Origin of the sequence: Streptomyces rectiviolaceus (genome assembly GCF_039533825.1) — a bacterium.
In the GTDB taxonomy this organism is placed as follows: domain Bacteria; phylum Actinomycetota; class Actinomycetes; order Streptomycetales; family Streptomycetaceae; genus Streptomyces; species Streptomyces rectiviolaceus.
Genome location: NZ_BAAAUG010000021.1, coordinates 1 through 55,452 on the forward strand (window position 1 = coordinate 1; position 55,452 = coordinate 55,452).

Annotated in this window: 53 protein-coding genes and 3 pseudogenes (1 of these 56 only partly in view); 32 read left to right on the forward strand and 24 right to left on the reverse strand. The window is 69.8% G+C overall.

Annotation, left to right across the window (positions count from 1 at the left end; translation table 11 throughout):
• The 3 genes from ABD378_RS05325 to ABD378_RS05335 form a co-directional block, all read left to right on the forward strand.
• The coding region (locus ABD378_RS05325; protein WP_344519231.1) for an aminoglycoside phosphotransferase family protein at positions 1–493 on the forward strand (493 nt) is incomplete at its 5' end.
• Positions 494–644: 151 nt separating this feature from the next.
• The gene (locus tag ABD378_RS05330; protein ID WP_344519232.1) at positions 645–1,379 is read left to right on the forward strand and encodes a hypothetical protein; all 735 of its coding nucleotides are present in this window, start codon (positions 645–647) and stop codon (positions 1,377–1,379) included.
• 234 nt (positions 1,380–1,613) lie between these two features.
• The gene (locus tag ABD378_RS05335) at positions 1,614–3,071 is read left to right on the forward strand and encodes an FG-GAP-like repeat-containing protein (RefSeq protein ID WP_344519233.1); all 1,458 of its coding nucleotides are present in this window, start codon (positions 1,614–1,616) and stop codon (positions 3,069–3,071) included.
• Positions 3,072–3,142: 71 nt separating this feature from the next.
• On the opposite strand, the gene ABD378_RS05340 is transcribed toward ABD378_RS05335, so the two are convergent.
• The 5 genes from ABD378_RS05340 to ABD378_RS05360 form a co-directional block, all read right to left on the reverse strand.
• Positions 3,143–4,054, reverse strand: a complete 912-nt coding sequence (locus tag ABD378_RS05340) for a PDR/VanB family oxidoreductase (RefSeq protein WP_344519234.1) — start codon at positions 4,052–4,054, stop codon at positions 3,143–3,145.
• On the reverse strand, positions 4,051–4,218 hold the full coding sequence (locus ABD378_RS05345) for a hypothetical protein (protein WP_344519235.1): 168 nt from the start codon (positions 4,216–4,218) through the stop codon (positions 4,051–4,053). Before ABD378_RS05345 ends, ABD378_RS05340 begins: the two co-directional genes overlap by 4 nt.
• Positions 4,215–5,240: an aromatic ring-hydroxylating dioxygenase subunit alpha gene (locus tag ABD378_RS05350; RefSeq protein ID WP_344519236.1), complete on the reverse strand. Its 1,026-nt coding sequence runs from the start codon at positions 5,238–5,240 to the stop codon at positions 4,215–4,217. Before ABD378_RS05350 ends, ABD378_RS05345 begins: the two co-directional genes overlap by 4 nt.
• Before the next feature lie 95 nt (positions 5,241–5,335).
• A complete protein-coding gene (locus ABD378_RS05355; protein WP_344519237.1) occupies positions 5,336–6,103 on the reverse strand; it encodes an IclR family transcriptional regulator in 768 nt (255 codons plus the stop codon).
• Between the two features lie 259 nt (positions 6,104–6,362).
• Complete coding sequence (locus tag ABD378_RS05360; RefSeq protein ID WP_344519238.1) at positions 6,363–8,087, reverse strand: DUF2207 domain-containing protein; 1,725 nt, start codon at positions 8,085–8,087, stop codon at positions 6,363–6,365.
• Positions 8,088–8,483: 396 nt separating this feature from the next.
• Between ABD378_RS05360 and ABD378_RS05365 the strand changes: the two genes are divergently transcribed.
• Positions 8,484–9,230: a TSUP family transporter gene (locus tag ABD378_RS05365; protein ID WP_386546520.1), complete on the forward strand. Its 747-nt coding sequence runs from the start codon at positions 8,484–8,486 to the stop codon at positions 9,228–9,230.
• A 79-nt stretch (positions 9,231–9,309) separates the two neighbouring features.
• On the opposite strand, the gene ABD378_RS05370 is transcribed toward ABD378_RS05365, so the two are convergent.
• Positions 9,310–10,056, reverse strand: a complete 747-nt coding sequence (locus tag ABD378_RS05370) for a helix-turn-helix domain-containing protein (RefSeq protein WP_344519240.1) — start codon at positions 10,054–10,056, stop codon at positions 9,310–9,312.
• 6 nt (positions 10,057–10,062) lie between these two features.
• On the opposite strand from ABD378_RS05370, the gene ABD378_RS05375 reads away from it, so the two are divergent.
• Positions 10,063–10,434, forward strand: coding sequence for a hypothetical protein (locus ABD378_RS05375; protein WP_344519241.1), 372 nt, complete (start codon positions 10,063–10,065; stop codon positions 10,432–10,434).
• A gap of 376 nt (positions 10,435–10,810) precedes the next feature.
• On the opposite strand, the gene ABD378_RS05380 is transcribed toward ABD378_RS05375, so the two are convergent.
• The 3 genes from ABD378_RS05380 to ABD378_RS05390 form a co-directional block, all read right to left on the reverse strand.
• Entirely contained in the window at positions 10,811–11,320 is a 510-nt protein-coding gene (locus tag ABD378_RS05380) for a hypothetical protein (RefSeq protein WP_344519242.1), read from the reverse strand.
• Between the two features lie 461 nt (positions 11,321–11,781).
• Positions 11,782–12,804, reverse strand: a complete 1,023-nt coding sequence (locus tag ABD378_RS05385) for a DNA-directed RNA polymerase subunit alpha (protein WP_344519243.1) — start codon at positions 12,802–12,804, stop codon at positions 11,782–11,784.
• A 476-nt stretch (positions 12,805–13,280) separates the two neighbouring features.
• Complete coding sequence (locus ABD378_RS05390) at positions 13,281–13,910, reverse strand: TetR/AcrR family transcriptional regulator (protein WP_344519244.1); 630 nt, start codon at positions 13,908–13,910, stop codon at positions 13,281–13,283.
• A 172-nt stretch (positions 13,911–14,082) separates the two neighbouring features.
• Here ABD378_RS05390 and ABD378_RS05395 point away from each other — a divergent pair, with 172 nt between their 5' ends.
• Together ABD378_RS05395 and ABD378_RS05400 are read left to right on the forward strand one after the other, a co-directional pair.
• Complete coding sequence (locus tag ABD378_RS05395; RefSeq protein WP_344519245.1) at positions 14,083–14,694, forward strand: DUF2867 domain-containing protein; 612 nt, start codon at positions 14,083–14,085, stop codon at positions 14,692–14,694.
• 172 nt (positions 14,695–14,866) lie between these two features.
• The gene (locus ABD378_RS05400) at positions 14,867–15,481 is read left to right on the forward strand and encodes a class I SAM-dependent methyltransferase (RefSeq protein ID WP_344519247.1); all 615 of its coding nucleotides are present in this window, start codon (positions 14,867–14,869) and stop codon (positions 15,479–15,481) included.
• Positions 15,482–15,664: 183 nt separating this feature from the next.
• On the opposite strand, the gene ABD378_RS05405 is transcribed toward ABD378_RS05400, so the two are convergent.
• The 3 genes from ABD378_RS05405 to ABD378_RS05415 form a co-directional block, all read right to left on the reverse strand.
• The gene (locus ABD378_RS05405; protein WP_344519248.1) at positions 15,665–17,230 is read right to left on the reverse strand and encodes an alkaline phosphatase D family protein; all 1,566 of its coding nucleotides are present in this window, start codon (positions 17,228–17,230) and stop codon (positions 15,665–15,667) included.
• The gene (locus ABD378_RS05410) at positions 17,227–17,805 is read right to left on the reverse strand and encodes a phosphoesterase (protein ID WP_344519249.1); all 579 of its coding nucleotides are present in this window, start codon (positions 17,803–17,805) and stop codon (positions 17,227–17,229) included. Before ABD378_RS05410 ends, ABD378_RS05405 begins: the two co-directional genes overlap by 4 nt.
• A 177-nt stretch (positions 17,806–17,982) precedes the next feature.
• Positions 17,983–18,708 (reverse strand): alpha/beta hydrolase, encoded by a 726-nt coding sequence (locus tag ABD378_RS05415; RefSeq protein ID WP_344519250.1) that lies wholly within the window; start codon positions 18,706–18,708, stop codon positions 17,983–17,985.
• A gap of 91 nt (positions 18,709–18,799) precedes the next feature.
• On the opposite strand from ABD378_RS05415, the gene ABD378_RS05420 reads away from it, so the two are divergent.
• The gene (locus ABD378_RS05420; RefSeq protein ID WP_344519251.1) at positions 18,800–19,393 is read left to right on the forward strand and encodes a TetR/AcrR family transcriptional regulator; all 594 of its coding nucleotides are present in this window, start codon (positions 18,800–18,802) and stop codon (positions 19,391–19,393) included.
• 213 nt (positions 19,394–19,606) lie between these two features.
• Here the strand turns inward: ABD378_RS05420 and ABD378_RS05425 are convergent, their stop codons facing one another.
• The gene (locus tag ABD378_RS05425; protein ID WP_344519252.1) at positions 19,607–20,440 is read right to left on the reverse strand and encodes a PIG-L family deacetylase; all 834 of its coding nucleotides are present in this window, start codon (positions 20,438–20,440) and stop codon (positions 19,607–19,609) included.
• A 357-nt stretch (positions 20,441–20,797) separates the two neighbouring features.
• On the reverse strand, positions 20,798–21,169 hold the full coding sequence (locus ABD378_RS05430) for a winged helix-turn-helix transcriptional regulator (protein WP_344519253.1): 372 nt from the start codon (positions 21,167–21,169) through the stop codon (positions 20,798–20,800).
• A 92-nt stretch (positions 21,170–21,261) separates the two neighbouring features.
• Here ABD378_RS05430 and ABD378_RS05435 point away from each other — a divergent pair, with 92 nt between their 5' ends.
• From ABD378_RS05435 to ABD378_RS05450, 4 genes are all read left to right on the forward strand, one after another.
• The gene (locus tag ABD378_RS05435) at positions 21,262–22,101 is read left to right on the forward strand and encodes an SDR family oxidoreductase (RefSeq protein ID WP_344519254.1); all 840 of its coding nucleotides are present in this window, start codon (positions 21,262–21,264) and stop codon (positions 22,099–22,101) included.
• A gap of 271 nt (positions 22,102–22,372) precedes the next feature.
• On the forward strand, positions 22,373–23,665 hold the full coding sequence (locus ABD378_RS05440) for an ATP-binding protein (RefSeq protein WP_344519255.1): 1,293 nt from the start codon (positions 22,373–22,375) through the stop codon (positions 23,663–23,665).
• A gap of 232 nt (positions 23,666–23,897) precedes the next feature.
• Entirely contained in the window at positions 23,898–24,722 is an 825-nt protein-coding gene (locus ABD378_RS05445) for a PP2C family protein-serine/threonine phosphatase (RefSeq protein ID WP_344519256.1), read from the forward strand.
• Positions 24,723–24,812: 90 nt separating this feature from the next.
• Positions 24,813–25,877, forward strand: a complete 1,065-nt coding sequence (locus ABD378_RS05450; RefSeq protein WP_386542789.1) for an MASE1 domain-containing protein — start codon at positions 24,813–24,815, stop codon at positions 25,875–25,877.
• A 256-nt stretch (positions 25,878–26,133) separates the two neighbouring features.
• Here ABD378_RS05450 and ABD378_RS05455 read toward each other — a convergent pair whose 3' ends face one another.
• Entirely contained in the window at positions 26,134–26,556 is a 423-nt protein-coding gene (locus tag ABD378_RS05455; RefSeq protein WP_344519258.1) for a MarR family winged helix-turn-helix transcriptional regulator, read from the reverse strand.
• 176 nt (positions 26,557–26,732) lie between these two features.
• On the opposite strand from ABD378_RS05455, the gene eno reads away from it, so the two are divergent.
• Positions 26,733–28,040, forward strand: coding sequence for a phosphopyruvate hydratase (gene eno, locus ABD378_RS05460; RefSeq protein WP_344519259.1), 1,308 nt, complete (start codon positions 26,733–26,735; stop codon positions 28,038–28,040).
• A gap of 373 nt (positions 28,041–28,413) precedes the next feature.
• Here eno and ABD378_RS05465 read toward each other — a convergent pair whose 3' ends face one another.
• A complete protein-coding gene (locus ABD378_RS05465; protein ID WP_344519260.1) occupies positions 28,414–28,815 on the reverse strand; it encodes a winged helix-turn-helix transcriptional regulator in 402 nt (133 codons plus the stop codon).
• Here ABD378_RS05465 and ABD378_RS05470 point away from each other — a divergent pair.
• Positions 28,814–29,683, forward strand: a complete 870-nt coding sequence (locus tag ABD378_RS05470) for an NAD(P)-dependent oxidoreductase (protein WP_344519261.1) — start codon at positions 28,814–28,816, stop codon at positions 29,681–29,683. The genes ABD378_RS05465 and ABD378_RS05470 overlap by 2 nt on opposite strands.
• A gap of 62 nt (positions 29,684–29,745) precedes the next feature.
• Here ABD378_RS05470 and ABD378_RS44125 read toward each other — a convergent pair.
• A pseudogene (locus ABD378_RS44125) lies at positions 29,746–29,880 on the reverse strand (telomere-protecting terminal protein Tpg); the annotation flags it as partial.
• 164 nt (positions 29,881–30,044) lie between these two features.
• On the opposite strand from ABD378_RS44125, the gene ABD378_RS05475 reads away from it, so the two are divergent.
• Entirely contained in the window at positions 30,045–31,076 is a 1,032-nt protein-coding gene (locus ABD378_RS05475) for a hypothetical protein (RefSeq protein WP_344519262.1), read from the forward strand.
• A gap of 441 nt (positions 31,077–31,517) precedes the next feature.
• Here the strand turns inward: ABD378_RS05475 and ABD378_RS44130 are convergent.
• From ABD378_RS44130 to ABD378_RS44135, 3 genes and pseudogenes are all read right to left on the reverse strand, one after another.
• Positions 31,518–31,630, reverse strand: a pseudogene (locus tag ABD378_RS44130) (telomere-protecting terminal protein Tpg); the annotation flags it as partial.
• A 43-nt stretch (positions 31,631–31,673) separates the two neighbouring features.
• Positions 31,674–32,093 (reverse strand): DUF6185 family protein, encoded by a 420-nt coding sequence (locus ABD378_RS05480; RefSeq protein WP_344519263.1) that lies wholly within the window; start codon positions 32,091–32,093, stop codon positions 31,674–31,676.
• A gap of 13 nt (positions 32,094–32,106) precedes the next feature.
• Positions 32,107–32,277 (reverse strand): annotated as a pseudogene (locus ABD378_RS44135) (DUF6185 family protein); the annotation flags it as partial.
• A gap of 645 nt (positions 32,278–32,922) precedes the next feature.
• On the opposite strand from ABD378_RS44135, the gene ABD378_RS05485 reads away from it, so the two are divergent.
• The gene (locus ABD378_RS05485) at positions 32,923–33,456 is read left to right on the forward strand and encodes a hypothetical protein (RefSeq protein WP_344519264.1); all 534 of its coding nucleotides are present in this window, start codon (positions 32,923–32,925) and stop codon (positions 33,454–33,456) included.
• A 32-nt stretch (positions 33,457–33,488) separates the two neighbouring features.
• Here the strand turns inward: ABD378_RS05485 and ABD378_RS05490 are convergent, their stop codons facing one another.
• Positions 33,489–34,976 (reverse strand): MFS transporter, encoded by a 1,488-nt coding sequence (locus ABD378_RS05490; protein WP_344519265.1) that lies wholly within the window; start codon positions 34,974–34,976, stop codon positions 33,489–33,491.
• Positions 34,973–36,175, reverse strand: coding sequence for a M20 metallopeptidase family protein (locus tag ABD378_RS05495; RefSeq protein ID WP_344519266.1), 1,203 nt, complete (start codon positions 36,173–36,175; stop codon positions 34,973–34,975). Before ABD378_RS05495 ends, ABD378_RS05490 begins: the two co-directional genes overlap by 4 nt.
• A 104-nt stretch (positions 36,176–36,279) precedes the next feature.
• Here ABD378_RS05495 and ABD378_RS05500 point away from each other — a divergent pair, with 104 nt between their 5' ends.
• From ABD378_RS05500 to ABD378_RS05510, 3 genes are all read left to right on the forward strand, one after another.
• Positions 36,280–37,350, forward strand: coding sequence for an Lrp/AsnC family transcriptional regulator (locus ABD378_RS05500; RefSeq protein ID WP_344519267.1), 1,071 nt, complete (start codon positions 36,280–36,282; stop codon positions 37,348–37,350).
• A gap of 137 nt (positions 37,351–37,487) precedes the next feature.
• Positions 37,488–38,075, forward strand: coding sequence for a TetR/AcrR family transcriptional regulator (locus ABD378_RS05505; protein ID WP_344519268.1), 588 nt, complete (start codon positions 37,488–37,490; stop codon positions 38,073–38,075).
• Positions 38,072–38,452: a hypothetical protein gene (locus tag ABD378_RS05510; protein WP_344519269.1), complete on the forward strand. Its 381-nt coding sequence runs from the start codon at positions 38,072–38,074 to the stop codon at positions 38,450–38,452. Before ABD378_RS05505 ends, ABD378_RS05510 begins: the two co-directional genes overlap by 4 nt.
• A 55-nt stretch (positions 38,453–38,507) precedes the next feature.
• On the opposite strand, the gene ABD378_RS05515 is transcribed toward ABD378_RS05510, so the two are convergent.
• A complete protein-coding gene (locus ABD378_RS05515) occupies positions 38,508–39,395 on the reverse strand; it encodes an MBL fold metallo-hydrolase (RefSeq protein ID WP_344519270.1) in 888 nt (295 codons plus the stop codon).
• A gap of 375 nt (positions 39,396–39,770) precedes the next feature.
• On the opposite strand from ABD378_RS05515, the gene ABD378_RS05520 reads away from it, so the two are divergent.
• The 3 genes from ABD378_RS05520 (at position 39,771) to ABD378_RS05530 (ending at position 44,126) form a co-directional block, all read left to right on the forward strand.
• Positions 39,771–41,009 (forward strand): cytochrome P450 family protein, encoded by a 1,239-nt coding sequence (locus ABD378_RS05520; protein WP_344519271.1) that lies wholly within the window; start codon positions 39,771–39,773, stop codon positions 41,007–41,009.
• A gap of 139 nt (positions 41,010–41,148) precedes the next feature.
• Positions 41,149–42,588: an FG-GAP and VCBS repeat-containing protein gene (locus tag ABD378_RS05525; protein WP_344519273.1), complete on the forward strand. Its 1,440-nt coding sequence runs from the start codon at positions 41,149–41,151 to the stop codon at positions 42,586–42,588.
• A 59-nt stretch (positions 42,589–42,647) separates the two neighbouring features.
• Complete coding sequence (locus ABD378_RS05530; protein ID WP_344519275.1) at positions 42,648–44,126, forward strand: FG-GAP-like repeat-containing protein; 1,479 nt, start codon at positions 42,648–42,650, stop codon at positions 44,124–44,126.
• Between the two features lie 185 nt (positions 44,127–44,311).
• Here ABD378_RS05530 and ABD378_RS05535 read toward each other — a convergent pair whose 3' ends face one another.
• On the reverse strand, positions 44,312–45,661 hold the full coding sequence (locus tag ABD378_RS05535) for a hypothetical protein (protein ID WP_344519276.1): 1,350 nt from the start codon (positions 45,659–45,661) through the stop codon (positions 44,312–44,314).
• Between the two features lie 757 nt (positions 45,662–46,418).
• Here ABD378_RS05535 and ABD378_RS05540 point away from each other — a divergent pair.
• From ABD378_RS05540 to ABD378_RS05585, 10 genes are all read left to right on the forward strand, one after another.
• Positions 46,419–47,120 (forward strand): urease subunit gamma, encoded by a 702-nt coding sequence (locus ABD378_RS05540; RefSeq protein WP_344519277.1) that lies wholly within the window; start codon positions 46,419–46,421, stop codon positions 47,118–47,120.
• Between the two features lie 44 nt (positions 47,121–47,164).
• The gene (locus ABD378_RS05545; RefSeq protein WP_344519308.1) at positions 47,165–49,156 is read left to right on the forward strand and encodes an urease subunit alpha; all 1,992 of its coding nucleotides are present in this window, start codon (positions 47,165–47,167) and stop codon (positions 49,154–49,156) included.
• Positions 49,157–49,172: 16 nt separating this feature from the next.
• Entirely contained in the window at positions 49,173–49,847 is a 675-nt protein-coding gene (locus ABD378_RS05550) for an urease accessory protein UreF (protein WP_344519278.1), read from the forward strand.
• Between the two features lie 38 nt (positions 49,848–49,885).
• Positions 49,886–50,587, forward strand: a complete 702-nt coding sequence (ureG, locus tag ABD378_RS05555; protein ID WP_344519279.1) for an urease accessory protein UreG — start codon at positions 49,886–49,888, stop codon at positions 50,585–50,587.
• Entirely contained in the window at positions 50,584–51,408 is an 825-nt protein-coding gene (locus tag ABD378_RS05560; RefSeq protein WP_344519280.1) for an urease accessory protein UreD, read from the forward strand. Before ureG ends, ABD378_RS05560 begins: the two co-directional genes overlap by 4 nt.
• 281 nt (positions 51,409–51,689) lie before the next feature.
• The gene (locus tag ABD378_RS05565) at positions 51,690–52,709 is read left to right on the forward strand and encodes an ArsR/SmtB family transcription factor (protein ID WP_344519281.1); all 1,020 of its coding nucleotides are present in this window, start codon (positions 51,690–51,692) and stop codon (positions 52,707–52,709) included.
• Positions 52,710–53,377: 668 nt separating this feature from the next.
• Positions 53,378–53,938, forward strand: coding sequence for a YrhB domain-containing protein (locus tag ABD378_RS05570; protein ID WP_344519282.1), 561 nt, complete (start codon positions 53,378–53,380; stop codon positions 53,936–53,938).
• Positions 53,939–54,057: 119 nt separating this feature from the next.
• On the forward strand, positions 54,058–54,393 hold the full coding sequence (locus tag ABD378_RS05575) for an ArsR/SmtB family transcription factor (RefSeq protein WP_344519283.1): 336 nt from the start codon (positions 54,058–54,060) through the stop codon (positions 54,391–54,393).
• Positions 54,393–55,109: a cation efflux transmembrane domain-containing protein gene (locus tag ABD378_RS05580; protein ID WP_344519284.1), complete on the forward strand. Its 717-nt coding sequence runs from the start codon at positions 54,393–54,395 to the stop codon at positions 55,107–55,109. The genes ABD378_RS05575 and ABD378_RS05580 overlap by 1 nt, the downstream gene beginning before the upstream one ends.
• Before the next feature lie 199 nt (positions 55,110–55,308).
• On the forward strand, positions 55,309–55,452 hold the 5' portion of the coding sequence (locus ABD378_RS05585; RefSeq protein WP_344519285.1) for a hypothetical protein. 30 nt of this gene lie beyond the right edge of the window; 144 of the gene's 174 nt are visible here — the first part of the coding sequence; the start codon lies at positions 55,309–55,311; its stop codon lies off the right edge, out of view.

The following is a 55,452-nucleotide window of genomic DNA, read 5'->3' on the forward strand; positions in this document are numbered from 1 at the left end:
CGCCGCCGTCCGGAAGTTGCACGACGCGCCGTTGCCGCCCCGGCCCGGCCGGGCCGGCCGGGGCCTCGACGAGTTGGCGGCGGAACTCGACGGCGAGTGCGAGTTGCTCGTGGCGAACGGGGTCCTGCCCGCCGACCTGGTCACCCGCAACCGCCAGGTCGCCGAGGCCGCGCTCCGGCCGTGGACTCCGGCGTTCACGCACGGCGACCTGCAGATCGCTCACGTGTTCGTCGACGGTGACGAGATCACGGGCATCATCGACTGGTCCGAGGCGGGCCAGGGTGATGCCCTGTACGACCTCGCCACCTTGACGCTCGGACACGAGGAGCACCTCGGCGACGTCGTCGCCGGTTATGGCACCGACGTCGACCTCGACGTGATCCGCGCGTGGTGGTCGTTGCGAAGCCTGCTGGGGGTTCGCTGGCTGGTCGAGCACGGCTTCGACCCGTCCGCGCCGGGCTGTGAGGTCGACGTACTGAGATCCCGGATGTGAGGAGCGCGGGCCCGACTGCGTACGGCGGGCCGGTGCCCAGCCAACCCCTGGGTGCAGTGGCCGAGTTCGGGCACGATGGATGTCTGAAGGAGCCCCATACGGGGCGCCCCGCGTACTTCGTCCGCTGATCGTGCCGCTAGCCTCCGTACGCATGACCGATTCTCAAATGTCCGACCGGCTCGTGGGTGAGCTCGCGAGACCGCCGGCTCGCCGCGTCTTATGGTTCGCCGCAGGCGCCACCGCGGCCTTGCTCGTCGCCGACCTCGCCACGCGCGCCTACAACCACTACGACCCCATCCCGACCGTCCGCAGGTTGGTGAACGTCGACGTCGAGGCCAACCTGGCCACCTGGTGGAACAGCACGTTGCTGCTTGCCGTGGCGGGCATGGCGCTGACGGCTGCGCTGCTCAGCGGGCGCGGCGCGCGCCCGGGGCGGCAGTCCTGGCTGGGCCTTGCCGCCGCGGCCGCACTGCTCAGCCTCGACGAGACGGTTTCGTTGCACGAGCGCCTCGGCGAGGTCGGCCGGTCGTGGAAGGAGTGGGCCGGGGGCTCGCTGCCCACGCACGCCTGGGTGTTGCCCGGTGCGGTCCTCGCGGCGGTGGGCACCCTGTGCGCCGTGCTGTGGGCGCGGAAGCTCCCGCGTGACCTGCGGGTCGGGCTCCTTGCCGCACTGGCGGTGTATCTGGGAGGGGCGCTGCTGACCGAGGGGTTGAACGGCTGGGCGCATGCGAACGGCCACAGCACCGTGCTCATGCTGGGAACGATCGTGGAGGAGGGGTTGGAGATGAGCGGCTGCCTCGTCGCCCTCGCCGTCCTAAGCCGGTACGTGGTGCTGGAGAACGACCCGGAGTCCGGGCGGGCGGTGGCCCGGCTTCGGGGCAGCTAGGCACTTGGGTCTGGAGCAGCGAGCGGACCAGAGGAAGTGGCCTCGGAAGACCAGTGCACCCATGACGCCGAAGAACAGCACGCGGTGGCCGCGGATCTCGGCGTCGACCTTGGCCTCGCCCCTGGCCTTGACCTGAAACCTCTCCTCTCCTCGCCTCTCCTTTCCCGTACAACCCTTCAGGCTCACCAGAGGTCATCTGTGAGTTCGCACGGATGTCCTGGAGGAACCGAACCCATGTCCCGCCCCCATCACAAGCGCTCCCGGCGCCCCGTCGTCCTGGGCGCCACCGCAGTCGCCGCCGCTCTGGCCGGTGGCCTGCTCATCACCCTGCCCGGCGGTGCGAGTGCCGCCGGGTCGGGTCTCGCCGATGACTTCAACGGTGACGGCTACCGCGATCTGGCGACCGGCGCCCCGGGTGCTGTCGCGGGCGGGAAGGCGAAGGCGGGCGCCGTGGTCGTCAACTACGGCTCGTCGAGCGGTATCAGCGCCGCGCGCCACAAGACCACATCGCAGAGTTCCTCCGGCGTGCCGGGCGCATCGGAGACCTCCGACCGCTTCGGCACCGAACTCGCGCACGGCGACCTCAACAACGACGGCTACGGCGATCTCGTCGTGGGCACACCGCATGAGGACGTCAGCGGCGACGCCGACGGCGGTTCGGTCACGATCCTGTGGGGCGGCTCGTCCGGCCTGTCGGGCGGCACGACGATCAGCGACCCGAACGCCTCGGGCCACGACCGGTTCGGCCAGTCCCTCGCGGTCGGCGACTTCACCGGTGACGGGAAGGACGATCTGGCGGTCGGTTCCACCGGAAAGGACGTGTGGATCTTCAAGGGCGGATTCACCAAGTCCGCGGGCGCGGCAGGGAAGCTGCGCTTCGACGCGCAGATCGAGTCCGGCGCGTACCCCAGGGGCGCCGTCCAGCTGGCCGCCGGGGACTTCGACGACGACGGGACGGACGACGTGGTGGTGGGGTCCTCCGCGGGCAACTTCGTCTACCGGGGCGCCTCGACCGGGCTCACGCTGCAGACCGAGGTGGGCGCGGGATACGCGGGCGCGCTCACCGTGGCCGACTTCGACCGTGACGGTCACGACGACCTGGTCGTCGGCACCGACTTCGTCTCCGTCACGGACCAGACGGCGCAGGGCGGCTACGCCACCGTGTTCTACGGCGGCGCGGCGGGCGTCGACACCACTCGCAGCGCCGTCTTCAGCCAGGACACCGCGGGTGTGCCGGGAGAGGACGAGTCCCACGACTCGTTCGGCGGCGCGCTCGCCGCGGGCGACGTCAACGGTGACGGCTACCCGGACCTCGCCGTCGGCGCGGTGTTCGAGGCCATCGGCTCCGCGACCGCCGCAGGCAACGTCTGGGTGCTGCGCGGCGGCGCCTCCGGCCTGACGGCGACCGGCGCCCAGTCCTTCAACCAGGGCACCCCGGGTGTCCCGGGCGCCAACGAGTCGTCGGACATGTTCGGCGACGCCATCCACCTCGCCGACCACAACAAGGACGGCCGCGCCGATCTGTCGGTGGGCGCGGGCGGCGAGAACAGCGACGACGGCGCCGTGTGGGTCCTGCGCGGCTCCACCCAAGGCGTCACGGCCACGGGCGCGGTGAGCTTCGGTGCGTCGTCCGTCGGCATCGGGAACTCGGGGGAGGACCCCATGTTCGGGGACGCCATGTCGGGCTCCTGAGCACGTAGACAGAAATTTCGCAAGGCTCCCCTGTCTGGCTGGAGGGTGCCGCTCACCCAGACCCGCGCCCGTCAAAGGTCCAGGGTGAGTCGCCCCTCCTTCGCCCGTGACACGCACACCATGAGCGTGTCGTTGCAGGCCCGCTCCTGCGCGGTGAGCACGCTGTCGCGGTGGTCGACCCTCCCGGCCACCACCTCCGTCTCGCAGGTGCCGCAGGTGCCTTCGGTGCAGGAGTAGAGGACCTCTACCCCGGCCCGCTGCAATGTGGCGAGGATGGACTGGTCGGCCGGGACCGTCAACGTACGGCCGGATCGGGCGAGTTCGACCTCGAAAGGTGTATCCCCGGCGGAGTCGGCCCGCGTCGCGATGAAACGCTCGGTGCGCAGGACCTCGGGCGGCACGATCGCCTCGACGGCGGCGAGCAGGGATTCCGGACCGCAGGCGTAGACGAGTTCACCGGGCCGCAGACCGGCCAGGTACTCCGGAAGGTCGAGCGGCCCCTCGCACAACCGGATCCGGTCGGTGGGGTGTCTGGCCGTCAACTCCTCGGTGAACGCCATCGATTGGTGGGAGCGGCCGCCGTAGTACAACGACCATTCGCCGGCGGCGGCGTTCAGCATCGGCAGGATCGGGGTGATGCCGATGCCGCCCGCCACGAACCGGTACGAGGTTGCCGCCTCAAGACGGAAGTGATTGCGCGGCCCCCGGGCATGCACCCGGGCGCCGGACCCCAAATCACCGTGCACATACGCGGATCCGCCGCGCCCCTGCCGCTGCCGCAGCACGGCGATCCGCCAGGAACGGGCGTCGCCGCCGCACAGCGAGTACTGCCGCTCAAGGTTGTCGGGCAGGACGAGATCAACATGGGCGCCTGGCTCCCACGCGGGCAGCGGCGCGCCGTCGGGGCGGCGCAGCAACAGGGAGACGACGTCGGCGGTTTCCTGGCGGCGTTCGGCGACGACGAGATCGAGCAACTCGCTCACGAGGCGTGGTCCTCCTCGGTGGTGGTGGGGTGGTCGGGGTGGGCGAGCATCCACTCCCACATCGCGACGGGATCCTGGCACGCGTGGCGCGCGCCGCAGTGGCAGGAGCCGTTGAGGAGGTCGGTGCCGGGGAGCCAGTCGACGCGGAAGACGTCGCCGCTCATCCCGCGGCCAGCTTGGCGAGGATGCGGCGGGCGGCCAGGCCGCCGGTGTCGATGTTGATGCTGAGCTCCTGGTAGCCGGCGGGCTCGGTGTTCAGGGAGCGTTGCAGCAGGTTGAGCGCGTCCACGTCCTGCATGACGACCGTGTGGTTGAAGTCCCGCAGGAAGACGGTCACTTCGTGGTCGTCGACGGCGAAGTTCCGGGAGACCGCCCAGAAGTCGTACACCTTGCCGGGTGCCGATGGCGTGATGGCGTACGTGATCTCCGTACGGAACACCGGGGAATCGGCCCCGGACGGGCTGATGCGGCTGTGCAGCAGATACAGGCAGGGCGCGTGGTACTCGATGTCCTGCAATCGCTGGATGCGGCCCTCGATCCCGGTGGAACGGGCGTAGAAGGGCGGGCACTCGGCGTCGGCCATGTGCCGCGAGACGCGTACGATCCCGGCGGCTTCGTCGACCTCGGTGGTGATCGGCGTCTCGGCGACCTCCGGGGTGCCGATGTAGCCGCCGTGCAGATACGTCTCGTGGGAGAGGTCCATCAGGTTGTCGACCAGGAGGCCGTAGTCGGCGTCGATCGGCTCCATCCCCCGCACGGTCACCCAGCCGTCCTCGGCCAGGTGCGGGGCCCGCGGGATCACGTCGGCGTCGGCGAGTTCCGGGTCACCGATCCACACCCACACCATCGCGTCGACCTCGGCGACCGGGTACGAACTCACCCGCGCTGTACGCGGAACGCGTTTCTGCCCCGGCACGTACACGCACGTCCCGGTCGTGTCGTAGGTGAACCCGTGGTATCCGCACACGACCCGGTCACCGTCGAGACCGCTCGCCGAGAGCGGGTAGCGGCGGTGCACACAGCGGTCGGCGAGGACGACCGGTTCTCCCGCCTGCGTGCGGTAGAGGGCAAGCGGTTCTCCGAGGACCGTACGACCGAGGAGTTCGCGGCCGACCTCGGAGGACCAAGCGGCGACGTACCACTGGTTGCGGGCGAAAGCGGTGTGATCGGCGGTCATGGCGGTCATGGCAGGCGTCCCTCCTGTCACTGCGCGGAGCACCGTCGCTCCGCGTCGTGGAACAGAGTGGTGACCTGACCCACACCCCCACAACGCGACTTCTGTCAGGCGGAAGCCGGAGGCCCGGACGAGACGGGTTGCCAGCCCAGGGCACGCGAGATGCCGCGTCCGGCCAGCTGGACCGCTGGAATCAGCGCGGGTGTCCGCGCCCCCGTCACCGGTACGACGACCGAGACCGCGGCGACCACGTCCCCGCGCGGTCCGCGCACCGGTGCCGCCACCGACAGCGCATCGTCGGTGATCTGACGGTCGCTCACCGCGACCCCGCCGCGCCGCACTTCGGCGAGCAACCGCCGCAGCCGATCCGGATCGGTCACCGTGTACGGCGTGAACGCGGCCAGGGTGCCTGTGGCGTACCGGTCCTGGAGGTCGAGGCCCCCATGGGCGAGCAGGACGAGTCCGACTCCGGTGGCGTGCAGTGGCCAGCGCGCGCCGACCCGCGAGTGCACGCCCACCGCGGAACGTCCGGAGAGCCGCTCGATGTAGACGACCTCCAGGCCGTCCCGCACGGCGAGATGGACGTTCTCGTGCGTGGCCTCGTACAGGTCCTCCAGGAAGGGCAGCGCCGCTTGCCGCAGCCCGAGGCCGCGCGGGGCGAGCGCGGCGATCTCCCACAGGCGCAGCCCCACGTGATACAGCCCGGCCTCGTCCCGCTCCAGGGCGCCCCACTGCGCCAGCGCGCCGACGAGCCGGTGCGCGGTGGCCAGCGGCAGGTCGGCGCGGTGCGCGAGTTGAGTGAGCGTCAGGGCGGGATGCGCCTGGTCGAAGGCGCCCAGGACGTCGAGGAGGCGGTCGACGGCGGAACGGTTCATCGGGCAGCTCTGCCGGAGGGGCAGCGGCCGCCGAGAAATCCCGGCCGGCCCGGACGTCTGTGGGTTGGGCCGACCGCCGTGCCCTCCACGGTGAGTCGGCTCATCGGAGACTCCTGACCTGGGTGTGCGCGGTTATGTGGCGGCACCGTATGGCGCGCCGACACTCTTGATCAAGTGCACGCCGCAGCAGGGGGCGGCGCACGCCGCAGCATACGAGCCCATCACACGGCGTGAGGCGGGCGGAATGGGGGAGGCGCGCCTACCAGGATCCGCCGCCTCCGCCACCGTCACCACCACCGGTTCCGCCACCCCCGCCGCTGTCGGAAGAGCCGCCCCCGCCGGATGACGATCCGCCGCCGCTCCCTCCCGACGACGGGCTGGACGCGGTGCGGTCCGCGGTACCGGTCATCGTGAGGGCGTACAGGTGCAGCCGCTGCTGGTCATCGGCGTCGGCCGCGGCGCCGGCGACGGCAGCTGCGCGGAGGGACTGCTCGGCCACCGCCGTCCAGGCCGCGGTCTCGCCCAGCGCGACGGACCACGCCGTGTACGTGTCGGTGTCCTGCGGGGCGGGAAGCCGGCCGTCCGGCTCGGCGAGGTAGCGGCGGAACGCCTCGGTCCGCAGCCACAGTTGGGCGCCGCGCGGAGTCCGTCGCCGCAGCTCCCAGCCGCGCAGAAGCAGGGTCGCACCGGCTGCGGCCACCGCGGAGCCCACCAGCACCGGGGTGTGCCAGGCCGAGTCCGGATCGCTCACGTCCGCGGAACCCAGACAGAGCACCGTCACGCCGGCGCCCACCGCGACCCCGCCGACCACCAAGGCAGTCAGCCACAGCGTGCGCGCGTACGGCATCCACAGGCCGTCGCCGCCGCCGCGGTGCCAGTCGCGCAGTCGTTCGCCGAGCAGCCGCCAGCCGGCGGAGAAGCCCTTGCGGTACTGGCCGAGCCGGATCTTCTGACCGCGCTTGAAGATCGTCCGCAGGACCTCCCCGGTCAGCGGGTCGGCGCCACGATCCGGTACCCGCTCGGGCAGGCGGAGCAGCGGCTTGCTCTTCTTCCCCGAGAGCTCCAGGTGCCCGGTGGCCATGGCGTACATGAGAACGGCCGTCCGGTGCTCGGCCCGCACCCGGTCCGCGAGAAGGATGCCGCCGTGGGCCGGGGTCAGCCCTTCGGGCGGCGTCGGCGAGGGCTCCAGAGCGGCGGCGAGCCGACCGAGGTCACGGCGCAGCCGACCGTCGGCCGACTTCACCGGACTACGGCCAACGAGCCGGATCAGCCAGGTGACCAGCATCGCCGCACCGAGCGACGCACCGGTGGCGAGGGTCCAGCCGGACCAGACCGAGTCGCCGTCCGGCGCGGCTGTGAAGGTCTTCGACGGCTGCGGCAGCGTCTCCGTCCCGCCCGCGAGGGCCTCGCCCTTGCCCGCGTAGACCGTCATGCCCTGACCGGGCTCCAGCCCCTCGGCGGCCACGTCGACACGACCGTCGGAGGGCTGCTCGATGCGCGCGCACGGGCGGTCATCGCCTTGATCGCCCCACACGCAGCGCGGCTGCGTCAGACCGTGCGGTGCCGTGAGGTGCGCCTCGGCGCGTCCGATCGGCACCTCCCAGTCGTTGCCGACGGCATCCCAGCCGAAGCCGTCCTCGTCGATGACACCAGGCAGCGTGTACGCGATCTCGTACCGGTGCCGACCCGTCACCGTGTCCGCCGGGTCACCGACGACCACCCGGGTCCCGTCAGGAACGTCCGCGGCGCGGAAGTCCACCGGCCGCCCATCCATCGTGACCTGGACGTCCTCCGGGCTGCCGGTCTCGGTTCTGGTCACCTTGCGCCAGATCCCGTGCCGCTCCTCGCCCGCGAAGTCGTAGTCGATCGTCTCGGTCACTCGCAGACCGCCGTCCCCCTGGACTTCCGCCCCGGCCCGCAACGTATGGATCCGCTCTCCGGGACGGCCCAGCCACGCGGTGAGCAGCGCGACCAGCCCCACCACGGCGCCACACCGAGCAGCAGCAGAGAATCCCGCCGCCGGCGCTCCCAGATAGCTCGCGTCCTCATGCCGCCCCCCACTGTGCCGCTCCCCGAGATCAGGAGGCCGCCGCGCCCGCACGGCACGCTGTCGTCCTGCTGATACCGGTCAGGCTATCCGCGCCCCTGCAGCGAACTTCCGTGCGGGGCACAGCATCCGCACCCTGGCAGGCAGCCAACATGGGGCAGGGGACGTGGAGTCGGAGTGTTCCGGACGGGCCAGGCAAGACGAGCGCACCGCGCGCGGGGCAAGCCGAGATGCGCGCGATCTACGCTGTCGCGGGAGGCCAATCGGGCAAGCGGCGGCGCGCGGGGGCAACGGGTGGAGTGGGAGCTGGGGGTGGCCGGCCTTGCGGTCGGGATGCTGATAGCCGTGGTGACCGCGCCGGTCGGTGTGTCCGGGGCGGTGTTCCTACTGCCGGTGCAGCTCAGTGTCTTCGCCGTGCCCAACCCGGCCGTCACGCCCACGAACCTGCTCTACAACGTGGTGGCGGGGCCTGGTGCCCTGCTGCGATACCGACGCGACGGCGCCCTGACCGGACCGCTCGTACGCCTCCTTGTGCTGGGCACCCTGCCCGGCGTGGTCCTCGGAGCCGTCATCCGCGTGTTCGCCCTCCCGGGCCCGAACGTCTTCCGCCTCCTGATCGCCGCTCTGATGCTGCCGCTCGGCACCTGGCTCATCGTTCGGACCCTCCGTCCTGTGCCCCCGGAGGTCCGACGCCCTGAGCCTGCACGCCGTACGGTCACCGGCCTGGCGCTCGCGGTCGGAGTCGTCGGCGGCATCTACGGCATCGGCGGCGGCTCGATCCTCGGCCCCGTCCTCGTCGGGCGCGGCGTTCCTGTCGCCAAGGTTGCCCCGGCCGCGCTCGCCTCCACCTTCGCCACCTCTGTTGTCGGGGCCTCCACCTACGCTCTCCTGTCCCTGACCCACAAGGGCAGCATCGCCCCCGACTGGTTCCTGGGCCTGGCCTGCGGCATAGGCGGGCTCATCGGCGGTTACCTCGGCGCCCGCTTCCAGCCGCGCATGCCCGAGACCTTCCTCCGGCTCCTCCTCGGCACCTTGGCCACCACACTCGGCACCCTGTACGCGATCAACGCACTGCGCTGACCTGCTCGATCAAACCCCATGCCCGCAACAGATCCATTTCCCGCGCGCGTTGCAGAAAGACGTCCAGGCGGCCTGCGCTTCAGCGTTGCAGAGAGGCAGGTGTGCGCCCGATGAAGTCCCGTGCGGTACGAGTGAGGTGGGCCTGGTCGGCGAAGCCTGCGGTGGCTGCGGCCAGGGCGGCAGTCGAATCCGGCAGGTCGCCGATCGCGGTGCGGAGCCGACCCCATCGGCGCAGGCGGGTCAGCGCGATGCCCACGTCCTGGCGGACCAGGGCGCGCAGCCGCGGGGCCGACAGGCCGACCTCGGTGGAGATGGAGGTGATGGGCAGGTCGGGATCGCGCGACGTGCACAGGTCGACGGCGTGGGCGACTCTCGGATCGAGCGGGGAGGGGCGCCCGGTGAGTGCCCGCAACTCGGTGTATCCGGCGGTCAGATCCACGCCGGCGCCGGCGCCGGGGCCGTCGGAGTCGGTGGTGCCGAGCGCGGCGAGCAGGCGGCGGACCTCGCCGGCATCGAGCCGTATCGGCTCCGGGCAGGAGGGCAGTAGCCATGGGTCGATGAACAGGGCGAGGTAGGGCGAGGTTGCCGCACAGCTGTGGGCCAGCTGGGGCGGAACGATCAGTCCGGGCGCCGCCACCATGGGCCGTCCCGGCTGGAGGAGTTGGGCGTGGCCGCCGATCGGCAGCACGGCTTTCCACGCGGGCAGCCGGTGGTGGGCGACGCGGAACGGGCGGGACTCGGCGAACATCGTCGCCTCGGGGCTGGAGGCGAAGACGATGCGGCGATCGTTTTGTTCAAGTGCCCAGGCGCGAGGTGAACGGATCATCGTGCCATGCACGCTATCGCTGCCGTCGCCTTGGCGGTGTTCCTGGTCGTCACGGGGGTCATGCACTTTCTGGCCCCCGGCTACTTCCGCACGCTGGTGCCCGCATGGCTCGGCCGGGAGCGGCTACTGGTAGCCGTCAGTGGGGCGGTGGAGGTCGTGGTGGGTGCCCTGGTGTTGGTTCCGTGCAGCAGACCGGCCGGGGGCTGGGCCGCCGCCGTCCTGATCACCTGTTACCTGGTGTCCCACGTGGACGCGCTGCGACGCGCGCGGCCGGACCGTCCCCGGCTGCTGGAGCGGCCGGCCGGCGCGGTGGCCCGGCTGGTGGTGAACGTCCTGTACATCGCCTGGGCGGTTGCGGTGGCCACGTCCGCGGCCTGACGCCAATGCGCGGCGAACGATTGTCCGAGGTGGCCGAAGGCCGCGGCGTCCGGCGGCACGGGCGCGGTGGTCGGCGCAGGGCTGACCGGCGTGGAAACCGGAAACCGCCTCGGAACTGGCAGAAAGCTACCCCGAGCTGCAAGTCGGGCTGTTCACCCGTGCCGATGACGTGGGGACCGGGCTTGCGCCGCGAGCCCGGCCCCACCTGCGGCGCACGCTCGACCGGCTGGGCGTCACGGTTCGACGCCACCCTGCGCTCGGTCTCGCACCCTGAGGTGTACGCCGTGGGCGACGCGGCTGCCGGGGTGTCGACGGAGAGGACACCGAGCCGCATGTCCTGCCCAGCAGATCGTCGGGTATGCCCGGCGCACCGGAGTCAGCAGCCGCCGCAGTTGTAGTAGAGGACGTCCCAGTGATTGCCCTCGTCGGCGTAGATGTTGCCGGAGCCGGACTTGTACTGCGGGGCGCCGTCGCCGCGCGGGCCGATGTAGGTGAAGGTGTTCTTGACGTAGCTCGTCACGCAGGTGTTCTTGCCGTAGTCGAGCTTGTATCCGTTCCAGTGCGAGTACGTACCGCTCGCGTGGCCGGTCTCGGTGCCACCCGTGATGTTGAGGGCGCACCCACTGGCGCGCTTGAGGGTCTGAGCCCCTTGTGCGCTGGCGAGATTGAGCTGCTCGAAGGACGTACACGTCGGTCTGTTGCGGTCCGAGCAGCCGCCGGAGGACGACCAGGTGACGCCGGCGTCACGGAACATCGAGGTTGCGGTGGCATGGCTGATCTTGGTGGCGGCGAAGGCGTCGGTGGCTGTGGTGAGAACGCCGAAGCCGGGGGCGATCAGGGCGCCGGTGGTGAGCGCGAGCGCGGTGAACGCGGAGCGGATGCGCATACGGGTTCCTTCCTCCTGGTGACCGTGCTGACGGTGAGACAGCTGTGGTGCAGGTGGAGCAAGGAGATCGTGCCCGGATCCACGCGTCAGAGCCAGAGGACAAAGCGGAAGGATGGACGGGTTCCTGCGAACACCGTGACAGTGCCCGGCACTTTGGGGAGCTCGAGGACGAGCAGCGCACCGATATCGATCGATCCGCGCGGCGCCATGAGGGCTGCCTCCCGGCGCATCGAAGCGCCCGACGGGGGCCGCCGCGGGCCGGTTCAGGATGAAGCCGTGGAGTTTCCGAAGGCCGCGGCAGCCAGACGGGGGCGGCTCACCTTGCTGAACCTGCCGGACGCGCCCAACGACCATGCGCGCCGCGGAGTTTCAGACGCACGCCCCTGACACCGCTCCTGCGGGCGCCTGGCCGCGCGGTCCGGGAGTGGCTCCCGGCTCCCGCGCGACCCGGCACGCAGCGTTCAGTACTGCTGGGTCTCGACGAAACCGGCGTCCGCGTCGTCTGCGGAGGTGTAGGTGTCGACAGCGGCGATGGGGTCGAATCCGGGCGGGCTGTCCCTGAGCGTGAGGCCCATGCCGTGCAGCTTCGCCTTGATCTCGTCGATCGACTTCGCACCGAAGTTGCGGATGTCGAGCAGGTCCGCCTCGGAGCGGGACACGAGCTCCCCCACGGAGTGGATGCCCTCGCGCTTGAGGCAGTTGTACGACCGGACGGTGAGGTCCAGGTCCTCGATGGGCAGTACCAGGTCGGCGGCGAGAGCGGCGTCGGTGGGGGAGGGGCCCATGTCGATGCCCTCGGCCTCGGTGTTGAGCTCACGGGCCAGACCGAAGAGCTCGACCAGGGTCTTACCGGCGGACGCCATGGCGTCACGCGGCCGCATGGCCTGCTTGGTCTCGACGTCGACGATCAGCTTGTCGAAGTCGGTGCGCTGCTCGACACGGGTCGCCTCGACCTTGTACGTGACCTTGAGGACCGGCGAGTAGATGGAGTCGACCGGGATGCGCCCGATCTCCTGGCCGACCTGCTTGTTCTGGACGGCGGAGACGTAGCCGCGACCGCGCTCGACGGTCAGCTCCATCTCCAGCTTGCCCTTGCCGTTGAGCGTGGCGAGGACCAGGTCGGGGTTGTGCACCTCGACACCGGCCGGCGGCGCGATGTCCGCGGCGGTGACGAGGCCCGGGCCCTGCTTGCGCAGGTACATCACGACGGGCTCGTCCTGCTCGCTGCTGACGACCAGCTGCTTGATGTTGAGGATGAGGTCGGTGACGTCTTCCTTGACGCCCGGCACGGTGGTGAACTCGTGCAGGACACCGTCGATGCGGATGGACGTGACAGCCGCACCCGGGATCGAGGAGAGAAGGGTCCGACGCAGAGAGTTGCCGAGGGTGTAGCCGAAGCCCGGCTCCAGCGGCTCGATCACGAACCGGGAGCGGAATTCGTCGACGACCTCTTCGGTCAACGAGGGACGCTGAGCAATCAGCATGAAGTAGTGCCTCCAGTGGTCGGCGCCCGCTATTTGACGCCGTAGACACTGTGAAGGGTAACGGGCCGGACAGCCTCACCTGGCGGTCTGGGCTCGGAACTCGCGACAGGGAGCACATTTCAGAACGGTCGGCGGACGCCCGGCAGGCGGCGAGTGCGGCGTCGGTGGGGGCGAGGCCCAGGCCTCACGCCCAGCGACGCCAACGAAAGCGGGGACGTGGTGGAAGCCTGCCACGACCGCTGGAGAGCCCTTGCCTGAAGCATCCGCCGGTCGGGCGCATGCGTCTCTCACCTCCCTCAGATCACCCCGATGACCAGGTCGAAGGGGGGGAGCAGCCGCTAGAGGCGCGGGCCACTATCGGCGACTCAGCCGTCACGGAGGCTGCCGTGTCTGCGCGCGGGCGTGTCCTGGTCGTGATCCTGGTGCTGTCCGTGGTCGCGGTTGCCGAGTGCCTTCTATCGGTGCTTCGAGATCGCTCACGTCACCACCTCACTGCCGGAGTCGTCTGGGGCGGCAGAGGCCCCTGCGCTGGTGAGGGCGAGTACCGCGTCGAGAAGTGCGGGGAGCTGGTCGAGGGGTCCGGACAGCAGGAACAACCAGGCGAAGATGGGGCCGACCAGCAGGGCGTTGAGGATGGCCGGGTCGGGGCGGGTGGTGAGCTCCCCGCGTGCGACCGCGCGGTCCAGGATCTCGGTGAGGGTCCGGCGCTGGGCGCCGAGGTACTTCGCGTCGAACCGGTTGAGTAGGGCGGAGTCGGCGTGGATATCGGCCAGCAGGCCGGGAATCGTCCCCGGCGGTGGGGAGGTCATGCTGTCCGCGATCTCGGCGAGCACGGCGGCAAGGTCGGCGCGGAGCGATCCGTGGTCGGGTGCCACGGCCAGGAACTGGCCCGGGGTGAGGACGTCAAAGATCATTTCTTGCTTGGTGGCGTGGCGCCGGTAGATCGCCGCCTTGCCCACGCCGGCACGCGCTGCCACCTCGCACATCGTGAGGTGCGCGTACCCCACCTCGGTCAGCAGCTCCAGCACGGCGGAGGCGATGGCGCCATCGACACGACTGTCCCGGGGGCGACCGCCCTGGCTTCGGGGTTGATTTCGAGCAGACATGGATGCATCATACGGAACCAGGAGTATCGAAACTGACAGTTCCGTAACTGGTCGTTCGGCGATCCTCGGCCCGGTCGCCGACTGGCCGCATCATGCGGCGCGCAGTCCTCAGGAGCGGCCCGTCCGCCCCGCCCCAAGCGGGCGGCGGGCACCAGGTCGGAAGGAATGACAGATGCGAATCCCGAAAGCCGCCCACACCGCACAGCCGTGGCGGATCCACGAGTTCACCCACGACTTCCGGATCGAGGACGTGTGGTCCTTCCGCGCCCCCGGTGCCGGGCGCGACGACTTTCCCGTGATGCTCGACGCGCTCAAGGCGGCCTACGACACTCGCAAGGAGCCCGCCGCGGTCCGGTTCCTGTTCTCGGTGCGATGGAAGCTCGGTGGCCTGCTCGGCTGGGAGAATCCCCGGGCGGGTCTGGGGAGGCGGGTTGCCTCGCTGCGCGACCGCCTCCCGCGTGACCTCGCCCGGACCGCGAAGGACGCCACCCCCTGCACCGACCCGTTCGCCGAGGTGTACCTGCTCGACGACGAGGCCGCGCGCGAACTGGCCAACAAGACCGTCCACGACATCATGCACCTGGGCTGGGTACCGACCGACGACGGCGGATACGAACTGCACATGGCGGCCCTGGTCAAACCCAACGGGCTGTTCGGACGGCTCTACATGGCCTTCATCGCACCGTTCCGCTACCTGCTCATCTACCCGGCACTGACCCGTCAATGGGAACAGGCCTGGCAAGACCGCACGCGCCTGCTCGCCAAGACGGACCCCGCCGACTGACACCCCTGCCCCTCAAGGGGCAGAAGGAGCTGTGCCCGTCCTGAGCTTGTCCCTTGGCTCAGGGTTGCCATTGGTTCAGGGTTGCCATGCCCGAGCGTCCCGCCTGCGGGGGAGTGGCTCCCGGAGGCAGCCAGGGAGCGAGCACTCGTGCTGCTCGCCTACCCTGTTGGTCATGAGCCGTTGGGAAGAGCTGACCGGTGGGACGTCCGGAGAGGACTACGCCGCCCGGTTCGCGGCCCTGGCCGACAGTGGCAAGGAGATGCACGGTGAGGCACGGTTGTGCGCCGCGTTGGTGCCGACCGGGGCGCGGGTGCTGGATGCCGGGTGCGGTACCGGCCGGGTCATGATCCGGTTGGCGGAGCTCGGGTACGACTGTGTCGGGGTCGACCTCGATGCTTCCATGCTGGCCGTGGCGCGCAGGCAGGCGCCGGAACTGCCCTGGATCCAGGCCGATCTGGCAACGTTCGACCCGTCTGAGCTTCCTGTTGCCGCGGACTTCGACCTCGTGGTCGCCGCCGGCAACATCTTCCCGCTCCTCGCCGCGGGTACTGAGGCCACGGTGGTCAGCCGCTTGGCTGCGAGCCTGCGGCCGGGCGGCCTCATGGTCGCGGGATTCGGCCTGGACGAAGCCCACCTGCCGGTATCGCCCACCATCACCCTGGCGGAGTACGACGCCTACTGCGTCGCGGCCGGCCTCACCCTTGTCGACCGCTTCGCGACGTGGGACGCCCACCCCTATGAGGGCGGCGGCTACGCCGTCAGTGTCCATCGGGTGCATCGCGGCTGAAGGGACGGGTGTGGTGGTGTCGCCGGTTCAGGCGAAGCCGCGGCGCCGGGAACAACCACCGGCAGGGTTTCTGGCCTGGCCGCGCCGCGACAACGAGCTCGACCACCGAAGGACCCTGCGGCAGGCTGGTACGGCACCTGAACGTGCCCCGGCCTCCGGGCCGGGGCACGTCGGAACCCGGTGTCAGTCCCTGCGGTACTGCGCGGGCGACCCCTTCGTGTCCTCGTCCTCGTAGGACCCGGCCTTGCCCCGGTCCACGTGGAACGTCGTCAGCGTGCTGACGGGCGAGTGCGGGTCGCGGCGGTCACCGATGACCCGCATGTGCGCGCTGAACCGCTCCGGTGTCACCTCGTACACGTCGTAGCCGTACCGGTTGCCCTCGAAGTACTTCAGGTGCGGATTGGCCTTGCCCATCAGAGGGCCGTTGGCCGCGTTCCAGTCCGCGGAGTACGCGCCGGAGGTTATTGAGTGCGCGGTGAACTCCGTGCCCACCAACGGGGATTGCGGCTCGTCGAAGTCGGTGCGGATGTCGTCGACGAACGCCGAGTGCCAGTCACCGGTGATGACGACCAGGTCCTCCAGACCGCTGTCGTGCACGTGCCCGAGGACCTCCTTGCGCTCGGCGAGGAAGCCGTCCCACTGGTCGGTGAACATGTACGAGCCGCCAGGACGGCCCCGGAGCTGGCTCAGCATGATCGAGTTGGCCCATACGTGCCAGGCGTCGGGGGCGCGGTCGACGGTCTTCTTGAGCCACGCCTTCTGCTCGGTGCCCAGGATCGTGCCGTCCGGCAGGTTCTGCGCCGAGCGGTACGAGCGCAGGTCAAGGACGGCGAGCTCAAGGAGGTCGCCCCAGCGCCGCACCCGGTGGATCTCCGGGTCGGGCAGCGCGGACCCGCCGAAGGAGTCGCGGTGCGGCATGTGCTCGAACCACGCCTGGTACGCGGCCGCGCGGCGCCGCATGAACGGGGCGCCGCCGCCTGTGCCGCTGTAGTCGTTGACGACCTCGTGGTCGTCCCACGTCAGGAACCACGGGTGGGCGGCGTGCGCCTCACGCAGTGATTTGTCGCCCTTGTAGAGAGCGTGCCGTTTGCGGTAGTCGGCGAGCGTGAGGATCTCCGGGCCGTCATGGTCGCGCACATGCTGCTCGGGTACGCCGCCGACCTGGCCGTGCTCGTAGATGTAGTCGCCCAGGTGCATGACGAAGTCGACGTTCTCGCGGGCGATGCCGCGGTGGGCGGCGTAGAACCCGTCGTGGAACGCCTGGCAGTTGGCGGCCGCGAAGGTGACCTTGGAGACGCGGCCGGCCGGCGCCGTCTTCGTACGCCCGACGCGGGACGTCTTTCCGAGCGCCTTGAACGCGTACCAGTAATGGCGGCCGGGAGCGAGGCCGCTCACCGGGACGTGCACGCTGTGGCCGAGTGTCGCTGACGCGGGTGCCGTGCCCCGGGCGACGACGCGGTGCAGCCGGGCGTCCTTGGCGACGACCCATTCGACCTCGACGACCTCGGGAAGTCTCTGCTCGGCGGCGAGCGGTTCGGGCGCGAGTCTGGTCCACAGCACCACGGAGTGCGGCTGCGGATCACCGGAGGCGACACCGAGCGTGAAGGGCGCGCGGTCGTACTCGGCACCCAGGTTCTCGGCGGCCTCGCGGGCCTGCGCCGGGGTGAGGCCCGTAGCGAGCGGCCAGGCGAGGCTGAGCGCGCCTGCGGCCGCGGCGGACTTGAGCAGGTCACGGCGGTTGACGGTCATCGGCGGCCTCCGGTGGCGCTGAGGGTGAGGGAAAGGGCGTCCGCGTAGCCGTCGTTGGAGGTGCCACTGCCGCTGCGCGTGAAGACGAGCAGGACCCGCGCCGAGCGGGCGGTGGGCGGCACGGCGGCCTCGGCCGTGCGCTCCAGGAGCCCGGTCTTGCCCTGCCGTTCGGCCGCGCTGACCGGGCCGAGGACGCTGAGGGCGACCGGGGTGCCCTTGGCGTCGCGGAACTCCACGGAGAGGCGCGCGCCGTCCTCCTGTCCGGCGAAGCCGCCGAGCCAGCCGGCCAGCGTGTAGCGGACCTTGCCCGCGTCGACGGCGCGGCGTCCGGTCGGACCGCTCCTGGGCAGGTCGATGTCCTGCGTCAGCGTGGTGCGCGGGCTGTTGCCGCCCGAGTAGAAGCGGCTGCCGCGGCGGGCCGGACCGGGGTCCGACGCGGTCGGGTAGCCGCCGCCGAGACTGTAGGCGATGAGCGCTGGGGCTCCCTGGGCGACCTTCCAGCCGCTGACCTTCGAGACGGGGTCGGCGGTGCCGCCGGACCCGCTCTCCGCGTCGCCGTTGACGACGAGATTCACGCGCGCCTCCTGTGATCGGTGAGTTGAGCGCGGTCAGCCCACCAGTCCCGCATGAACCAGGAGAAGCATTCCGGCGAATTCTGTTACCGCCGTACACAGATGGAGAAGCATCGCCCTGGCGGCGGGCGGGGCCGGGGTCCTTGCGGCCACTGGGAGCCACCGCCACGCGCTCCAGGGTCAGCCGAGCTTGAGCAGCAGTTCCGCGAGCCGGGCCGGCTCGGTGATCATGCAGTCGTGTCCGGTCGCCAACTCCCATACGAGGGACGGGGTTCCGTTGGGCTGTGTCGCGGGAACGGGCCTCCGGGTGATGCCCTCGGGCTGACCGACGGTGCAGTGAATGTGCGCCCGCGGGACCATGTCCATGGCGGGGTTGTCGAGGCGGACACTCTGCTGGAGGCAGCGCACCGGCTGATCCGACAGCATCGTGCGCAGCCAGGCGAGGTCCGCCGGGTCAGTGACCCCGAACAGGCCCGCGGGCGGCGGCATCTCCGGAGGCGGCGGGATCCGCCAGCCGCTCTCGGACGCCAGGGCCCGGTCGATCAGCTGCTGCGTCACCGGCAGCACATCGGCCGCGCTCTCGCCGTCCGCGGGGAACATGGCGTCGAGATACACCAGACACGCGATGCGCTCCGGGACTCGATTGGCCACGCCCGAGACGACGAGCCCCGCGTAGCTGTGGCCCACAAGGACGACATCGGTGAGGTCCTCCTCGGCGATCACCTTGGCGATGTCGTCGATGTGCGTGTCGAGCCCGACCTCCGGACCGGCCAGATGCACCGTGTCGCCGTAGCCGGTCAGCGTTGGCGTGACCACCCGGTGCCCGCCCTCGGTCAGCAGCGGGGCCACCCGCTCCCAGCACTCCCCACTGTGCCAAGCACCGTGCACCAACAGATATGTCGCCATCGGACGCCCACCCTCACTTAAACGGGACACTGTCCCGTTTACGATATGGGACACTGTCCCGGTTAACAAGTTCGCTGATGGAGGAGGCGCGGTGAACGACAGCAGCCGTCGTGGCACGGGGCCGGTCGTCCGGGCCAAACGGGCGGACGCACGACGCAACGAGGAGGCGCTCCTCGACGCGGCCGCCACGGTCTTCGTCACGTCGGGGGTGGAGGCGCCGATCCGCGACATCGCAGCCGAGGCCGGCGTCGGGACGGCGACGATCTACCGCCACTTCCCCACGCGCGCGGATCTGATCGTCGCCGTCTACCGGCACCAGGTCGAGGCGCTCGCGCAGGCGGGCCCCGCGCTGCTCGCGGACAGCGCGACCGCATACGCCGCGCTGGAGCGCTGGATCGACCGCTTCGTCGACTTCGTGGTCACCAAGCAGGGACTCGCCGCCGTACTGCAGTCCGACGACCCCTGCTTCGATCCGCTGCACGACTACTTCGTCGAGCGGCTGGTGCCGGTGTGCACTCAACTGCTCGCCGCCGCGGGCGAATCGGGCGAGATCCGCTCCGGCCAGGACGCCCAGGAGCTCATGCGGGGCATCGGGGGGCTTTGCGCGAGCGCGGGCACCCACCACCGGTACGACGCGCGCCACATGGTCGAGCTGCTCGTCACGGGGTTGCGCACCATCCGGTGACGCGACGGAGTGGTTTTGGCGGCGCCCGCCAATGGCTCCCGGACGTGCACGAAGGAGGCCCGCACCTCGCGCTGGACGGCGCGATCGGACGGACCTCCCCGTCACCCTCGGCGGCCCGGCTGACTGCGTAGATCACGGTGGCAGTCAGTCAGACAGACAGGCATCGGCACTTGCTCGTGCTCCGCTGTCCCGAGCCCCGCTCGGGCGGGCTGATCAGCGCAGTCCGGCGAAGAGGTCGTTCTCGGGTACGGCCGCGTCAGTGGTGTTCCTGACACGTACGAAGGTCTCCATGCCCATCAACTCGCCGAACCTCTCCCTGCCCATCTTGAGGAAGAAGATGTTCTCGCCCTGACTGGCGTGCGCGGCCAGCGCGTCGAACTTCTGACCGCTGAACGCCGTGGTGTCCACCCACGTGGTGATCTCATCGTCGGGGAGGCCGATCTCGGCCATCGCGGCGGCCTCGGCAGGATCCGGCTCCGGCATGTCCTCGCCGAACTCGCGCATGACCTCCCCGAACCGCTGCATCATCGAGCGGGGCATCGTCGTCCAGTACACCTTCGGTGTCAGCGCGGTCATCTCCAGCGCCGCCATCGTGATGCGGTGGGCCTGGATGTGGTCGGGGTGGCCGTAGAAGCCGTTCTCGTCGTAGGTGACGACCACATCGGGCCGGTAGTGCCGCATGAGTTCCGCGAGTCGGGCGGCGCCTTCCTCCACGGGGGTCTTCCAGAAGGATCCGGGGGCGTCGTTGCTCGGCCAGCCCATCATTCCGGAGTCGGCATAGTCCAGCATCTCCAGATCGCTGACCTTCAGGGCGTCGCAGCTCTCCTGAAGTTCTTGACGGCGCATCAAGGCGACGGCCGCCGGATCGTGGCCGGGATCGCCCGGCTTGATGCCTCCCGGTCCGTCACCGCAACCGCCGTCGGTACACGTCACGAGAACCGTGCGGATGCCTTCCGCCGCGTACCGCGCGAGGACTCCTCCAGTTCCGGTGGCCTCGTCGTCGGGGTGAGCGTGCACTGCCATAAGCGTCAAAGGCCGGTCAGCCATAAAACAGTCCTCCTGCAGAAAATACGTCTTGGTCCACGTGCGCGGCGGGCATGCCGCGATCCCGGGGGACCGAATCCTGGTGGGGCGGACGACCTTGTGGTCCCCGATTCCCCACTGTGCGGCTCCGGTGCCTCGGTCGATGCAACAGCGCCGACCGGGCGGGCTGTTCCCGGCGCGGCCACTTGGCCTTCCAGGCGTCGGCGATGCCACGCAAAATGAGCAGCACGGAAACTTGCCGAGGGTTCAGGTGCGGGTGGTGGTCGCGGTGTCGAGGTGGGCCTTGGCCCGCGGCTCGGCTCGTGGGCGAGGCCGAAGAACGCCAGGCTGGATGTACCTACGTGGCTGCCTACTAGGGCACTATCCCGCGCTGTGCGGCGAGAGCCGCTGTGTGATCCGGTCGAACAAGTCTGTCAGTGGCTCGCCGAGGTCCTGACCGAACTCAGTCAGCCCGTAGGTGACTTGGGGCGGTGTCGTCGGCTCGACCTCCCGCCAGATCAGGCCGTCCTGGACGAGCGCGCGCAGGGTCTGGGCGAGCATCTTCTCGCTGACGCCCTGGATGCTGTCGCGCAGCTCGTAGAACCGAAGGTCGTTGCTCCGCAAGGAGATCAGCACCCAGATGCCCCACCTGCTGGTCACATGGTCGACCACGTTCCGTGCGGGGCAGTCGGTGTGAAACACGTCATACCGGTTGCCCGTCTCGCCCTGCGTCAGCTGCGCGCCTTCCCTCATGTCCGGAGCTTACCTCTGGGTATGTTCTTACGGAAAGTAAGCCCGGCTCCTAGCGTCACTTACCGCAGTGCACAACGGACTAGGAGCAGAACATGATTGTGGTGACCGGGGCTACCGGGAATGTGGGCCGGCCTTTGACGCAGGCCTTGGCCGAGGCGGGCGAGCAGGTGACGGCGGTGTCGCGGAACGCGGTGGCCGTGCCGGACGGAGTGCGGCATGTGGCGGCCGACTTGACCGAGCCGGCCGGCCTCGTGCCCGCGTTGGACGGGGCGAAGGCGTTGTTCCTCCTGCTCTCCGGCGACCTGCACGCTCCCGGAGCAAGGCCGACCGACATCATCGACCTGGCCGCGGCCAGTGGGGTCCGTCGCGTCGTCCTGCTGTCTTCGCAGGGCGTGGCGACCAGGCCGCTCGGCCCGACTCGGGTCGCGGTGCGCGCAGTGGAGGACGCGTTGCGGGAGTCCGGCCTGGACTGGGCCGTCCTGCGACCGGGCGGCTTCGCCTCCAACGCCCTGGCCTGGGCGGAGTCCGTCCGCACGCAAGGGACGGTCGCCGCACCCTTCGGCGACGTAGGGGTGCCGGTCATCGACCCCGCCGACATCGCCGAGGTCGCGGCGGCCTGCCTGCTGGACGACCGGCACACCGGCGGGGTGTACACGCTGACCGGGCCGGAGGTGATCACGCCGCGTCAGCAGGCGGAGGCGATCGCCACCGCGCTCGGCTCGTCCGTACGGTTCCATGAACTCACCCGCGAGGAGGCCAAGGCCGCGATGACCCAGTTCGTGCCGGCGGAACTCGCCGACGACACCCTGGACATCATCTCCGCCCCATATCCGGCCGAACTGCGGATCAGCCCGGACGTGGAACGAGTCCTCGGCCGCGCCCCGCGCTCCTTCAACAGCTGGGTCGCCCGCAACATCGACGCCTTCCGCTGAGGCCCAACTCAACTGAAGCACCCGGACAGCCTCGTGCCGCTGCAGCCGCACGAGGCCCCACCTCCGTCAGTGCCGCCGGACGCCCGGCGCGCGAGGTACTGGGTCGCGCCGGCCCGAGGGGGCTTCGCGCATGCTCGGCGCCGTACGCCAGTGACGGTTTGTAGCATCTCGCCCTCGTGCCTTGTGCACTGTGGCGAACGACCCGCGACCTCCTGCGTCTCTAGCCTCGCCGCAACGGTGCGACAACGAGACTGATCGAGGGGCGGGGCCTGTGAACTGGCTGATCCATGACTACCGCGAGAGCGATCTCGCCGCGGTCGTCCACCTGATTGACACCACGGCCGAACTCGGCCAGGAATCCGTCTTCTCCCTGGCGGAGTGCATCAGTGCCCTGACTTCTCGCCAGCCGGGCGTCGTCGCTGTCCACCAGGGCGTACCCATCGGGATGGCGCTCGCCTGTGTGGCCGGGGAGCGGGCCTGGGTGATGCGTATGGCGATTGCCCCGGCCTGGCGTGGGCGTGGCCTGGCCAGCGCACTCCTGGTCGAACTTGAACGCCGCCTTGTCGCCGCACGGGTCGGCCGGATCGCCTATGTCCTGCCCGAGGAGGACCTGTTCGGCGACGGACTGCTCAATGCGGGCTACACCCGTCGGCCCGCCGTCGCCTATTTCGAGAAGGTCGAGCCGGTGCACGGGCCTGCCGCCAGCCTTCTCGATGACCTCGGCGGCCGGCTGCTGCCCGGAGACCTGTGGGCCAAGGTCGGCGGCATGGAGCGTGAGAAGGACCTGATCGAACGGCGGGTCGTGCTTCCGCTCGCCGAGCCGGAGCGTGCGGCGCGACACGGTGTGCGCCCGCCGCGGGCGGTGGGCCTGTTCGGCCCGCCGGGTACCGGCAAGACGACCTTCGCGCGGGCGATCGCCTCGCGGCTCGGCTGGCCGTTCGTGGAGATACTGCCCTCCCGGCTGGCCGACGGCGGCAATCTGGCGGCGGCGCTGCGTTCCGCATTCGCAGCCATCGCTGAGCTGGAACGAGTCCTGGTCTTCATCGACGAGGTCGAGGAGATCGCCCCGGTCCGCCAGGAACCGGCGCAGCCCGGTGGGATGCACGGGGTGACCAACGAACTGCTCAAGCTCATTCCGGGTTTCCGGGAGCGCGACGAGCGGCTCCTGGTCTGTGCGACGAACTCGATCCGCTCCCTGGATCCGGCCTTCCTGCGCCCCGGTCGTTTCGACTACCTGATCCCGATCGGTACGCCGGACAAGGCGGCCCGGGCGGCGATCTGGGCGCGTTACACCGATGGCAGACCGGAGGTGGACATCGACGAACTGGTGGCGGCGAGCGACCTGTTCACGCCCGCTGACATCGAGCACGCCGCCCGGATCGCCGCCCAGAACTCCTTCGAGCGCGATCTGGTCTCGGTCGGCGGGCAGACGGCCGCCGCGGAGCCGATGCCGGGCGCGAGGACGGCGGACTATCTGAAGGCGATCGGTCAATGCCGTCCCACGGTGACGCCTCAGATGATCAACCAGTTCGAGTCGGACATCACCACGCACGCCCGGTTCTGACCCGGTGCCGCTCGCTGTCGGTGCGCGGTTCGTTCCGGTCGGGCGATGACGATGAGCGCGCGCTTACTCATGGTTCTGTCGGCGCCCCTGGTGCGTGGGGGAGGCGTGACAGGGTGCGACGGTCGCCATCTGCGGGCAGACTTGATCGCGAGGTTGTGCCAGTGGTGCATGGTGCATGTGGCGGAGACCAGCTGAACTGACGCGGGGTGCTCTCGCGGAACCGGGGCGATCAATGTTCCGTACGCAGGCGGCCGACGACGGTGACGAGCTGCTTGCCAGGCTCGGGGCGCTGACTGCCCGGGCCCGGGAGCTCGCGGAGATGCAGCGCTCCCGGGTTGAGCTGGCAGTGGCGCTGCAACGCGGCATGCTGCCTCATGACCTTCCGCAGCCTCCTGGCGTCCGGCTGGCCGTGGGCTACATGCCCGCCAATCACGGGCTCAACGTCGGGGGAGACTGGTATGACGCCTTCCCGATGCCCGACGGCCGTATCGGCCTGTCCATCGGTGACGTGCAGGGGCACAACATCAAGGCCGCTGCGTTCATGGGACAGGTCCGTGTGGGCTTGCGTGCGCTGGCCTCCGTCACCGGCGACCCAGGGGAACTGCTCGCGCGTACCAACGATCTCCTGGTCGCCCTGGGCGCTGACCTCTTCGCGACATGCACCTTTCTCCGGCTTGATCCGGCCACCGGCGTCGTGGAGTGCGCTCGGGCCGGTCACATTCCCCACATCTGGGCCACGGCCGACGGCCGGTCCGGTGTCGACGAAGGCGAGTGCGGCCCTCCGCTCGGCGTGCTCGAAGGCGCCGAGTACCCCGTGGTGTGCCGCCGGCTCACCACGGGTGGTGTCGTCGTGCTGCTGACCGACGGAGTGGTGGAAGGGCCGTCGCTGAGCCTCGATGACGGCCTGCGGCGGGTGATGCGCCTGGCCGAGATCACCACCGCTGCCGGGTTGGGCATCAACGCTCTCGTAAGCGGTGTAATGCGGCTGGCGGACACGGTGGGGCATGAGGACGATGCCGCCGTCCTCGTCGTCGGCCACGACGCCGGCGCCCTGTAGTGGTGTCCCACGCACGCCCGTGGACTGAGGCGAGAGGGGGAAGAGGCCCCGAAGACTGTGGACGCGCTCGGACATGGGCAGGGCCTTCGCATGGCCGAAGCGGTCCGGTCGGTGTCTGATGGCTCTGTGTTGGTGACTCGGCGGTTCCGGCAGCCCTTGGAGGTACTCCTTAAGGCACTGGCCGTGGCTGCCTGCTACTACGTATCCGGGCGTCTGGGCCTGCTCGGTCGACTCACCGTCGAAGGAGTGATCGTCACACCCATTTGGCCGCCCACCGGCGTCGCCGTCGCCGCACTGTTTGTCTTCGGGGCGGCGGTCTGGCCCGGGATCGCTGTTGGTTCCTTCCTCATCATCGCGTCCCTCACCACCCCTCAGCTCACCACGCTGGTCACCGTGGCGGGCAACACCATCGCCCCGCTCTGCGCCTATCTGATGCTGCGACGGGCCGGTTTCCGGGTCGGAATCTCACGTCTGCGGGACGGCGTGGCCCTGGTCTTCCTCGGCGGGCTCGGAGCCATGCTCATCAGTGCTACGGCGGGGGTCGGGCTGCAGGTGGTGACCGGTGGACTGGGGACGGGGCAGTTCTGGTCTGTGTGGCTGGCCTGGTGGGTGGGCGATGCGATGGGCGTCCTGCTGGTCACTCCGCTCCTCCTCGTGCTGGTGGGCGCCACTGGACCACTGCGACTGAGGCGCTGGAAGGAGATGCTGTGCCTGGGCCTTGCGGCCCTGATCGTCGTGCCTGTGGCTGTGCTCGGCGACTTGAGCCTGCTTTTCCTCGTCTTCCCGCTGCTCATCTGGGTGGCGTTGCGCTTCCAGCTGGCAGGGAGCATGTTGTGCGCGTTGTTCGCGTCGGTGCTGACCACATTCGAGGCGAATACGCAGCAAGGGGCCTTCCTCCACCTGTCGCCCATCGAGATCATGACCAAACTTCAGGCGTTCAACGGTGCCACCGCGCTGACGGCGCTCTTGTTGTCTGCCATGGCCGCCGAACAGCGTGCCACCCGACGATCGGTGCAGAGTGCCTGCCGGGAACTCGCGGAAGTACTGGAGCACCTCGCCGCAGGGAAGACCCCGCCTGAACTGTCCGCCAGGCACGCCGCCGGCCTCCGTACCGACGACACGGCGTCGGCGACGGACAGCCCTCGGGACGTCTGACGCTTCCGGGGGGTTCATCCGCGCCGGCGACTCCCTCGCAGGCGGGGCGCCGGATGGTGGTCAGACGCGGGGTGATGGAGCATGCGGCGACGTGATCGGCAGGATCTTCGTCTGTCATGGCAGGACGATATCCGGGCCGTAAGCGCGTTTTACTGGCGGTGCACCGGCAGATCGTCGAGTCCACCAGCGAGGTTCGCGCAGGGGCACGGCCCGCGAAAGAGTGCCCGCCGCGGAGCGGCTGTATCACCTCGGGGCACTAGCGTGTGGCGAGCCGTTCCAGCAGGGCCGCGCTCCGTGCCAGCAACACCCGCTCCTCATCCGTGAGTTCGGCCTCAATGCCTTGCGCGAGCCAACCGGCCCTGCGGCCGCGCTCCGCCTCGAGCGCGGCCCGGCCCGCGTCCGACAGTTCGACCAGCGACTTGCGGCCGTCCGTGGGGTGCGCGCGGCGCGTGATCAGGCCTTGTTCCATGAGCAGGCCCACCGCCCGGGCCATCGACTGGGGGCGTACGCGCTGATCGGTGGCGAGGTCGCTGGTGGTCATGGCGCCGTTGCGATCGAGTGCACCGAGCACGGCGGCCTGGCCCAGCGGGATGCGGTCCTCTTGTTTGACGCGTCGGGTGAGCTTGCCCATCGCTGTGCGCAGTTCGGCGGCGATGGCGGCGGCTTCCGAGGTGGGCATAGGGCACTTTACCCCGCTGGTCAGCATCGCTGGTCAGCGTTGCTGTGCAGCTGACCTGCACAGCAATGCTGCACAGCAAAACTGAGCAGCATTGCTGTAGGGTTTGGCCTTGTCGGGCTCAGCGCCAGCGTTGTCGCAGCCGGGGCCACGGCACACGACAACGGGGAGGAACTCCCATGTCCACAAAGGCAGTCGGAAGCATCAACGCCGCCATCGAGACCGTCACCGCCCGCCGGATCATCGACAGCCGCGGCAACCCCACCGTCGAGGTCGACGTCGTCCTGGGGGACGGATCCCTGGGGCGCGCGGCTGTCCCCTCCGGCGCCTCCACCGGTGCCCGGGAGGCCGTGGAACTGCGCGACGGAGACTCCGCGCGCTGGCACGGCAAGGGTGTCGACCGCGCGGTGGCCCACGTCAACGGGGAGATCGCGGCGTCCCTGCGCGGCCGGGACGCGGCGGACCAGGCGGGGCTCGACGCCGAGCTGGTAGCCCTCGACGGGACCGCCACGAAGTCCCGGCTCGGCGCCAACGCGATCCTCGGCGTCTCCCTCGCCGCCGCCAAGGCCGCCGCGGCGGCCCACCGTCAGCCCCTCTACCGCTACCTCGGCGGCGCCGACGCCCACCTCCTGCCGCTGCCGATGATGAACATCGTCAACGGCGGCGCCCACGCCGACAATCCGCTGGATTTCCAGGAGTTCATGATCGCGCCCGTGGGCGCGGACACCTTCGCCGAAGCCGTCCGCATGGGCAGCGAGGTCTTCCACACCCTGCGCCGTGACCTGCTGGCCGCCGGGCACTCCACGGGCGTCGGCGACGAGGGCGGCTTCGCGCCCGCGCTGCGTACCGCAGAGGAAGCGCTCGACTTCGTGATGACCGCCATCGAGCGCACCGGCTACCGCCCCGGCACGGACATCGGCCTGATCATGGACCCGGCGTCGTCGGAGTTCTTCCGCGACGGGGTGTACGACTACGCGGGCGAAGGGGTACGCCGCACCCCCTCCGAGCACGCCGACTACCTGGCCAAGCTCATCGACGCCTACCCGGTCGTCTCCATCGAGGACCCGATGGCGGAGAACGACCTGGACGGCTGGCGCGAGCTGACCGCCCGCGTCGGCGACCGCTGTCAGCTCACCGGCGACGACGTGTTCTGCACCAACGAGACGCTGCTCCGCGAGGGCATCCGCACCGGCGTCGGCAACTCGGTCCTGGTCAAGGTCAATCAGATCGGGACCCTGACCGAGGCGCTGACCGCGGTGGCCACGGCCCACGAGGCGGGCTGGACAGCTGTCATGTCGCACCGCTCGGGCGAGACGGAGGACACCACCATCGCGGATCTGGCGGTGGCGACCGGCTGCGGTCAGATCAAGACCGGCTCGCTCTCCCGCTCCGACCGCACGGCGAAGTACAACCAACTGATCCGAATCGAAGAGGAGTTGGGCGACTCGGGGCGCTACGCGGGCCGCTCCGCGCTGCGTCGGGCGTGAACGGCAGGCAGAGGTAGAGACCGCGCGGGCCCTCGAACACGATCGGGGGCCCGCGCGCATGACGGGGGCGACAAGTCTTCCTGGACTGTTGGCCGTTCGCCCCCCTCCGGCGGCTGTCGGCTAAGACTTCGGATGGGTACCTCGTCCAACAGGCCGTGCTGGCCGTGAGGTTGTCACACCCGGCCCTGCTGGCCCTCCGGAGGCGTATCGCCTGCCCGGCGGCCAGAACCGCTCGATCGAGGAGGTGATGGGAGTCGGACGTGAGGGGCGCCGGCCAAGGGCACGTGTCCGGGTGGCGCGCACACGACTGTTGGCGATCCCGCGAACACCGGACCGGAGGGGGCGTGGCACGTACCTGAAGGTACGTACTTGATCAAGAACCGGCGGTCGGGGAGTCTGATGGAGGCGCGCCAAGTCCCTCGTCCGTTACCGCCCCTGCCCTTGTGGTCAGGTGGTCCTGACCCCAGGCGGAGAGCAGTTCCAGCAGTTCGTAGAGCCGATGGCCCTGCTCGGTCAGCGAGTACTCGACCCGAGGTGGCTGCTCGTCGTAGTCCTCTCGGTGCACGACCCCGTCCGCCTGGAGCTCCCGCAGCTGCTGGGTCAACACCTTCTCACTGATGCCGGTGACCAGTCGCCTGGTCTCCCCGAAACGGCGCGGACCGTCGGCGAGCGCCCACATGATGAACGACTTCCACTTACCTTCGAACACCCCGACGGCCACACCCATCCCGCACGTGTGCGGATCGGTCACCGTCACGACCTCGGAGTTCCCCATGTCTTCTGCTTCCCCCGTCACCGTTCTCGGCCTTGGCCCGATGGGCCGGGCCCTGGCTGCGGCGTTCCTTGCCGAAGGCCATCCCACAACCGTGTGGAACCGTACCCCGGGCCGTGCGGACGGCCTCGTGGAGAACGGCGCCGTCGAGGCCGCGACCGCCGCCGAGGCGATCGCGGCGAACGACCTCGTGGTGGTCTGCGTCCTTGACTACGACGCCGTCCGCGCCGTCACCGCCCCGCACACCGCCGCGCTCAAGGGCCGCACGCTGGTCAACCTCACCGCCGGCACCCCCGACGACGCCCGCGCCACCGCCAAGTGGGCCGCCTCGCACGGCATCGGCTACCTCGACGGAGCGATCATGGTTCCGACGTACCTTGTCGGCGGCCCGTCCACGCTGGTCCTCCACAGCGGCCCGGCCGACCTGTTCGAACTCCACCGGAACAGCCTGCGCGCCGTCGGCGGCACCTGCGTACACCTGGGTTCCGACCCGGGCCGTGCGGGAGCGCACGACGTCGCGCTGCTCGACATCTTCTGGACGGCGCTGACCGGCGTCGTCCACGCCTTCGCCCTCGCCAGGGCCGAGGGCGTCACCGCCTCCGATCTCGCCCCCTACGCCAAGGGGATCGCCGGTCTCCTGCCCGAGGTGATCGACGCCTTCGCCGAGCAGGTCGACACCGGCAGTTACCCCGCCGGTGGCTCCAATCTCCGTTCGGCGGCGGCCATCATGTCCCACGTCCTCGACGCCTCCCGCAGCCGGGGGGTGGACAGTGCGGTCATCGCGGCCGCCCACGACATCGCCACCCGCGGGATGGCGGCCGGCTACGCGGACGACTCCTACGCACACGTCGCGGAACTGCTCCACGGCTGAACCGGCCTCTCGGCCGGGACGGGCGGGCGCAGGCGTCGGTTCATGGGACGGCTTTCGCCCGGTTCGCCTACGCCCTGTTCCTGGGCGGCGAAGAGGCGGGCCGCGTGTTGCGGCGGGAGAGCCACGGTGAGGTGTCGGATGCGGTCCTCGTCCGTCGAACCCATTGGCGCCCCGGCATACCCGAGGCGGGGCCTTGAGGAAAATTGAGTAACTGCTGCTCAGGCACCACGTGTTGGAGGGCTCCGGAACGGGGTTTCCCGCGGGAACGGCTGGGGCGTCTGCTGCGGTCAAGGTTCCTGCGGACGTGTGCATGGCAGACCGGGAGTAGGGTGCGGCGACTGGTCGATCACGGGGGTAGAGGGTGCGGGGAATTCGTCGTTGGGCATGGGTCGGCGCTCTGGCGGTGGTGTTGGCGCTGCTCGGCGGCTACGGCTGGTATCGCCTGAGCGACACCGGGAAACGCTGGCGCTACGAAGACAAGCTCGAGTCGTACTGCGGCGGCGTGCTGCCGTACGAGGAGGCTGTGGCCCTCACGGGCCTCCCGTCCGACCCGGCCACGGGACTGCCCCACGACGTTGGAGAGGGCACGCCCAAGCAGGGGTACGACTTCTGCTGGGTCGAAAGCATGGACATCGTCGTCACCGCCGCACGCATCCCCAACAGCGCCCCCATCGACCTGAAGTTCTACCTCCCGCGGCTGCGCGCAAAGGCACTTCCCACACCGATGGGCGGGGGCTGGCGGGGCTTCACCGACGGCGTGAACACCGCGGTCGTTCTTCCGTGCACCAACCAGGACAGGGCGATCACTGCCACCGCGCAGCTCACCGAGGAGGAGCCCAACAAGAGCGTGAGCCGCCGGGTGGCCGAGCTGGTCACCGCGACCGCCGTCAACGCCGCCGATCGCTGGGGCTGCGAGAGCAAGCCGGGCGCCCGCGTGCAGGTCGCCGACCCAGTGTCAGGCTCCTCAACTCCACAGGAGGCCAATGGCACTTGCGCTGGGCTGCCCTGGGCGCGCGACCAGCAGATCGACACAGTCACGGAGACTCCCGCAGACCAGTTCGCGCCCTCCGCGGTGTGCTTGTTGGACGACGAGGGCACCGATGACGGCTATCGCCTGGAAGCCTCGTTCGGCCCTTACGCCCTGCGCGAGCGCAATGACAGCCTGCACAGCAGACTGAACGCGAAGCCGGCCGGCAGCGGTGAGGAAACCGAGGAGTTCTTCTGGGCGAGTGCCGACTGTCCGGGGGACGGGCCCCGCGCCCTGTTCCAGATCAGCCCGCAGAGCGCGACGTCCGATAATCCGTCCTTCGCGCGAGCCGCGTTGGCCGCATTCGCCAAGCGTGCGGCCGAGCGGCACGACTGCACCGACCTGCAACTTCCGCCCGCACCCTAATGCCGCTTGAACGTTGCCTGAAGCGGCACTAATCGCCGCAGTCCCCACTGTCCGCGGGGAGCTCGTCTTATGCTGACTTGTCGCTGGGCCGGCTCTCAGCGATGAGCCAGGCGACTATCCCGGCGGTCAGCGCCCCGAGGCCCACCACGGGAGCCTTGCGTGACACGTGGCGGAAACCCGGAGGACCAGCGCTTGCCCTGGTGGTGACCTCACGAGTCCAAGAACTTGGACAGCCTGTAGGTCTCTTGTAGGAGTTGGAACACTCGCTTGTCGCCAGTGGACATGTCCGGGTGCCATTGGAGAGAGGCGGCCTTGTAGAGGCTCGCAGGAGACCGGGCGCCATCGGGTGATGCCCAGCCGTTGCCGCGGGACAGAAGCGCCGTTCCGGAGCCTCCAACACGCGGTGCCTGAGCAGCAGTTTCTCAATTTTCCTCAAGGCCCCCCGAGGCGGGCGTGGACGTCGATGACGATGCCGCCGGTCGTCGCCGCCTTCTCCCTCGCCTTGGGGCCCGGATCTGCGGCTGCCACCGGGCCTTCACCCCGCGCTCCAGGCTCCCGCCCCCCTCTGGGGGAGTGGGGTTCACCGTGGACCACCGGTCACTGTGGCGGCACACCGCCGTTGTCGGCGAGGTACTGCAGGATCGTGGCGATGGCTGCGGCCTGCGCGAGGATCCACGCCAACTGGACCGATATGTAGCGGATTTGGTAGATGGACCGCAGCAGGCTCAGACGGCTGTGCCAGTAGGGGCGTTCGCCGCTGAAAGTCTCCAGGTCCATCATGACGCCGGTCAGTGTGAGGATGAGAAGCATGGCCACCGCGGCCAAGGCGAGGGATGTCTGTTCCTCGTCCAGACCCCAGTTGCCCAGAGCGAACAGGCCGATCGGCGCGGCGTAGGCGACGGCGAGCGGGATGGCTTTGGACGGGCCGCGTCGTCCTGGCAGTTCCTGCCACAGTGCTCCCAGCAGGAATCCGGCTGCCGCGTACCCGATCTGCCACAGCACGAGCTGGGTGAGCACTCAGCAGCCGGTCGACGCCCTGGGGGCCGCGGCGCGCGAGTGTGGTGTCCGCTGAGCCGGCCACCCGGCGGCGCAGGACTGCCAGGATGGCTAGGCAGCTGGGTATCCACAGCATCGCGATCCACCACCATTGCCCGATGTGGGTGAACCACAGCAGGTCGCTGCGGAGGCTGGCACCGTGCCGGGAGCCGTAGGCCCACTACCACCAGAATGCGCCGGATTCAGCTTCCTGGACCCAGCGTCCGGGGTCGATGCGCGGGGGAGAGCCAACTGGCCCGTGTCCAGTCCCGCTCGCCGGTCACTGCATAGCAGACGCCGATCACAGTGAGGACGGCCGCTGATGGGCGTCGAACAGTGACCGAACGGCGCGTCAGCCGCTGCTGGCTGTGATCCGGCAGCAGTCAGGAGTAGCGAAAGCGCCCTTCGTCCTCCGCCCTTCGAGTACCCCGGCGGCCTTCTTCGCGTCCATCCCGGGCCGGGGGCCAACGTGCCTGCTGGCACGCCCCGTCATCTTCGATCGAGACGAAGGCAGACTCAGCCTCTCGCTGCTCGTGAACGCGTGAACTAGCCCTACTGGCCCGGGGTGTTGTCAGTGCTGCGGGCCGGCAAGGCTTGACCCTCGCGGTACAACCGCCTTGCGGAGAGTTCCCGCGAACTGCCACGGCGACCCTGCTCGGTAGAGTGATCAGCCAGTCAGCCGTCGGCCCGCAGTCGCGGGCAATGGGCCCAGCTTTTTCTTCAGGGGAGACCCGTGCCAGCGCACCAGCCGCTCCACCATGCCCGCCGAGCAGTCCGGACGACAGGACGCAGGGCTGCCGTGATGGGTGCCATGGCTCTGCCGACGGCACTGCTCGCCCTGCAACTCGGGCTCAGCCCTGCAGCCCAGGCGTACGAGCCCGCCGCCGAACGGCCGCACGTGGGGAGCAGCCTGGCGGCACCCGACAGGGCGACGGTCGCGGAAGGACAGGTCAAGGAGGTCGCACCCGGAGGCGTGATCACCTATCCGAGCGTCACCAGCTGCCTCACCGTGACCGTGCGGTTGCGTGACGGCGGCCTCGTCGGTGCTCACGCCAGCCTGTTCCAAGTACCGGGTGAACTGCGGTCCGATGAGATTCTGGCCGCGCTCAAGGACCTCGTCGGCAATCGCCCCGTGACCGCGATCGAGGTCAAGGGAGCCGTCGGCGCCTGGCACCCGAGCTACTTCGTGAAGGCGATTGAGGGGTACGGCGAGGGGGAGCAGGTGCCGATCCCGACAGGCCAGGACTTCGACGGGATTGCCCGGGCGGTGTCCCTGGGACTCGGGCTGCCCCACGCCCTGGTCACGGTCGAGGACGTACCTGACGGGGACCAGATCGTCGACTGACGACACCGCCGATCGTCACGCGACCTCGCCCGCTACTCACCGGCCGACCCCGACGAGGTGGCCACGCCGCTCTGCGTATGAGCATCCGAGCCGCGATTCCTCGCCGCACCCGCGACCTCCACCCGACGATTGGTCAGAGCCTGGAGTATGAGCGCGCCCACGCACAGCAGCGCGCTCAGTCCCCAGATCGTCAGATAGGCGGAGAGGGCCGGGACGTCCGTATCCCCGACGACCAGGGAGCCGAGGACGACCGCCGCGCCCGCGCCCGCGACGCTGCCGCCCAGGGTCTTGAGGTTGTTGTAGACGGCGGTCGCACTCGCCGTGCGGTCCGTGGCGCTGCGCTCCACGATCAGGGTGGGCAGGCCGCCCATGGCCAGGCCCATGCCGAAGCCGGCAACGGCGGAAGCCAGCGCGAACAGCGGCAGTGTGGTGTGAGCGGCGATCAGCCCCGCACTGCCGGCCGCCATCAGTGTGAAGGCGAGCAACAGGACGCGACGGTAACCGGTGCGGGCCGCCACCCGGGCCACGAGACTCGCCCCGGCGAAGGCAAGGACATGGGGCACTGCGCCCCACGCGCTGATCTCCCAGGTCGTGAGCCCGAATCCGTACCCCTCGTCGGCCGCCGACGCGGCAAGGTACGAGATGGCGACTGCCTGCCCGCCCAGCATCACGGCGCCGAAGACGAAACCGGAGATGTAGTACGGCGCGGACTGCGGGTGGGCCACTGCCCGGACGTCGACCAGGGCGTGCGGCCGGTCCCGTTCGAGCCGGACCCACCAGGCGAGCAGGGACAGGGAGATGGCGAGACCGCCCAGGGTGAGCGGCGAGGTCCAGCCCCACGCCTGGCCGCGTGCCGTCGTACCGAGAAACAGCAGCAGCGCCAGGCCGAGCAGCAGCGCCCCGGCCCAGTCCATCCGGCCGGGCGCGCGCGTCCGGGACTCGGGGATCGTGCGGTACGAGAGGACTACACAGGCGGACGCGATCACGGCGAGGACGCAGAGCGTCGCCTGGACGCCACCGGTGAGTTCGAGCAGGGGGCCCGCCAGACCGTGGCCGAGGAGCGAGCCGAGGGTGAGCGCGCCGACGAGAAGCCCCACCGCCCGCCGCGCTCCCTCGAGGTCGAGCCGGTCCCGTACGAGACCGATCTCCAGCGGCAGCAGCGCCGCCAGCGGACCCATCAGGGCACGACCCACAAGCAGCACCGTCAGATTCGGTGCGAGGGCGACCAGGACGGTGCCCGCCGCGACGCAGACCAGCGCGACCCGGATCAGCCGACGATGCCCGTACAGATCACCGAGCCGCCCGAACACCGGCACCCCCACCGCGGCGGCCAGGAACTGGACCGCCATGTACCACTGCGCCTGCGACGCGCTGATGGACTGCCAGTCCTGGACGGCCGGCACCAGCGCCGGGCCCGACCCCTGGAGGAAACCGCTCACCAGCTCGAAGACGACCAGCAGACCGACGACGGCGGTGACCCGGGGCGCCGCCACCTCCTCCGTCCCGCCCGGCGCACTCACGCGCACGTCCCCGCGGCGAGCCGCCGCTCCGCGAGCTCGGCGAGCAGCGCCGACTGGCGGTGGAGCACCCAGTCGTCGAACACGGCCCGGGGGGAGTGGTTCTGCGGCGCCTTCTCCACATCCACGCCCTCGGGCGCCGCACCGACCATCAGCATCGCGCCGGGCACCTTGTTCAGGACCAGCGAGAAGTCCTCCGAGCCGCTGGCAGGCTGCGGGGCGTGCCACACCTCGCCCGCGCCGAACAGCTCGCGCGCCGTCTCCAGGGCGAACTCCGTCGCGACCGGCTCGTTGACCGTGACCGGATAGAGCATCTCGTACTCCACCTCCGCCTCCAGGCCGTGCGCGGCCGCGATCCCGCGCACAAGGCGCGGCAGCCCCTGGGCCAGCCGCTCGTGGCTGGCCTCTGAGTAACTGCGTACGGTCGCCTGGAATTCGGCCGTGTCGGGGATGACGTTCTGCTGCGTACCGGCGTGCAGCCGTCCGACGGTCACCACCACCGGGTCGAAGATGTCGAAGGTGCGTGTCACCCAGTTCTGCAGCGCGGTCACCATCTCGCAGACCGCGGGCACCGGATCCTTGGCGTGGTGCGGAGCCGAACCGTGCCCGCCCTCGCCCCGCACCGTCACCCGCAGGACATCGGACGCCGTCATGACGGTGCCGGGCCGGGACGCGACCCAGCCGCCCGGCAGCCGGTTGGCCGACACATGGAGTGCGAAGGCCGCGTCGAGCGGCTTGCCCGCCGCGTCCAGGACACCCTCGTCGATCATCGCGCCCGCGCCGTTGTGCCCCTCCTCGCCCGGCTGGAACATGAACACCACATCGCCCTGGAGGCTCTCCCGGCGGTCCGCGAGCAGCGTCGCCGCGCCGACGAGCCCGGCGGTGTGCAGATCGTGCCCGCAGCCGTGCATCCGGCCCGGCACCTCGGAGGCGTACTCCACCCCGGTGAGTTCGTCCACCGGCAGCGCGTCCATGTCACCCCGCAGCAGGACCGCCCCACCGGGCCGGCCACCCCGCAGCACGGCCGTGACGGAGGACAACTCCCGGCCGAGCGTGATGTCGAGCGGGAGACCGTCGAGCGCGGCAAGGACCTTCTCCTGTGTACGCGGCAGCCGCAGACCGAGCTCCGGTTCGCGGTGCAGCGAGCGGCGCAGCCGCACGAGATCGGGCTGGAGTTCCCTGGCGCGTTCCAGTACGGACATGCTGCGTCAACCTCCTGATACGGTTCCGGCCTTCGGTGGGGCAAGACTGAAGTCCTGACCCTTCCGGCGGCCTTGAATTGCAGGAAACGCGCAAGGGACATCGAATGACGCAGCATTCCGCGCGCAGCCCGGTGCGGACGCTCGACGACGTCGACCAGGCACTGGTGCACGCACTGCAGATCGCCCCACGGGCCGGGTGGAACGAGATCGGCGCCGTACTCGGCCTCGACGCCGTCACCATGGCCCGCCGTTGGAACCGGCTCACCGAAGCCGGCGCCGCCTGGATCAGCTGCTCCCCGTCACCCGCCCTCGCCTCGGCGGGACAGGGACTGCTCGCCTTCGTCGAGGTGGACTGCGCCAGCGGCAGCCTGCTGACCGTGGCCCAGGCCCTCGCCCAGCTGCCCCATGTCTCTGCCGTCGAACACGTCAGCGGAGACCGCGACTTGCTGCTCACCGTGATGGCCCCGGACCTCGCGGCGCTCACCCACTGGATGACCCGCGGCATCGGTGCCATGCCGGGCATCGTCGCCACCCGTACCCACCTCGCGAGCATCGTCTACACAGAGGGCAGCCGCTGGCGGCTGCGCGTCCTCGACCGCACCCAGATCGCCCGCCTCGCCGACACCGGTGCCGCCCGCGCCGAGGCCCCCGTCTTCCCGCTCACCGACCTGGACCACGCCCTCGTCGCCGCCCTGTCCATGAACGGCCGCGCCACCCACCGCGCGCTCGCCGACGCCTGCGGGGCGAGCCCGGACACGGTCCGCCGACGGCTCGGCCGGCTGTTCGCCGCCGGCATGCTCCAGACCCGCTGCGAGGTCGCACGCCCCTTGTCGGAGTGGCCGATCACGGTGATCCAATGGGGGCGGGTGGCCGCGGGGGAGCTGGAGCGCGTGTCGCGCGGAGTCACCGGAGCCCGTGAGGTGCGGCTGTGCGCCGGCGTCACCGGCCGGAACAACGTCCTCGTCGTCGCCTGGGTGAAGTCCCTCGCCGACGTGCAGCGCTTCGAGGTACGACTCGCCCAGCGCGTACCCGGCCTGGAGATCACCGACCGGGCCGTGGCGCTGTGGCCGCTGAAGCTCAGCGGCCATCTGCTCGACGAACAGGGATACCGCATCGGCGGCGTCCCCCTGGATGTGCGCACGGCCGGAGCGAGTCCTGGCTCTAAGCGGTCTTGAGTAAGGGCGTTGAGGCGTTGTGGTTGGTGCGATGCCGTGGCTCGTCTCATCGTGCGTGTGCATGCTCTGCAGCAGTGATGTCCTCTGACGCCGACCGGGGTTGTTTACCATACGGGTCGACCCGTATGGTAAATGTCATGAGCTCCTCCCCGCCCTCCAGGGGGCGTCCCAGGAATCCCCGCTCGCACTCAGCGATCGTCGGCGCGGCCGCAGAGCTGGTGGTCGAGGTCGGCTACGCCGCGACGTCGATCGGGGCGGTGGCCGCGCGGGCCGGTGTCGGCAAGGACACGATCTACCGGCGGTGGCCGGGCAAGCCGGAGTTGGTCTTCGAGGCCGTCTTCACGACCACCGACAATGCCCCGACCCCGGACACCGGAACGCTGGCCGGGGACCTGACCGTACTGCTGCAGGGCCTGGTCGACGAGTTCCACGCGCCTGCCGCCGCGGCGGTACTTCCGGGGCTGCTCGCCGACTTCGCCGCAGATCCGGTGCTGAAGGCACGCATCCGCAGCGACTTCCTGGCCCCCTCGAAGGAACGGCTGCTGATCGTCTTCGAACGCGCCGTGGCGCGCGGGGAGATCGCGGCCGAAACGCCCGTGGACCTGGTCCTGGACACGCTGGCAGGAGCCGTGTTCTTCCACATAGGGCTGGTCGGGGAACACCCTGACCCGCAGTTGGCCGCACTGCTGGCCGCTGTCGTGGCCAAAGGAATCGAGGTCCGATGAACGGCTGGCTTCTCGCGGCAGGGATCACCGCGCTCGGCGTGGCCGCAGTGCACATCGTCGGCGGGCACCGCGATGTGGTGCGCCCGCTGCTCTCCTGTGGGCTCGCGGACGAACCCAAGCGGGTCCTGCACGCCGTGTGGCACATGGTGAGCATCGACCTGGTGCTCTCCGGACTCGCTCTGATTTACCTCTCCCTGACGGACGGTACGACGGAGACCGGCCTGGTGGCATGGTTTGTTGCCGCGCACTTCATCGCGTACGCGGCAGCCTTCCTGGCCGTCACGCTGTCCGTCGGCTGGCCCAGACCACTACTCCGGCTTCCGCAGTGGATTCTGCTCCTGCCGGTCGCGGTACTGGCAGCGGCGGGCGCCGCGTAGCCGCGGCCTCGAACTCGTCGACCAAGACGCCGTTCAATCCCGCGGGTCAGGGCTGTTACCAGCGCATCGCGGTGAAGTCGACGGGGCGGGGCCGGAGTTCTCGGGTACGCGCCGTCAGCTGCCGCAGTCGCTGTGCCATGTCGTCGCCGGGGAGGCGTTGGCGGTCGCCATGGCCGGGTAGCAGCCACTCGAAGTGCAGCCGGTGGGCGGTACGGGCCAGGGAGGCGGCCAGCTCCTCGATGGAATACCAGGTGACACTGTCGGCCACCTCGATGTCCGCTGTCGTGCGCGACCAGTAGAAGCTGTCGCCGCTGAAGCAGTACCGCTCGTCCGCGAGGTAGAGCACGCTGCCCCGCGTATGTCCGGGCAAGGGGAAGGCGGTTACGCCGCCTTTGATCTCCACCGGGTCGGTGCCACGGAGCACACAGTCAGCGTCCGGGGCGGCATCGAGGTCACCCTCGTGAATCCACAACCGTGCGCCGAAATGATCGGCGTAGCGACGGCCGTGCGCCGCGTGGTCGCGGTGGGTGAGCAGGATGTCGGTGACGGGGCCCAGCGCCTCGTAGCGCGCGGCCAGCGAAGTGCTCCAGCGCGGCGTGTCCACCATCATCACGGTGCCGTCGGCGCGGCGTAGCAGATAGGAGTTGGCCCCTGCGGTGTGCGGGGAGTTGTGCCCGCACAAGTACACGGTGTCGTCCAGAGCCAGCGGGAAGGGGTCCAGTGCCGCATCCAGCCGCCCGGTCGGGGGACGGATCGACCGGGTGGGACAGGCGTGCGCAGCGGTGTGGATCTGCCGGATCTCGCTCTGGCTGTGCGGCTGGTGCAGGACGACCGCGCGGCCGTCGACCTCACCGATCAGGTCGGGGGCAAGCTGCCGGGCGACGTCGCAATTCATGCAGCGTCCGTCCACCTGCCAGCCGCCCTCAAACCGTTCATCGCCCATGGTGCACTCCCTTGCGCGCTACGCCCGCCGACCGGCCGCTCGGTCTCAGGGGTATCCCGCGCCGTGCGGATAGAGGAAGAGGGCACGGATCTTGTACTTGTACCGCTGCCCTGTTCTGAGGGTGGCTTTAAGGGTGTTTATCCATATTTGCCAACCGCCCGGTGCCACGGCTGGTTCGGCTCGCGACAACGGCTGTCGCGGCGGGCCGCGGTGTGGCTAACGGCCGTGGTCGAAGAGCCCGGCGTCGCCGTGGTCATCCGGACACCTTTGGGCGCTGCCCCCGAAGACCAAAACGGGGACCATTCCCCACTTCGTGTAGGGTCGCCTCTGGCATATAAACGGGGAGTGATCCCCACTTCTGTCCAGGAGTCGCCCATGCGCACACAGCACCCCACCGTCCGACTCACCGACCTCACCGACGACTTCACCGCAGACCCCTACTCCGCCTTCACCGCGCTGCGCTCCCGCGGGTCTGTCCACTACGTGCGTTTCCCCACCGGGGACGAGTCGTGGCTGGTGGTCGGACACGAGGAAGTGCGCACCGCGTTCGTCGACCCCCGGCTGCGCAATGACGTGCGGCACTCTGCCGACTTCGAGGACGACGGGCTGTATGCCGTGGGCCGCAACATGCTCCAGGCCGATCCGCCCGATCACACCCGCCTGCGGACGCTGGTGGCCCGCGAGTTCACCGCCCGCCGCGTCCATGCGCTGCGGCCCCGCATTCAGGAGGCGGCCGGTCAGCTTGTGGACGCCGTGGCCGCTGACGGCCGAGCTGACCTTGTGGCCGCATACGCCTATCCGCTGCCGCTCACCATCATCTGCGAGCTGCTCGGCGTGCCAGAAGTGGACCGGGCCGCCTTCCGGGCGTGGTCCACGAAGGTCGTCTCCCTCGACGATGCGGAGCAGTCCGCCCGCGCCTCGCGGGAGATGGCCGCCTACCTCGCGGGGCTGGCGGAGGAGAAGCGGCGGCTGCGGGACACGTCGGAGAGCGATTTGCTGCACGCCCTGGTCCGCACCCACGACGGCACCGACGGCACCCACAACGGCACCCACGACGGCGACGGCACCGACCGGCTCACCCCGGAAGAACTGCTCGGCATGGCCTTTCTGCTGCTCGTGGCAGGGCACGAGACCACCGTCAACCTCATCGCCAACGCCGTCCACCTGCTGCTCAGCCACCCCGAGCAACTCGCTGCCCTGCGCGCTGACCCCGAGCTGCTGCAGGGCGCCGTGGAGGAGACGCTCCGCTTCGAGTCGCCCGCGCCGGCGGGTACTTACCGCTACGCCGTCGAAGCGATCGACCTCGGCGGCGCCCGGATACCGGCGGGCGCGCGTGTCGTGCTCTCCATCGCCGCCGCGAACCGCGACCCCGCGCGCTTCCCCGCCCCCGAACGGTTCGACATCCGCCGCGATCCGGTCGCGACCCGCGCCCACCTCGCCTTCGGACACGGCCTGCACCACTGCCTCGGTGCCCCGCTTGCCCGCCTGGAGGCGGCCCTGGCCCTGCGCATCCTGCTGGACCGCTTCCCCCGTCTGGCCTTCGACGGTGATGGCACACCGCAGTGGCGCACCAGTCTCATGCGGAGCCTGCAAGAGCTCCCGGTGCGCTGGTAGACACCGACCTTGGAACTCGAGCTGAAGCAAGACGTGTTCACTGCGCGGCCACCTTCGCACAACCCTTCGTACGCCTCGTGAGTCACATCCCCGGAAGCCCTTCCCCCTCATTTCCCCCTGCGACTACCGGAGTTCCACCGTGCGCGTACGTACCCTGACCGCCACCGCCGCCGTAGCGGCACTCACCGCAGCCGGTCTGACCCTGCCGCTCGCCGGGAGCGCCGCCGCGGCTGTCGCGACTCCGCGGTTCGACTTCAATGGCGACGGATACGCGGACATCGCGGTCGGCATGCCCGACGCCACGGTGGACGGCAAGGCCAAGGCCGGCTACGTCAGCGTGATCTACGGCGGCCCGCAGAGCCCGAGCCAGTCCACCGGTGTCATCAGCCAGGCTGAGGCAGGCATTCCCGGCACGCCCGAGGCGGGCGACCGCTTCGGCTCATCCGTGGCACCTGTCGACGTGAACGGCGACGGCGTCTTCGAGCTCGTCGTCGGCGCGAGCGGCGAGACGCTCAACTCCGAGCAGCGCGGCAGCGAGGGCACCATCACCGTCCTGGACGGCTCGGAGTGGAACGTCAAGGGCACCACCGTGGCCAGGGGCACGTCCGAGTTCAGCGGCATCGGCAGCACCATCGCCACGGGTGACTACGACGGTGACGGCGACACCGACCTCGCGTACGGCGAGAGCGGCGAGGAGCGAGGCTCGCTCCGGTTCCGCCCGGGCCCGCTCACCGCCGACCCGGTGACCCCCACCACCCTGCGCAGCTACAGCATGGGCGGCAGGACCCACGACCTGGCCACCGGTGACTTCGACGGCGACGGCCGGGACGACCTCGCCACCACCTGGCAGGCCATGGAGGACTCCGGCACCTTCATCACGCGCTGGGACGACGAGGCCAAGCCCGCCCAGTGGTACGCCGATGCCGACCGCGGCAGCGCGCTCGCCGCCGCCGACTTCGACCGGGACGGCACGGACGACCTCGCGGTCGGCCTCGTACAGCCCAACCCCGAGTCGGAGACCACGCATTGCGAGGATCGGCTCGGCGGTGCGGTGCTCCTGCTCAAGGGCTCGAAGACGGCGCAGTTCGGCACCGAGAACGAGTGCGTCACCCAGTCGAACCCGGAGGTCGGCGGCACCGCCGAGGAGGGCGACGACTTCGGCGCCGCGCTGGCCGCGGGCGACCTGAACGGCGACAGCCGTCCGGAACTGGTGGTCGGCGTGCCCGGCGAGGACGTGGGCACCGTGAAGGACGCGGGCGGATACGTCACCATGAACGGCACGGAGCGCGGCCTCTACGGCGGTCTGGCCCGCAGCCAGAGCACCACGAACATGCCCGGCACGGCCGAGGCCGGCGACCGCTTCGGCGCCCAGGTGGCCGTCGGCGACTACAACCGCGACGGCCTGTGGGACACCGCGGTGAGCGCACCCGGGGAGAACGCCGGTGAGCCCAGGTCGGGTGGCGTCTGGTTCGCGCCGAGCAGTACTGAGGAGACGTACCCGCTGGGCAAGTCGCTGACCCCGTTCGGCTTCGCGCTGCCCCACGGGGCCATCAAGTACGGCGAAGTGCTGGGGCTTTAGGCATCGGCTCGCCCTCCAGTACGTGAACTCACCTTCCCACCTTGCGATGTGGAGTACCTGTGCGCAGTAAGAGACTCTCGGCCGCCCTGTTCGGCGCCGCCACCGTCCTCGCGTCGACGGGGCTCGTCACGCCGGCGGGCGCGGCGCCGGAGGCGGGGGCCGTCCAGGGGGCCGACTTCAATGGTGATGGGTACGCGGACTCCGTGGTCGGCGTGTACCGAGGGGACATCGACGACAAGAAGTCCGCGGGCTACCTGCATGTGCTTTACGGCGGATCGAGCGGGGCAGGCAGCTTCACCACCTCGGTCAGCCAGGACAGCCCGGGCGTCCCCGGCACCAGCGAGAAGAACGACTCGTTCGGCAGTTCCGTCGAGACGGCCGATGTGGACGGCGACGGCTTCACCGACGTCGTCGTCGGGGCGCCGGGCGAGGATGTCGGCAGCGACCCGGCGGCGACGGGCCACGGCTCGGTGGTCGTCCTGTACGGCTCGTCCAGTGGCTACTTCGAGCGCGGCAGGACGATCGCGCAGGGCACGGCGGGCAGCGGCGCCGGGGCCTCGCTCGCCGTGGGCGACTTCACCCAGGACGGCTCCGTGGACGTGGCGGTGGGCCTGCCCCACGGGGAATTCGGCGAGGTCACCCTGCGGCCGGGCCCGCTCACCGAGGACAAGCCGCTGACACATCTCCTCGACACCGGCTTCGGCGGCACCTCGGGCAGGTTGGCGGCCGGGGACTTCGACGGGAACGGCAAGACCGACCTGGCGATCTCCTCGTACTCCAACGACTACTCGCGCACCACCCTGTGGCGCTGGAACGGGTCGGCCCTGCAGGAGTACTGGAAGTCCCCGGCCACCGGCTACGGCATAGCCGCAGGCGACTTCGACGGCGACAGCGTGGACGACCTGGCGCTCGGGCACTGCCTGATCATTGCCGAGGCCGACCGGCCCACCGGGGCCTGCGGCCCCGACGAGCTGGCCAAGGGCGGCAAGGTGCGGGTGCTCTACGGAGGCGGGGGCGCCGAAGGCTTCGGCACCCGCAACCACACCTTCAGTCAGGACACTCCGGGCGTCGCGGGAACGGCGGAGGAGGCTGACAACTTCGGCATCAAGCTGGCAGCGGGCGATCTCAACGGGGACGGCCGGGACGACCTGGTGGCGGGCACGCCGAGCGAGGCCATCGGGACGGCGGACCGCGCCGGTTCGGCGACCGTGCTGACCTCGGGCCCGGACGGTCTGCTCGACGCCTCGGGCACCGCGAAATCGACGGCCTGGCACCAGGACTCCACCGGGGTTCCGGGGACGCCGGAGGTCAACGACGAGTTCGGCTCGGCGCTGGCCCTCGGGGACTACGACGGTGACGGGGACGGCGATGTCACGGTCGGCGTCTACAACGAGAACAGCACGGAGTACGAGCAGAGCCTCAGTACGGGCGGTGTCTGGACCCTGCCGAACGGTGTCGGGACGGGCTCCAAGGCACTGACGGCACGGCTGTTCGGGCTGCGAGGGGCCCTGTACTACGGGCAGGTACTCGGGCGCTGAGACTCCGGCGACGCGGGCGGCGCGCTGCCGATTCAGGCGACGCGCGCCGCCGCAACGCGGACATGACCACCGTCTCCCGCCAGAAGCCCGGCCTTACCGAAGGGGGGGACGAGCATCTTGTGCGGGCAAGAGATTGACCTGCCCTGTGAGGGCCCGCGGCCGCTGCCCTTCCGAACGCCGCACCCTCATGGCGCGGGGATACCGGGCACCTTCACGTTCACCTCGCCGCAGCCGACGCGCTTCGCCTCCGCCTTGACGTACGACGGCAGAACGGCAAGGGCGAGCGACTTGGCGTCGTGCGACTCGCCGTCCTTCCCCGGCTCATGCGCCACGAACGCGACCCGCCCGGACCGGCAGTCCGCCGTGTAAACGCTCAGGCCGCCCGCGTAGGCGCCCTGCCCGTCACCGCCGAGACGCGTGGCCCGGTTTCCGAGCACCCGGGAGACAACGCCGGCCAGCTCCGGCTCCGCCACGGTCATCAGCCGGAGCCTGTTCGGGCCGAAGGGCTGCCGTACGTCGCACGCCCGGAGCCCGTCCGCCGAGGACGCGTCCGGCTTCGTGCCCGGCGTGGTGCCTACGACCTTCGCCTCGGGCCCCTGAGCCCACCTGGGCAGTCGGACGCCCTGGATCCCGCAGAGTCGGTCGGCGTCGACGTCCGGCAGCTCGTTGCCCTCCGGGGCACGGGGGAGCCTCGGAGGGTCGGAGTAAGGGCCTTCGCAGCCGTACCGTTCCATGACCCCGTCGGCCAACCGCACGACCGCGCGGGACATCGCGTCGAGGCCCCGCCGCGCGTCGACCTCGTTCTGGCCCTCGGGGTCAGCCGCGTCCGAGGCGAGGGTGACCACCCGCAACGGCGGCTTCTCGCCCGGCTCGTACGAGCGTTCCTCACAGCTCGCGGGGAGCGCCACCCAAGCCCGGGTGGAGGAAGCCATGCCGGTGATCCCGTCGCCGAGCGGCGTCATACGGGAGGAGAGGTAATCCTCTGTCCAGCTCCATGCCTGCGCGCCCCGCAACTCGCCCAGCGTCCGCACCGACGCCGTGACCTCCGACTGCAGCTCGTCGGCCCCGAACCCCTGCATGCTGCACTCCGTATGCATGTGGTCCTCCGTGGCCCGGCGCAGCGGCAGCTCACGGCTGCGGACGTCCGTGTCCGAGAACAGCGCGTGCGCGACATCGGGCGAGAGTGAACCCCAGCACACGTCCCGCTCCACGAAGGGCAGTTCGTTGGAGCGCCACGCCATGATGCCTGACCCCAGCAGCGCCCCGACGAGCGCGCCGATGACAGCGGTGCCGCCCCGGCTACGGGACAACCGGCGTATCCGGCCCGGGGGCTTTCGCGCGGAAGGCCGAAGGGCGGGGGACCGCAGTTGGGGCCCATCCACCTCGGGGGTCGTCTCCAGCCCAGAGTTCTCCACCTTGGAGGTCTCGGGCCCGGTGCACTCCACCTCGGGGGCTTCCGGTCCAGGGGTCTCCGGTCCGGGGGTCTCCGGTTCGTCCGGCATCTCGTCCTTCCTCTCGGGGTCTGTCCCGGTCATCCGCGCGGCACCACGGCCGGGCAACCGAGTCGTTCGGCAACGGAGTTGGCCAACCGCGCGAACACACGGCCCACGTCACCAGCGTCGAGCCGCCCGACACGACGAGAGCCAGGGCCGGATCGGCCACCGTACGGTGCCACGTCCGCGGAGCGGTCCCCTCCACTCTCCTCACCCTCCCCGCTCGCCACCGACAGTCCGAGGAGGCTACCTGCCGGGTACGCGTGTTCGGGGAGTAGGGCGGCATGGCGGAGATGGAGCGACGGCGGTGATGCCTTCACGGGCCCGACGGACGGGCCCGACGGAGTTCGCGCGGCCGACGCGGCGCGGACTGGTCCACGGCAGCGCGCAGGGCACAAGCGACGCCCCCAACTCCCGCCCTGGAACGGCGAGTCGGTGGAACGCACCTCACAGCCGTTCGAGCCGACCGTGCGGCGGATCAACCACGCCCCACCTTCGGCAATATTGGCGTCGGCCTGCGGCTCCGTGGTGAACACCGGTGGCTGGCATATTCGCATGGCTGTTTCGGCGGCCACTCATGAGGGTGTGGATCTTCCGTATCCCGGTTCAGGCCCTGGCTCGGTGATCAATATGACGGTGCGAGGTGGGGGTCGATCAACCGAGAACGCCATGCCGTGTCGTCTGGGCGGGAGTGAGGCCGCAAGGGCTTCGCTCGGCATACGTCACAGTGCGTGGCGCGGCCCCGGCGCGCGGGGCCCGGGGCAGAAGTCCTGGGCAGGGACGAACACAGGGTAGTGCTATGCACCTGACTCCACACGAACAAGAACGCCTGATGATGCACGTGGCGGCGGACGTCGCCGAAAAGCGCCGGGCCCGGGGGGTACGGCTCAACTACCCCGAGACGATGGCCCTGTTGATCGTGCACGTATACGAGGGCGCCCGGGACGGAAAGACCGTCGCCGACCTCATGTCTTCCGGGCGGAAGGTGCTGGCCCGGGAGGAGGTGATGGAAGGCATCCCGGAGATGATCGAGACCGTGCAGGTGGAGGCCACGTTTCCCGACGGCACGAAGCTGGTCACCATCCGCGACCCGTTCCCGGAAGTGGGCAAGGACAGAGAGCCGATGGTCTGGCCGGGGAAGACGGACTTCTCCGCTTTGGAGGGAGACGAGGTCGTGGTCTTCAACCAGGGCCGCGCCGTCACGGAGCTGATGGTCAAGAACCCGACCGACCGCCCCATTCAGGTCGGTTCTCACTACCACTTCGCCGAGGCCAATGACGGGCTGGATTTCGAGCGTGAGAAGGCGTGGGGCAAGCGCCTGAACGTCCCTGCCGGCAGCTCCATCCGCTTCGAGCCCGGCATCAAGGCACCGGTGGAGCTCGTACCCATCGAGGGCGATCGCGTGGTCCACGGTCTGCGCCAGGAGGTCAAGGGGCTGCCCCGGAAGGCCAAGGGCTCGCTCGACAACACCAAGGGTTCGTTCAACAAGGAGCAGGTGTGACTACCACGGCTGAGTGCCCCGACTGTTCGTGCTGCCAGGAAGAGCTGAAGCCTTTCGACCCGTTGCCGCGTGCCGATTACGCGGACCGGTTCGGCCCGACGACCCGTGATCGTATCCGCCTTGCCGACACGGCACTGCAGATCAAGATCGAGGACGACTGGTCCGGCGGCCCGGGACGCAGCGGCAACGAGATGGTCTTCGGCGGCGGCAAGGTGATCCGGGAGTCGATGGGGCAGTCCATCGCGCCGCGTGACCCGGGCGAGAGTGACAAAGCTGCCGGCAGCCGTGTCCTGCCTCCCGACACCGTCATCACCGGCGTCGTAATCCTGGACCACTGGGGCATCGTCAAGGCAGATGTCGGCATCCGTGACGGCAACATCATCGCGATCGGCAAGGCGTACAACCCCGAGACCATGAACCGCCTGCACGAGGATGCGCGCAAGCACAACGGTGTCGGCCCGGCACCCACGGACTTCGTCATCGGTCCGGACACAGAAGTCATCTCGGGCAAGGGCCGGATTCTCACCGCCGGCGGGATCGACACCCACGTTCACTTCGTCTGTCCCGACCAGATCGATGAGGCGTTGGCCTCAGGGGTCACCACCCTGATCGGCGGCGGCACGGGTCCGGCGGACGGCAGCACCGCCACAACGGTGACGCCCGGCTCCTGGCACCTCGGGCGTACGTTTGAGGCGCTGGACGCTTTCCCGGTCAACATCGGGCTGCTCGGCAAAGGTGCCACCATGTCCAGGAAGTCGATGGAAGACCAGGTGGACGCCGGCATCATCGGGTTCAAGGTTCATGAGGACTGGGGTGCCACCCCAGCCGTCATCAACGAGTGTCTGAAGGTCTGCGAGGAGACAGGCGTCCAGCTCGCGCTGCATGCCGACTCGCTGAACGAGGCCGGCTTCGTCACGGATACCCGCGGCGCGATCAACGGGCGTTCCATTCACGTCTTCCACGTCGAAGGCGCCGGCGGTGGCCACGCCCCGGACATGATCAAGATGGTGAGTGATGACAATGTGCTGCCCGCCTCGACGAACCCGACCCGCCCGCTGACCGTCAACACGGTCAAGGAGCACTTCGACATGGTGATGGTCTGTCATCACCTCAACCCGAAGGTCCAGGAGGACCTGGCCTTCGCGGACTCCCGGATCCGGCCCTCCACGATGGCCGCCGAGGACATCCTGCACGACCTCGGCGCCATCTCGATCATGTCCTCGGACGCCCAGGCCATGGGCCGTATCGGCGAGATGATCATGCGTACCTGGCAGACCGCGCACGTCATGAAGGTCCGCCGCGGCTTCCTGAAGGAGGACCAGCCGTGGGACGAGCCGGAGATTCAGCCGAAGGGAAAGAAGGCGAAGGACGGGCAGGCGAAGGACGGGCAGGCGAAGGACGAGACGCCAGAGCCTGAGCCGCCGCTGGCCGACAACCGGCGTGCCCGCCGGTACGTCGCGAAGTACACCGTCAACCCGGCCATCGCCCAGGGCATCGACCACGTGGTCGGATCGGTGGAGACCGGCAAGCTGGCCGATCTGGTGCTGTGGGAGCCGAAGTTCTTCGGCATCAAGCCGCACATGGTCATCAAGGGCGGACAGATCGCGTACGCGCAGGTGGGCGACGCGAATGCGTCGATCATCACCCCGCAGCCGGTCCTGCCACGCCCCATGTGGGGAGCCACAGGCCAGGCACCTGGCGCCATCTCCTACAACTTCGTCACCCAACGAGCCATCGACCACCTTGCCGCCCAGCAGGCTGACGCCACCACCACCAAGAAGACCAAAGACAGAAGCCGGCGCGAACGGCGCACGCTGAACAAGCAGTTCAAGGCCATCACCAACACGCGCGGTGTCTTCAAGAAGCACATGAAGGAGAACGACGCCACCCCCAAGGTCGAAATCGACGCCGACACCTACGAGGTCATCATCGGCGGCGCCAAGGTGACGGACGTGACGACCTTCGTCGACGACCACATCGTCGACCGCTCCTACGTCTCCGAACTTCCCATGGCGCAGCGGTACTTCCTCTTCTGATCCCGAAGGAGCACTGATGAACCGCGCCGCGCTGTTCGTCCTGGCCGACGGCCGGTTCCCCGCCGGAGGGCACGCGCACTCCGGCGGAGCCGAACCGGCCGTGGCCGCGGGCCGCATCAAGGATGCGGACTCGCTTCTGGAGTTCTGCCGGGGGCGGCTGCACACCGCGGGACTGGTCGCGGCGGCACTGGCCGCCGCGGCTGCCTCCGGCCACGATCCACTCACCCTGGACGAGGCCGCCGATGCCCGCACCCCGGTGCAGGCCCTGCGGACCACCGCCCGCAAACTCGGGCGGCAGATGATGCGGGCGGCCCGCGCGACCTGGCCGTCGGCCGAGCTGAACGCGCTGGCTGCGGCCAGGCCGCAGGGCGCGCACCAGCCTGTGGTGCTGGGTCTGGCCGCCCGGTCGGCCGGCCTCGTGCCGTTGGATGCCGCGTACGCGGTGGCGTACGAAGCCATCAGTGGCCCGGCCACGGCGACGGTACGGCTGCTGAGCCTGGACCCGTTCGACGCCACCGCTGTCCTCGCCCGCCTGGCCCCCGACCTCGACCGGTGCGCCGCCGCAGCCACCGCCGCTGCCGCACGCATCACGGAGGAGGGGTTGGACGCGCTCCCCGCCGCCTCCGCGCCGCTGCTCGACATCACCGCGCAGCAGCACGCCGCCTGGCCCATGCGCCTCTTCGCATCCTGATCGCCCCATCACGAATCCATCCCACGACAGGAGTTCGTATGCATCTCGACCACGATCTCGACGACAAGTTCCCCCACCGCCACACCTACAGCGCCGCAGACCCGAAGCGCCCCGACGGCACCCGCCGCGCCCTGCGCATCGGCCTGGGCGGGCCGGTGGGCTCGGGCAAGACCGCCACCGTCGCCGCCCTGTGCCGGACCCTGCGCGACGAGCTGTCCATCGCCGTCGTCACCAACGACATCTACACTCGGGAGGACGCCGACTTCCTGCTGCGCGAAGCGGTCCTGCCGCCGGAGCGCATCAAGGCCGTCGAAACCGGCGCCTGCCCGCACACCGCCATCCGCGACGACATCTCCGCCAACCTCGAAGCCGTCGAGGACCTTGAGGCCGAGGTCGGCCCGCTCGACCTGGTCCTGGTGGAATCCGGCGGCGACAACCTCACCGCCACCTTCTCCAAGGGCCTCGTTGACGCGCAGATCTTCGTCATCGACGTCGCGGGCGGCGACGACATCCCCCGCAAGGGCGGTCCCGGCGTCACCACCGCCGACCTCCTCGTCATCAACAAGACCGACCTCGCCCCCTACGTCGGGTCCGACCTGGAAGGCATGGCCCGCGACGCCAAGGTCCAGCGCAGGCACCTCCCCGTCGCCTTCACCTCCCTCAAGAACGAAGGCGGCGTGAAACCGGTCGCTGACTGGGCCCGCGAACGCCTCACCGACTGGACCGCAGGCCCCGCATGACCCTCACCACCGAAGAGTTCGTGTCGGCCACCAAGCAGGCGGCCACCATCGGCGTACGGGCCACCGCCCGCATCATGGCGGCCGCCGGAGGCGGCACCACAACCCTGCCCGTCCTCGACGGGGACGGCCCCTTCGAACTGCGACGCTTGCGCTCCCGCCGGAACGAGGCGCGCGTGTGCATCGTCGGCGCCATGAGCGCCCCTCTCGGCGGCGACCGGCTACGCATCGAAGCCACCGCCCAGCAGGGCGCGGCATTGCACATCACCTCCGCCGCGGCGACCGTCGCGCTGCGCGGCCCCACCGACCAGCCCGCCACCTATGACGTGCAGTTGACCGTCGGTGAGCACGCGAAGCTCCAGTGGCTGCCCAAGCCGTTGATCTGTGCGGCCGGCAGCAATCTGCGGCAGACCTGGAGCGTCGACCTCGCCCCCACCGCACGGCTCGTACTGCGCGAGGAACAGATCCTCGGGCGCACGGCAGAAGCGCCGGGCCACGTGATCACACGGCTCACCGTTCGACGTGGTGGACGCACTCTGCTCGACCAGGAAGCCGAGTACGGTTCGGGCGCACCAGGATGGGACGGCCCAGCCATCCTCGCCGGCCACCGCACGACCGGACAACTTCTGGTCATCGACCCGGCCTTCGAGGACGACCCGCTCGAAGCCCAACTCCTCGGCGAAGCACCGGAAGACGGCCAGGCCGTACTGACACCACTCGCGGGCCCTGCCGTACTGGTCACCGCCATCGCCCCGGACGGCCTCCGCCTGCGCCACCTCCTCGACACAGCACAGAGAGCCTCCCGCCGTCCCTCTTTCCGGTAGGCGTTGCTGATGTTGAGCCGTGCGGGGCTCGCGAATCGAGGCATGGCCGGGTGGCATCGCGTTCCGTTGTGCGCATCCTTTCGACCGGCGGAACGCATCGGCCTGCGGACGGTCGAATGTCATATGGCGACTGCACGGTGGCGGGTGTCTCGAACGCCGAGCGCGGTCCGGTCCCCGGTGAGGGGGAGGAAGGCCCGGCGACGAAGCCGCCTACGCCTGAATGCCCGTTCGGGCGCGGCGGGTTGGGGCATGCTGGGGGTGCGCTCACGCGTTCTACTTCGATGGCAGGGGGCCGGTCGGTGTTACGCGTTCACTTCACGGCGGAAGACCTCGCCCGGACCCGGGTGGCCGCAACGATCGGCGTCGCAGCGGAGGTCTACTACAGCCTGGAGCTGCTGAGGGAGAACCGGGAGCTTCCTCACCTCCGCTCGTGGCGGTCAGCGGTCGCGGGCCGGATGGGAGTGGACACGCGCCCCCTGACGTCCCTGGTTCCGGTGCGCGGTCCCGGGCTTGATCTGCTTGCTTTGATGGGTGATGTGCCCTCTCTGGACCACGCCGTGGACAACCTGCTGCACGCCCCGGTGTCCCGGCTGCGACGCGAGATCGAGGGTCTCGACTTTCACCCCGGACACCTGCCATGGGCCAGACGGGTGTCCGAGGGCGACCGCGAAGCGCGGCAGGAGCTCGCCGAGGCCGTGCGCGCCTGTCATCGGCTGACCGTGGAGCCCTACTGGCATCAAGGGCGGTCCGAGCTGGTCGCGCTGACCACCCGTTGCGCGAACCTGATGTTGGAGGGGGGCATCGATCTGCTCCTGCGTTCGATCTGCGCACCAGTGGTCCGCTGGCGTCCACCGGTGCTCGAAGCTCCTTACCCGCGCCGAGTTGAGGTCCGTCTCCAGGGAAGGGGACTGATCATCACGCCCACGGTCTTCTCGAAGCACCCGGTGAGCTTTCTGTGGGACCCGCTCGATACCGCCCAGCCTCCCCGACTGACCGTGCCGGCTCTCCGCCGGCCGCTGACCGGTACCGAACCGGCAGAAGCCGACGGCTCCGCCGTGCGGAACCTGGAGTCTCTGCTCGGTCGCACGCGAGCTGCCGCCCTGCATGTGACAGCGGAAGGCTGCACGACGAGCGAACTGGCCCGCCGCCTCAACGTCACGGCCGCGGCGGCCAGTCAGCACGCGACAGTGCTGCGGAACACGGACCTCATCACCACCAGCCGCCGAGGCGGGTCCGTACTGCACTTCATCACCCCTCTCGGGCTGGCCCTGCTGCGGACGGGTGCCCTGACGGAACCGTGAGGCCCGAGGGCACCGCGGAGTCAGGAGTCAGACCGGTGGGCGACGGAGCGCCGCCCTGCCCGGGTGCCACCGGACCCTGGTGCCGAGGTGCGCGAGGCCCGCGCCTGCCGTCCCGGCCCCCTTTGGCCGTGACTTGAGAGGTAGGGCGCAGGTGGCCGACCCGCCCAGGATGTGAATCCGCAACCGGCTCATCCCATCCCGGAGATCGCATGAAGACTCATCTCGCCGCCGCCCTCGCCGCCGCCCTCGCCGCCGCCCTCGGCTCCGCCGTGCTGACAGTGCGACGTGACGTATCCGTTCAAGATCGGGATCCCTGCGGATGCGCCCGGCGGAGCCGCGTACGTCAGGGTCTGTATCGACGATGTGAACGCGAATGCGAGCAAGTGCGTGAGGTACAACCGGCCTTGACCCATCCGACCGGCCGGAAAGTGGCGTTGCCACACCAACCCTGGGGCGGAACAACACGCGACGCTCCGAAAGCTCATCTCGCCTCCCCACGAGGCAGCGACGCCGCGGTCAACGTCCTATGGCCCCTCATCCGTGACCGGCTCCGCTACAACGTCGTACCACCCAGCCAACCAGCTAGCCATTCTCGCAACGACAGGAGTGGCGGCTGCGGGCCCAGACAATTGCTGGCCAGCCTCTGATCCATAGTGGATGCTGCACGCGTGATCGAGCGAGAGACCGCAGTTCGTATCGTGGAGGAAGAGCTGCACCGCGAGAACCAGAAGCGGGCGGCTCTGGGCGTGGACCCGTTGCGCACAACAGTGCTGCATGTAGAGGAACATGAGCTGGTCTGGAAGGTCTACTGGCAGTCCGAGGAATACGCCCGCACTCGGAACCCCGCCGCCATGTTGATCGGTCACGGCCCCTACCTGGTCGACCGCATCGACGGCGGGCTGCACCAAATTGGAGCCGTCTCCGAGATAGAGGGAGCCTGGGAGGCTGACTACCGCGTTCGCATCCGTGGGCTGGCCATCCGCACCTCTGTGGACGATCTGCACGATGAGATACGCGAAGCTGCCGCCGTGCGTGGGCGCATGCCGGCGGTACGCATCCTGCGCCAGAGACTGCCGATGCTGCCTCCATCGCAGGCCCTCGAGTACGTGAGTGCGTTGCTGCATGCCGATGCCCCAGCCCACCTTGTGGCTGTCGCCGTTGAACAACTCATCGAACCCATGAATCCAGTGCTCGCCGTGCAGACCATCCGTCGGGGAAGGCTCGGCTAGTGCATCTGACTCACGACGGTTGACTTCTCCATCGGGAAGCCATTGAGCGCTTCAGTCGGCCAGTCCGAGCACGATTATCCAAGGTTTCCTGAATTCAGGATTAGCTGTACTGTCGTGGTGTGCTGACCATTGCCCCTGACATCGAGGTGCTGGCCCGCTTCGGCCGCGCGCTCGCCGACCCCATCCGCTGCCAGCTCCTGCTAGCGCTGCGTGAAGCCCCGGCCTACCCCTCCGACCTCGCCGACACGCTCGACATCTCCCGCACCCGGCTGTCGAACCACCTGGCCTGCCTGCGGGACTGCGGCTTGGTCGTGACCGTGCCCGACGGCCGCCGCACTCGCTACGAGCTCGCCGACGAACGTCTTGGCCACGCGCTGGACGACTTGCGCACCGCCGTGATCGCCGTCGAGACCGACCGCACGTGCGTCGATGCCGAAGGGGAGGGGTGCTGCTGATGACCGCGATATCCCTCGGTCCGTCCCCGGTCCGGCGCGAGGTGCTCGCTCAGCGCATACGCCTGCTGGTCGCCGCGACCATCACCTATAACGTCATCGAGGCTGTCGTCGCGATCACCGCCGGGACGATCGCCTCCTCCACCGCGCTGGTCGGCTTCGGCCTGGACTCCGTCATCGAGGTCTCCTCCGCCGCCGCGGTCGCCTGGCAGTTCTCCGCCCGCGAGCACGCGGTCCGCGAGGCCCGGGAGAAGACCACTCTGCGGATCATCGCCATCTCCTTCTTCGTGCTCGCCGCGTACGTGGCCGTCGATGCCATCCGCGCGCTGGTCGGCACTGGCGAGGCCGACCGATCCGTTCCTGGCATCGTCATCGCCGCCCTCTCCCTGGCGATCATGCCGTTCCTGTCCGCCGCCCAACGCAAGGCCGGACGCGAACTCGGCTCCGCCTCCGCGGTTGCCGACTCCAAGCAGACCCTCCTGTGCACCTATCTGTCCGCAGTGCTCCTGGTCGGCCTGGTCCTCAATGCCACACTCGGCTGGACCTGGGCCGATCCGGTCGCCGCCCTCGTCATTGCCGCCATCGCGGTCAAGGAAGGCCGCGACGCCTGGCAGGGCAAGGGCTGCTGCACCGCCCCGGTTCCAGAGGTTCTCGCTCAGCCTGCGCAGCAGGAAAGCGAATCCTGCGGCTGCCGACCAGGATGTGACTGCTGCGCCTGACCAGACCGGCCGTTACCGTGGTGCCCAGGCGCGTGGCCAACTACCGTGCTCAGACCAGCCAGCCGGGCCAACGCGGCGCTCAGCCACAGCGCTTCCCGACTGAGCGCGATAGGCGGCCGCTGAGCGTGCTGCTTGGCCCCTGTGCGCGATAGGTGGCCGACAGCTCAAAGCCGATGGACGGCACCGGGATGCTGCGATCATGGCCGTCACCCAGCAGCTCGCCCGTGTCCCAGCTGCGTACCTCGATGCCTGCCGACAGGCGGCCGATGCCTCTGAAGATGGGGATCACGGGTGGAATCCACCAGCGGAGGACGTTCTCGATCTCGACTGGGCGCCGTTCCTC

Excerpts from the sequence above, each read along its gene's own strand:
- ABD378_RS05515 (WP_344519270.1), bottom strand. The coding sequence starts at position 39,395 with ATGGGCGATGAACGGTTTGAGGGCGGCTGGCAGGTGGACGGACGCTGC.
- ABD378_RS05335 (WP_344519233.1), top strand. The coding sequence starts at position 1,614 with ATGTCCCGCCCCCATCACAAGCGCTCCCGGCGCCCCGTCGTCCTGGGC.
- ABD378_RS05330 (WP_344519232.1), top strand. The coding sequence starts at position 645 with ATGACCGATTCTCAAATGTCCGACCGGCTCGTGGGTGAGCTCGCGAGA.
- ABD378_RS05505 (WP_344519268.1), top strand. The coding sequence starts at position 37,488 with ATGAGCTCCTCCCCGCCCTCCAGGGGGCGTCCCAGGAATCCCCGCTCG.
- ABD378_RS05435 (WP_344519254.1), top strand. The coding sequence starts at position 21,262 with ATGATTGTGGTGACCGGGGCTACCGGGAATGTGGGCCGGCCTTTGACG.
- ABD378_RS05560 (WP_344519280.1), top strand. The coding sequence starts at position 50,584 with ATGACCCTCACCACCGAAGAGTTCGTGTCGGCCACCAAGCAGGCGGCC.
- eno (WP_344519259.1), top strand. The coding sequence starts at position 26,733 with ATGTCCACAAAGGCAGTCGGAAGCATCAACGCCGCCATCGAGACCGTC.
- ABD378_RS05345 (WP_344519235.1), bottom strand. The coding sequence starts at position 4,218 with ATGAGCGGCGACGTCTTCCGCGTCGACTGGCTCCCCGGCACCGACCTC.
- ABD378_RS05370 (WP_344519240.1), bottom strand. The coding sequence starts at position 10,056 with ATGATCCGTTCACCTCGCGCCTGGGCACTTGAACAAAACGATCGCCGC.
- ABD378_RS05355 (WP_344519237.1), bottom strand. The coding sequence starts at position 6,103 with ATGAACCGTTCCGCCGTCGACCGCCTCCTCGACGTCCTGGGCGCCTTC.
- ABD378_RS05455 (WP_344519258.1), bottom strand. The coding sequence starts at position 26,556 with ATGCCCACCTCGGAAGCCGCCGCCATCGCCGCCGAACTGCGCACAGCG.
- ABD378_RS05380 (WP_344519242.1), bottom strand. The coding sequence starts at position 11,320 with ATGCGCATCCGCTCCGCGTTCACCGCGCTCGCGCTCACCACCGGCGCC.
- ABD378_RS05430 (WP_344519253.1), bottom strand. The coding sequence starts at position 21,169 with ATGAGGGAAGGCGCGCAGCTGACGCAGGGCGAGACGGGCAACCGGTAT.
- ABD378_RS05470 (WP_344519261.1), top strand. The coding sequence starts at position 28,814 with ATGTCTTCTGCTTCCCCCGTCACCGTTCTCGGCCTTGGCCCGATGGGC.
- ABD378_RS05425 (WP_344519252.1), bottom strand. The coding sequence starts at position 20,440 with ATGGCTGACCGGCCTTTGACGCTTATGGCAGTGCACGCTCACCCCGAC.
- ABD378_RS05385 (WP_344519243.1), bottom strand. The coding sequence starts at position 12,804 with ATGCTGATTGCTCAGCGTCCCTCGTTGACCGAAGAGGTCGTCGACGAA.
- ABD378_RS05405 (WP_344519248.1), bottom strand. The coding sequence starts at position 17,230 with ATGACCGTCAACCGCCGTGACCTGCTCAAGTCCGCCGCGGCCGCAGGC.
- ABD378_RS05550 (WP_344519278.1), top strand. The coding sequence starts at position 49,173 with ATGAACCGCGCCGCGCTGTTCGTCCTGGCCGACGGCCGGTTCCCCGCC.
- ABD378_RS05535 (WP_344519276.1), bottom strand. The coding sequence starts at position 45,661 with ATGACCGGGACAGACCCCGAGAGGAAGGACGAGATGCCGGACGAACCG.
- ABD378_RS05415 (WP_344519250.1), bottom strand. The coding sequence starts at position 18,708 with ATGGCGACATATCTGTTGGTGCACGGTGCTTGGCACAGTGGGGAGTGC.
- ABD378_RS05450 (WP_386542789.1), top strand. The coding sequence starts at position 24,813 with ATGGCCGAAGCGGTCCGGTCGGTGTCTGATGGCTCTGTGTTGGTGACT.
- ABD378_RS05395 (WP_344519245.1), top strand. The coding sequence starts at position 14,083 with ATGCGAATCCCGAAAGCCGCCCACACCGCACAGCCGTGGCGGATCCAC.
- ABD378_RS05510 (WP_344519269.1), top strand. The coding sequence starts at position 38,072 with ATGAACGGCTGGCTTCTCGCGGCAGGGATCACCGCGCTCGGCGTGGCC.
- ABD378_RS05365 (WP_386546520.1), top strand. The coding sequence starts at position 8,484 with ATGCTGATAGCCGTGGTGACCGCGCCGGTCGGTGTGTCCGGGGCGGTG.
- ABD378_RS05580 (WP_344519284.1), top strand. The coding sequence starts at position 54,393 with ATGACCGCGATATCCCTCGGTCCGTCCCCGGTCCGGCGCGAGGTGCTC.
- ABD378_RS05520 (WP_344519271.1), top strand. The coding sequence starts at position 39,771 with ATGCGCACACAGCACCCCACCGTCCGACTCACCGACCTCACCGACGAC.
- ABD378_RS05350 (WP_344519236.1), bottom strand. The coding sequence starts at position 5,240 with ATGACCGCCATGACCGCCGATCACACCGCTTTCGCCCGCAACCAGTGG.
- ABD378_RS05565 (WP_344519281.1), top strand. The coding sequence starts at position 51,690 with ATGGCAGGGGGCCGGTCGGTGTTACGCGTTCACTTCACGGCGGAAGAC.
- ureG (WP_344519279.1), top strand. The coding sequence starts at position 49,886 with ATGCATCTCGACCACGATCTCGACGACAAGTTCCCCCACCGCCACACC.
- ABD378_RS05540 (WP_344519277.1), top strand. The coding sequence starts at position 46,419 with ATGCACCTGACTCCACACGAACAAGAACGCCTGATGATGCACGTGGCG.
- ABD378_RS05485 (WP_344519264.1), top strand. The coding sequence starts at position 32,923 with ATGGCTCTGCCGACGGCACTGCTCGCCCTGCAACTCGGGCTCAGCCCT.
- ABD378_RS05445 (WP_344519256.1), top strand. The coding sequence starts at position 23,898 with ATGTTCCGTACGCAGGCGGCCGACGACGGTGACGAGCTGCTTGCCAGG.
- ABD378_RS05500 (WP_344519267.1), top strand. The coding sequence starts at position 36,280 with ATGACGCAGCATTCCGCGCGCAGCCCGGTGCGGACGCTCGACGACGTC.
- ABD378_RS05400 (WP_344519247.1), top strand. The coding sequence starts at position 14,867 with ATGAGCCGTTGGGAAGAGCTGACCGGTGGGACGTCCGGAGAGGACTAC.
- ABD378_RS05375 (WP_344519241.1), top strand. The coding sequence starts at position 10,063 with ATGCACGCTATCGCTGCCGTCGCCTTGGCGGTGTTCCTGGTCGTCACG.
- ABD378_RS05390 (WP_344519244.1), bottom strand. The coding sequence starts at position 13,910 with ATGTCTGCTCGAAATCAACCCCGAAGCCAGGGCGGTCGCCCCCGGGAC.
- ABD378_RS05465 (WP_344519260.1), bottom strand. The coding sequence starts at position 28,815 with ATGGGGAACTCCGAGGTCGTGACGGTGACCGATCCGCACACGTGCGGG.
- ABD378_RS05495 (WP_344519266.1), bottom strand. The coding sequence starts at position 36,175 with ATGTCCGTACTGGAACGCGCCAGGGAACTCCAGCCCGATCTCGTGCGG.